This is a genomic window from Paractinoplanes pyxinae, assembly GCF_026626335.1.
GTDB lineage: Bacteria > Actinomycetota > Actinomycetes > Mycobacteriales > Micromonosporaceae > Actinoplanes > Actinoplanes pyxinae.
On the sequence record NZ_JAPNTZ010000001.1, the window covers coordinates 55651 to 110209 of the forward strand.

Sequence of the window (54559 nt, forward strand, 5' to 3'; positions counted from 1 at the left end):
CCGAAGCCGCCGGCCGAGATCTACGCCGCCGGGGAGCAGCTGGACGTCCCGATCCTGGTCGGCAGCAACGCCGACGAGTCGTCGCTGGCCCGGGCCGCCCCGCCGGACACCGATGTGGACGCTTACGAGGCGTCGGCCCGAGAGACGTACGGATCGCAAGCCGAAGCCTTTCTGCGGTTGTACCCGGGAGGCTCGCCGGACCGGGTGCTCGAGTCGACGCTGCAGGCGCAGACCGACAGCGTCATGACGCGCGCCATGCACCGCTGGGCCCGGCTGCAGACCCGGACCGGCGACGCCCCGGCCTACCTGTATTTCTTCACCCGCGTACCGCCGGAGGACGGGCTGGAGAAATTCGGGGCCTATCACGGGGCGGAGGTGATGTACGCCTACGACAACCTCGGGCGGGACGGTCGCGCCGAGTACGAGCCGGCCGACTACCGGCTGCGCGACCACATGAGCGCCTACTGGATCAACTTCGTCCGCCGCGGCGACCCCAACGGGCCCGGACTTCCCCGCTGGCCGACCGTGGAACAGGAACCCGAGCGGGTGATGGGCTTCGGCGACAGCACCGAGCTCACGCCACGCCCGCGGCCCGAGGCCGTCGACTTCTGGATGGACTACGCGGGACCGATCGCCTGAGCTGTTCCTGGGCGAGGGCGCCAGCCCGGCCCAGCACGTCGATCTGGGCCGCGTTGTACAGATCGACCACCGCGTCCACGAACGTCTGCCGCGTGACGTGCTCACTCTTGACCAGGTGGGCCGCCGGGTCGCTCAGCCAGGGGTACTCGGCGAGGTGCCGGACGAGCGTGGGCGCCAGGCTTTCGGCGAGCCGCTGCCGGGTCGCCTCGTCCGCGTCGGCCGGCAGGGCGTCGAACTCCTGGTCCACCGGGTCGGGATCGGTGTCCATCATGCGCCTCAGGTCGGCCAGGGCGTCCTCGTCGCACAACTGGGCGATGACGTGGATGAGCGAGCTGTCGGAGGCCGACAGGCGGGGCGCGACGGATCCGAAGCCGGCCGGGGTGTCGGCCGGTGCGCCGTCGCGCAGGATGGCGGCGATGTCCGAGCGCACCTTGCGCAGACGCTCGACCTCGGCCGCGAGGTCGGTGTCGACCTGCCGCAGCACCTGCGGGCCGAGGTCGCCCTCGGCGGAGACCTCGTGGATCTGGGAGAGGGGCACGCCCAGCGCGGCCAGCCGCCGGATGCGCAGCAGGCGGACCAGATCCTCGACGCCGTACTGCTTGTAGCCGTTGTAGCGGCGGGCCGGCTCCTCGAGCAGGCCGAGCCGATGGTAGTGCCGGACGGTGTTCACCGTCGTGCCGGCCAGATCCGCGAGCTCACGGGTGCTCCAGGCCACGTCGGCCCCTTCCTGAGCCAACGCCGGCCATCCGAGCTTCACGGCCGGCGACTGAAGGTCAGCTGTCCGCGCGTAGTCGACACTATGTTCCTGCCACAGGGTCAAGCCCCCGCTGCGTGCTACGGTCCGGCCAATGACCGAAACCGTTCCGCTGGCCCACGACGTCGACGGCTCCGGGCCCTTGCTCGTCGCCCTGCACGGGATGACCGAGGACCGCCGTTTCTGGGACGGTGTGCCGCTCGCCGAGCGTTTCCGCACCGTTCGCGTCGACCTGCGCGGGCACGGGGAGTCCCCACGGGTCGGGCCGTACGATCCGCTCACGCTGGCCGGCGATGTGCACGAGCTGCTGAACACTTTGCGGATCGACGAGCCGCCGCTGGTGCTGGGTCATTCGTACGGAGGAGTGGTGGCCACCGCCTACGCCTCGCGTTTCCCCGTCCGCGGGGTGGTCGACGTCGATCAGACCCTCGACATCACGCCGTTGCCGGCGCCGATCGCCGAAGCCGTGCGCGGCGAGGGCTATCGGGAGTTCATGACGGCGGGCTTCGCTCAGATGTACGGCGAACTGGATCCGGCCGTGGCCGCGGAACTCAGCGAGCGGCGTGAGGTCCGGCAGGACGTCCTGGCCGGCGTGTGGGCTCCGCTGCTCGACCTGGGCCCGGACGAGCTGACCGCCTTCGTCGCGGACCTGACGCCGACGCAGCCCACCCCTTACCTGTCGATCCACGGCCTGCCGGTGGACGACTCGTACGCGAAATGGCTGGACGACCGGATTCCGGGCGCGGTGGTCGAGGCCGCCCCGGTCGTCACCCACTACCCCCACCTGGCCGACCCGTCGTGGTTCGTGCGGCGGCTGGTCGCCTTCGACACCGCCGCCTGACAGCGCCCGGAGCCGCCGCTGGTGACTACCGGTAGAACTCGCTGGGGTCGGCGGCCAGTGAGGCCTTCACGTGGGCGGTCCAGTCGTCGGCGACGATCTCGATGCGGTCCTGCTCGAGGCCGTCCAGCCCGGCCCGTACGAGCACGGCCGGGTCGCCCTTGGGGCCCTCGTAGTCACTGAGGTCGGTGTCGGCGGCGCCGAGGTGCAGCGCGGTGACCAGCGTCTTCTGGTCGGCCAGTTCCAGCCGTACGCCGTTGGTCAGGTTCCACTCGGCCGCCTTGGCCACGCCGTACGCGGTGTGGCCGGGGTAGTTGAACCACGACATCGCGGACAGCACGTTCAGGATGGCCCCGCCCGCCAGTTGCGGCGCGAAGGCCCGGATCATGCCGAGCGTGCCCCAGAAGTGGGTGTCGAGCTCGAGCCGGATCCGGTCGAGGTCGCCGGTGACCAGGCCGGTGACCGTGTCGATGCCGGCGTTGTTGACCAGCAGCGTGACGTCGGGCGCGGCGGCCGCGGCGGCGGCGATCGACCGCGGGTCGGTGATGTCGAGCGCCAGCACCGTCGCGCCGGGAAGGTCGACGAGTTCGGGCCGGCGGGCGGTGGCGTACACCTTGGCGCCGCGAGCGAGAAGCTGCTCGGCGAAGTGCCGGCCGAGACCGCGGTTGGCCCCGGTGACGAGGGCGACTGCTCCGGAGATCTGCATGTGGCCCACGCTAGAACCTGACGTTGACGTCAGAGGCAACTGCCGAGACGTACGTCACGCGGGTCCGGCCGTTGACCGTGTTCCGGGAACAGAGTGTCGACTGGCCTCACCCTGGCACATCGCCGAATGAGGAACCGCCGTGGATCTGTCCCAGATACCCGACCACGTCCGTCTGATCGCCGCGTTGATCGGCGTTCTGCAACCGTTCATCGCCGGCGCCGTCGCCGCCTCGATCCGGTTCCCCGCCACCGCGCCGCTGCTCGGCGCCCTGCTTGTGGCGGCGATGGCCTGATGACGACCCTGCCCCTGCCGCATCTGCTGTTCCTGCTGAGCCATCAGCCCGAAAAGGACCGGCTCGACGACGACAGCGAGGCCGTGCGGGGATCGCTGCTCCGCGGGGCCGCGGTGGCCCAGCTGCGCCTGTCCGGCCTGCTGCTCGACCGCGCCGGCCGGGCCGAGCGGCGGAATGCCACACCCGCGACCACCCTCGACCCCTTCCTCGCTCAAGTGCTCGCCGACGTTCCGGCGGATCGGCCGCGCCGCTGGTTCGACGTGCTGGAGCAACGGTGGCAGCAGGCCGAGGAAGCCGTTCAGGCGCAGCTCGTCGCGGCCGGGGCGGTCACCGTCGAGCAGCGCCGGGTGCTGGGCATCATCCCGGCCGAGCAGGTCGTGCTGACCGATCCCGGCTCGGTGCGGGCGCTGCGCGAGCGGGTACGCCGGGCCGCCCAGCGCGAACCCGGAACGGCGCCGCCTCCCATCGGCGAGGCCGTGCTGGCCGCCCTGGCGATCGACGGCAACGTGAGCACGGTGTTCGGGTGGCGTGACCTGTGGGGGCACAAGGCCGCCGTCGCCGAGCTGAAGGACCAGGTCGACCGGGAGCTGCCCGGTCTGCGGTCGACTTTGATCCAGTCCATCGCCCTGCGCCGCGCCGGATGAGCCCGGGCTTGACTGTGTCGCAGGGACACACTTTTCAATGGCCGGGTGTTCGACGAATGGCGCAGGCGCCGGGCCATCCAGCGCATCAAGCCCGGCGACGGCCGTGCGCTGAAACGGTTCCGCTGGTGGCAGCCGCTGTCCCGGTCGCTGTTCTACCTTCCCGCGGACGCCGGCGCCGGCCGCCCGGTGGAGTACGCGGTCGACGTGCACCACTTGAGGAGCGACGACAACGGCGACACCGAAGCTCACCTGTACCGCGACGGCCTGCGCTACGCGCGGACCCGGCTGCCCGCCGTGTTCCCGATCGAGGGCGGCGCGATCGAGGTGATGGCGTCGGCCTTCGGGATCCGGCGGTGCCACTTCGTCGCCGACGACGGGACCGAGCAGCAGCTCGTGCCGGATCCGCGTTCGGCCGAGGGGCGCCGGGCCCGCCTCGACCGGGAACGGCCCGCGCTCAGCCGCTGGATCGGCGTGGTCTCCCTCGTCCTGATCGTCGTCCCGCTGATCCTCGGCCTCCCGCAGACCGTCGAATCGATCTCCCGGTTCCCGCCGCTGGCCGAGCGGTTCGGTGTCTTCGACTCTCCGGTCGACGCGCCGGCCTGGTTGAACGTCGTGTTCGTGATCAGCGCGACCGTGGGCAGCACCGAGCGGGCCCTACGGCTGCGGTACAACCGCTGGCTCGACCAGGTGGCGGGCTGACCCGGGTCAGCTCTGCGCCCGTAGTTGCTCGCGGGCCAGCTGCTTGGCCCGGCGCAGCACGTCGTTCTGGGCCTCGTTGTGCAGCTCCCGCACCGCGTCGAGCAAGGCCTGCCGCGTGACGTCCCCGCCCTTCGCCGCGTGCGCCATCGGGTCGTCGTCCATCCAGGGGTGGGCGCGCAGGGTCCTGGCCACGGACGGCGCGAACTTCTCGGCCAGGCGCTGCCGGGTCGCCTCGTCGGCGTCGGGCGGCAGGGCCTCGAATTCGGGGTCGGCGCCTTCGTCGTCGTTCTCGACGGCGCTCAGCACGTCGGCCAGCCCCTGCTTGTCGTAGATCCGCGTGTACATGTGAATGAGCGAGCGGTCGGCCTCGGACAGACGATCGGCCACGGCCTCGAAGCCGGGCGGCGTGTCGGGCGGCGCGTTCGCGCTCAGGATGGCCGCGATGCCCTGCCGGGCCTTCTCCAGCCGTTCGATGGCGGCCGCGTGGTCGTCGTCGACCTGGCGCAGCGTCTCGTCCGCGCCGGCGGTCAGGTTCTTGATCCGGCTCAGCGGCACGCCCAGCTCGACCAGCCGCCGGACGCGCAGCAGGCGGATGAGGTCCGGCATCTCGTACTGCTTGTAGCCGTTGTGGCGGCGATCCGGCTCCTCGAGCACGCCGGACCGGTGATAGTGCCGAATCGTGTTCACCGTGGTGCCGGCCAGCTTCGCCAGCTCGCTCGTGCTCCAGGCCATGCCGCCTCCTTCCCGCGGGCGATGAGACCGGGCGGTACTGAGGGAACCAGAGCCTGACAACTGATCTTCCGCCGATCCGGAGACTGTCATGCAGAACACGCGCTCCGGCGCACCGTCCCGAGCCGGGCCGGCTGTTCGATCGCGGCCGCGGGTAGGGGGCGCCGGCAGACGTAGACCAGGGCCGGGGGCAGGTTGGTCCATACCGTACGCGTGACGACCACCTCTTCGAAGCGGGAGCGCAGCGACCGCAGCAGCCGGCGGGCCGGCGGCGTCCAGCGGGCGTGAACGTACGCGAACGTGGTGAAGACGCCGGCCGGGTCGAGGGCGGCCACCACCTCGGCCAGCACGTCACGCTGGGCCGACTCGCCGAAGGCGGCCCACGGCAGGCCGCTGACCACGACGTCGACCCGGTCGATGCCGCGCTCGGCCAGGACGTCGCGCAGCGCGGCGGCGTCGGCCACCGCGACGGTCACCGCCGGATGCAGGGTGGCCAGGCGGCCGGCGAACCGGGGGTTGAGCTCGACGGCGATGTGCCGCCCGGACCCGGCCAGGCGCCGCTGGATGGGGCCGGTGAACGCGCCGGTGCCGGGCCCCAGCTCCACGACGACGGGCGCTCCCGTGGCCGGCACGGCCGCGGTGGCCACCTCGGCCAGGGCCCGCCCGCTGGGGCGGACCGCGCCCACCGTCAGCGGGGCGCGCAGGAACTCGCGGAAGAACGGCCGGCTCACGCGGCCGCCGCGAAGGGGGCCCGGGCCAGCCGCTCGGAGACCTCCCAGATGCGGGCCGCGTCCTCGGTGCTGCGCAGCGGCGGGTACAGCCGCTGTTCGGCCGGCCGGCCGGCGAGATTGCCCAGGCCGCTGGGGCCGTAGAGCACGCCGGGCTTGGCCGCGGGGTCGGTCGCGGCCATCAGGGCCGGCAGGCCGGCCGACTCGACCGTGCCCGCCAGGATGCCGCGTGACGACAGGGCCTGGATCAGCCGGAGTTGCGGGGTGGTCCGGTTGCGGCCCATCTCGGGCCGGGCGCCCAGCAGGTTGGTCGGGGCCACCCCGGGGTGCGCGAGGTTGCTGGTGATGCCCCAGCCGTGGGCCTCGCTGCGCCGCTGCAGCTCGAGCCCGAACAGCCCGAACGCGATCTTGGACTGGCTGTACGCCCGCATGACGTTGTAGGAGCGTTCCCCGTTCAGGTCCTCCCAGTTGATCTTGCCACTGCGGGCGGCGATGCTGATCTGCGAGGTGACCCGGGCCCGGCCCGTTCGCAGCAGCGGCAGCAGGTGCCCGACCAGGGCGAAGTGGCCCAGGTGGTTGGTGCCGAACTGCACCTCGAAGCCGTCGGCCGTGGTCTGCCGGCTCGGCGGTTGCATCACCCCGGCGTTGTTGATCAGCAGGTGGATCGGGTTGCCCTCGGCCCGCAGGGTGTCGCCGAGGGCGGCCACCGAGGCCAGCGAGGACAGGTCGAGGGTGCGGGTCGAGACCTTCGCGCCCCGGTGGTTGCGGCGGATCCGGGTGACGGCCTGGTCGCCCTTGGCCGGGTTGCGGACCGGCAGGATCAGCTCGGCGCCGGCCGCGGCCAGCCGGTCGGCCATGACCAGGCCCATCCCGTCGCTGGCCCCGGTGATCACGACGCGCCGGCCGGTCAGGTCGGGCAGGTTGAAGTCGATCTTGGTACGTGCCATCGTGCGCTCCTCGTCTCGGCTGTGATCGAGATTCGCGTACGGCCGGATTCGCATCCAGGGCCTGCCGATCCGAGGCTTACCGATCCGTGTTCGCGCCGGTCGGGGGCACTGTCGACGGAGCACTTCACCCGAACGGTGAGCCCGCCGACGGTCGAACCGGCGGGCGAGGTTGACCGTCAGGACGACATCCCATGTGGGGTTGATTGGGTTTTACCTCCCGTAAGACGCGATACAACCCAGTACGGGAGGAATTGCACATGAAGAAGCTTGCTCGCGCCATCACCCTGGGAGGGTTCGGCGTCCTGACCGCCCTCACCTTCGGCATGGGCCCGGCTCAGGCGGCCCCGGCGGCGCCCGCGGCTCCGGAGAGCAAGACCACGGCCAGCCAGAACATCTGGCGGGGCGAGAGCCAGGTCGTCGGCTTCTACCGCACGCTGGGCGCCTGTGAGCTGGCCGGCCAGTACGGTGAGCGGGCCGGCGCCTGGGACGACCACGACTGCAGCATCACCCGCGTCGGCGCTCGCCGGGGCGCGTGGGCTCTCGAGGTCGTCGACTACGACAACTGGGGCTCGTTCGGTTTCGGCCGGCCGTTCCAGGTCGTCCGGGGCTTCCCGACCCAGTTCCGGCCGGTGTGGGCGGGTCAGTTCCGTCCGGGCCGCCCGGGTCAGTTCCGGTTCTACCGTCCGGGCACGCACCGCAACGACTGGATGCGTGACCGGGACCGTCGTCACCACCACTTCGACGGCCGCCGGGACAACGACCGTCGTGACAACGACCGCAACGGTCGTGGCGGCTTCGGCGGCAACGGTCGCAACCGCTGAACAGCAACACCATGAAGTGAAACCGGTAGGCCGCCGGGCGACATGCCCGGCGGCCTCCGGGCAGGTCAGGCCTGGCTGAGGATCACCAGTTCGTTGCCCTCCGGGTCGGCGACCAGCCGGCGACCCTGCGACTCGCCGAGCAGCCGGCCGCCGGCGGCGAGGGCCGTGGCCAGGCGTTCGCGCGCGAGGTCCGGCGGCACGGCGAGCTCGACGTGGATGCGGTTGCGCTGCCGGCGCCGTTCCGCGTCCGAGGTGTCGAGCTGCTGGAACACCAGCACCGGATTCAGCCGCCGGGGATCGTGAATGTCGCTCGCCCCGTCCCGCCGGTCGGTGACGTACCCGAGCGCGGCCAGCCAGAACGCGCGGACGGCGGCCACGTCGGCCGCGTCCAGGAACAACTGGACGAAGCGGGGCAGCGCCGGATCCGCCGTCGCGCCCAGCTCTCTCGCGGCGGCCTGCAGCCCGGCGGCGAGGCCGGTGAAGTCGACGTCGAGGCCGTGGGTGTCGTCCTCCCACTGATCCTTGCCGCTGTCGAGAATCACGAGCCCGGGCCGCAGGTCGATGAGCAGCGGAAAGCCGGCCTCGTCGGCCAGCGCGGCGGCCGTGGTGGCCAGGTCGCGCTGCTGAGCCGTCGAGGTGGTGCGGTAGCAGGCCATCGCGCTGAACACCGTCTGCCAGTCGGTGGTCGCGGCCGTTTCGCCGAGCACGTCGCCCGGCACCAGGTCGACCTCGTTGCCGTCGGGATCGGCGTGACACACCCCGTACGGTCCTGATGCCTCACCGACACCCGCCTGCTCGACAGCTGCGGCCGGCCGCACCACGTCCAGGTGAATGCGGTTGCGCAGCGGCCGTTCCTCGGTCGACGGCCGGATGTGCAGCGCGGGATCGCGCCGCAGCGGATCGGCCGGACCGTAGTCGAGCACACGCTGCCAGAACCGGCCCACCGCGGGCGCATTCGCGGTTTCCAGTACGACGTTCAGCTGCTGCAGCACGGCGGGGTTCGCGGCCAGTCCGAGATCCCGCGCCGCCGTGGACACCGCCCCGGCCTGTCCGGCCCCGTCCACGCGTACGCGAAGGCCTGTCGCTCTCAGATCGACCACAGCCCCGGCCGTCAGCTCGACGATGCGCCCGGCCAGCGCCGCTCCGCTGGTCAACGAGGGCACCTCGAACCAGGCCGTCATCACGCCGTCGACCACCCGCCAGTCCGAACCCGGATCGCTCATGTACGGCACTGTAGAACCGCCACGCCGACGGGGCTCAGGTGGCTGCCGGCGCCGTCGAACAGATCAGTGATGCTGACCTGGGTCCGGACCGGTCGGGCGAGCGCCGCGTGCGTGCTCGTCTGCGCCGTTCTGCTGGCGGTCCAGCAGACCTGGTACGTCGGTGGGTGGGGCAGCGCGGAGGTCCGCACGCTCGTCACGGACGCCACGTACGTCCCCCTGGCCCTCGCCTTCACCGTGCTGGCGGTCCGGGTGGCCGTCTCCGGACGGCAGGAGCCCCGGACCCGGCGGGCGTGGCGGGTGATCACCATCGCGTTCGGCTGCCAGCTGGCCGCGCACTGCTCGTGGTTCGTCCAGTCCCACTTCCTGCACACCACCGCCTACCCCTCCACCGCCGACTACTGCTTCCTGCTGTTCTCGCCGTTCATGTTCGCCGGCCTGCTGATGCTGCCGGGCCAGCACCGGCGCCGGCGCGACCGGCAGAAGCTGGCGCTGGACGCGCTGATCGTCGGCGCCGGCGGGTTCATCGCGATCTGGTACCTGCTGCTCGGCCCGATCCTCAACGCGCCGGACCTCACCGGGTGGCAGCGGGCCTTCACGGCCGCCCTGCCCATCGGCGACCTGCTGCTCGTCCTGGCCATGTCGACCGCCATGCTGCGGCGTCACCAGCCCGAGGTGCCGGCCCCGGTCCGGCTGCTCGCCGGCTCGATCGCCCTGACCGTGACGGCCGACGTGTCGTACGCCTGGATCCAGCTCAACGGCGGGTTCACCGGCGGATCCTGGCCCGACCTGTTGTGGCTGGCCGGCTGCTTCCTGCTGGTGCTGGCGGCCGATCAGCAGTACCGCCGCCCGCGGCATCCTGCGCCGCGCCGGCGGGACCGCAACGCGGTCTTCCTTCTCCCGTACGCGGCCAGCATCGCCGCCTACGTTCTGCTCGCCGTGCAGTCGTCGCATCTGCCGATCAACCCGTACGGCGGCATGATCTTCGGGGCGGCCGTGCTCACCCTGCTCGTGATGGCCCGCCAGTCGCACGCCCTGCGCGACAACCGCGAGATGGCCGTCACCGACGGGCTGACCGGCCTGGCCAACCGCATCCTGGTCACCGAGCGGCTGGACCACCTGGCCGGGCAGCCGATCCGGCCCGGCCGGCACACCGCTGTGCTGCTCATCGACCTGGACCGGTTCAAGCCGATCAACGACACCTTCGGCCACGAGGCGGGCGACGCGGTGCTGGTGGCCGCGGCCGACGCCATGCGCCGCGTGATCCGGGACGGCGACCTGGCCGGGCGCCTGGGCGGGGACGAGTTCGCCGTCCTGCTGCACAGTCTGCCGACGCGGGAGGCCGCGGGCCCGGTCGCCGCCCGGCTCCTCGACGAGCTGCGCATGCCGGTCGTCTTCGGCGAGCACGTGCTCATGGTCGAGGCCAGCATCGGCGTGGCGGTCCGCGACGATCCCGCCGCCTCCGGCGAGACCCTGCTGCAGCAGGCGGACACCGCCCTGTACGCGGCCAAGCGGGCCGGGCGCGGCCGGTACGAGTACTACTCCGACGTGATGGACACCAAGGCCCGCGAGGCCGAGCTGCGCCGCGCCGTCGCCGGGAACGAGCTGGTGGTCTACTTCCAACCGGCGGTCGCGCTGGCCACCGGCGACGTGCGGGCGGTCGAGGCCCTGGTCCGCTGGAACCATCCCGTGCGCGGCCTGCTCGGCCCCGGCGAGTTCATCGACCTGGCCGAGGAGACCGGTGCGGTGGTGCCGCTGGGCGCCTGGGTGCTGCGGGCAGCCTGCCGGGAGGCGGCCGGCTGGCGCGCCGGCCTGCCGGGAGCCGGCCCGCTCCGGCTGGCGGTGAACCTGTCGCCCAAGCAGGTGGCCCAGGCCGACCTGGTCACGACCGTCGAGGACATCCTGGCCGAGACCGGCTTCCCGCCCGACCGGCTGACCCTGGAGATCACCGAGAGCGTCATCCTGCAGGCCGACCCGCTCACCATCGGCCGCCTGCAGGCGTTGCGGGACCTGGGCATCCAGCTGGCGGTCGACGACTTCGGCACCGGCTACTCGGCCCTGAGCTACCTGCGCCGCCTGCCGGTGACCGTGCTGAAGATCGACCGCTCGTTCGTCACCGGCATCGCCGACGACCCGGAGGCCCGCTCGGTGTGTGAGGCGGTGGTCCACCTGGGCGAGGCCTTCAAGATGAGCGTGGTGGCCGAGGGCATCGAAACGGCCGACCAGGCGACCGCCCTGGTCGACATGGGCTGCGCGATCGGCCAGGGTTTCTTCTTCCACCGCCCGCTCCCGCCGCAGGAGGCCGGAGCCCTGATCCGCCGGCAGTTCGCCGCCGCGGACCAGCTTCACCGTCCGGCCTGATCGGTAGGGAACCGTCGGGCCGGTCCCGCGGCGGTCCGCCTGCTCAGGGTGCTGCGATGAATCCGCGCAGGAGCGTGCTGACAGCGGCTGTGAGGTCGGCGCGGTTGGCCTCGGTGCCGGGATGCGGTGCGGTGCGCGCGCCCGCGCCGGCCAGCCGGTCGAACAGCAGACCGTCGATGCAGGCGACGAGGTGGTCGCCGGCCCGGCGCGGATCCCGGGCGCCGGCGGCCGCGAGCATCGCCGCCGACTGGGCTCGCGAGTCGTCGCCGTAGGACAGGATGGTCCGGATCTCCGGATGGTGGGTGGCCTCGAGCAGACAGGCATAGCGAGCGAGAGTGCGGTTGCGCCCCTCGTCCATCCACTGGTCGAGCACCGCGGCGATCGAGGCGGCAGTCGACTCGACGTCGGTCAGAGCCGGGGCGTCGCCGCCGGCCCGGTCGGGCAGCTGCCCGGCCCGCAGGTCCGCACGGTCGAGCTCGGCGATGCGGCGCACCACCGCCTCGATGAGCGCCTTGCGGGTCCGGAAGTAGGCCGACGTGGTTCCCTCGGGCAGGGCGGCTCGGCGATCGACGGCCCGGTGGGTCAGGCCGCGCATGCCTCCCGCGGCGAGAACGTCGATCGCGGTGTCGGTGAGCAACTGAAAACGATCTGCAGGCACGGTGTCCCTTCCCCTTCTACATCTGTAGTATCGCTTCTACGCCTGTAGAAGGAGCGAGTCATGGCGCCTCGTGCGGTGGTGGTCGGTGGCGGCATCGGGGGACTGAGCGCGGCGGCCGGGCTCGGCCGGGCGGGTTGGCGGGTGACCGTGCTCGAGCGCGCTGCTCAATTCCGCCCGGCGGGCGCCGGCCTGGTGTTGCAGGCGAACGGGCTGCGGTGCCTGGACGCGCTCGGCCTCGGGGCGGCCGTGCGTGGCGCGGGCATCGCCGACCGGTCCGGGGGCACTCGTCGCTGGGACGGGCGGTGGCTGGCTCGGGTCGAAGCGGGCCGGCTGGAAAAGGTGCTCGGCACACCGGCGTACGGGATACACCGAGCCCAGCTGCACCGCATCCTCCTCGAAGCCCAGCCGGCCGGTGTCACAGTGCGCACCGGCGCCCACGTCACGGGCGTCAGCGCGGACGGTGAGGTCACTTATCGCTGCGCCGGCGACGAGGGCCGGATCGATGCCGATCTGGTGGTCGGCGCCGACGGCATCCGCAGCACCGTACGCGGGCAGCTGTGGCCCCTCTCGGCCGGTCCCGAGCCGGTCGGGGTGACCGCGTGGCGCGGGGTGACACCCGACGCCTGGCGCGCCGAGCTCGTCGTGGCGATCAGCTGGGGGCCCGGCGCCGAATTCGGGATCGTGCCGCTGGCCGACGGCCGCGTCTACTGGTACGCGGCCGTGAACGCCTCGCCCGGCCGGGCGCCGGACCGTGTCGACCCCCGGTTCGAGCACTGGCACGAGCCGATCCCGGCGCTCATCGCGGCCACCGGTGCCGTGCTGCGGGACGAGCTGGCGTGCCTCGACGAGCCGTTGCCGACGTACGTCAGGGGCCGGGTCGTCCTTCTCGGCGACGCCGCGCATGCGATGACCCCGAATCTCGGCCAAGGCGCCAACCAGGCGCTCGAGGACGCCGTCGTCCTGGCCGCCGTCGCGGGCCGGCCCGACGGACTGCGGAGCTACGACCAGGAGCGGCGTCCACGCAGTCAGCGGGTCGCGGCCGCATCCCGGCTGATCGGCCGGTTCGGCCAGCAACTCGAGAACCGGCTGGCGGTCGCGGCCCGCGACACGGTGATGCGTCTGGTCCCGACCGGAGTGGCCCTGCGCTCGATGACCCGCTACGCGGACTGGCGACCGCCGGCCGGAGGCTGACCGGCGTACGACACCGGCGGCCGGCCATTCGCCCGGGCCGGCCTCGGGGTCGACGGCGGGCGCCCCGACGTGGTCGTGGCCGGCGGCGGAGGTCAAACTTTTTGGGCTTCACGTAGCTTGGTGGCGGCGAAGTCGGCGAGTTCCTCGCCGTTCTCGTAGTTGTCGGTGAGCACGTGGCGGGCCGTGGCCCAGCCGGCCGTCTCCCGCAGGCCGGGCCGCAGGGACTCGCTGGAGAGGAACCGCCGCAGGTCTTTACCCACCTGGTCGCTGCGGCTCGAGGAAAGCCGGCCCGCTCGTTCGGCCACGGCCCGGAAGTGGCGGGGAACGACGATCAGCGTGTCGCCGGGCGGGAAGGTGACGTCCTCGAAGTCGTACCCGTCGAACTCGGGGTAGGTCACGTCGGCCGAGCGGAAGGTCACCCGGCGCAGGACCGCGCTGTCGTGGGCGCGGCCCAGGAAGCGCGTCTCGGTCAGCGCGCCGGCGAACACCGCATCCTCGATGGTGCAGCCGGCGAACTCGGCCTTGGGCAGCGCCGGGAACGTGCACCCGGCGAAGGACGTGCTCTCGGCCGAGAAGTACTTCATCCTGGCTCCGGTCAGGTCGATCGACTGCCAGGTCGTACGGGCCAGCAGGGTCTCGGTCAGCGTCGCCCGCACCATCGTGCAGTCGCTGACCGACCCGTCGGTGAACACGGCCCGGGCGAGGTCGGCCCCGTCGAAACGGCAGCCGCTGAACCGCACGTCCTCGAGGTGGGCGTGGGCCAGTGTGGCGTACCGGAAATCGATGCCGGCGATCGTTGGCGCCTGCGAGTCCAGGCCGCCGGCCGGAAACCCTCGCAGGTCGAGCAGCCCGTCCACCACGGGAAGCTCGAGGTCGAGCAGGGAGCTGCCGTCGCCCAGCCGCCGAAGCACCTCCGTGCGCAGGATCCCCGTACGCCAGCGGTCGATCAACTCGCGGCGCGCCACGTCATGACTCCTGTCGTGATCAGGTGGATACCGGCAATTCTCAGATGTCATGGCGATGGGTCGGAGGGTCGGTCCGCCTCCGCGAGTGTCCTATGCCAGGCTTCGGCGTTCCTTACGGGAGACGCCGCATTGAACCAGCAGGTCGGCAACCCGCCCACTCGCCACGCCTCTGCGGGCGGCTTCATCCACGATCGCGTTCGCGAGGTCCGTCGCCTTCTTCGCTCGACCGAAAGTTCTCGCGGATTGCCACGCGCTCAGCAGAAGAGGATCGACGACGTCCTGACCCTAATTGGTACGCATATGCCAAAAGGCCGATCCCCAGGCTTCTCCGATCTCATCGATGGAAGAAGCCGACTGCAATGAGCCGCCGGAGGACAGGTCGACACGCCCAGTGCGAGGATTGTCGCGGAAACTGCAGGCCAGGTAAAAAGCAAGGGCCCACTCTACGGCTCTTCCTGCTGCCGTCAGCTGAGATTGATCGCGGCCGGCGTACGACATCAGCAGCGGATGTGTGAAAAGAACAAGGATGAAAGTTGTGTCTTCAGCATGTTTCTCGCTGATCAGCACTTCTTGTCGAGCTGGATCGTAGTAAGGCACTTCGGCAGAGTTGTCGACTCGGACGCTTGGGCCTTGCTCGCCGATGATCATGCCAATGCGGCGCAGATATTCATCGTACGCGCTGATATCCTCGATGATCCGGCGTTCAAATGAGGCCGACGAGTTGCCGACGAAGCGAATTTCTCTACGTAGATCGCGGACCTCTTTCGGCCCTTGGGCCTTCTCTTCCGTGGCCATCGACGTGCCGGGGCGGCCGCGAAAGGGTCACCGTGCCGACGCCGGCCTGGGTGGACCGTTCGCGATCATCGAGACCCGGACGCGTACGCCGAGTGTTCTACGCGTCGGTGAGGTCGGGGAAGGTGCCGAACGGGCCGACCGGGCCGCCGGCCATGGTGAGCCGCAGGGCGCCGGTGGGGACGGACGCGAACGGGGGAGCGGACGGCGGGCGGGCGGTGACGCCGAGGGTGATGTGCGGGCGGTAGTCCTCGTTCACCAGGCCCAGCGGCGGGTGGCCCAGGCGCAGGAACTGCTGGTGCAGGGCGTCCAGCTCGGGCGTGCGGATGATTTCCAGGCCGTAGTAGTGGCCGCCGGTGGGGACGTAGTAGTCGCCGGGTGGGACTACGGCGTACAGCAGGCCGATGATTTTGGCCGTGAAGATGTGGCCGCGGTGGGGTGCGGTGGCGGCGCGGATGTCTTCGGCCTCGTCGGCGGCAATGTCGACGTGCAGGACCGACACGTGGGGTGGGGCCTGGTCGCCGAGCAGCATGAGCGGGTCGTGGGGGGCGCCGATCTCGTGGGACAGCGCGATCAGCTGCCGGGACACCGCCGGATCGGGCCGCAGGACCACCCCGTACGCCATCGCCAGCGTCCTTTCGCCGAGTCGTGGAGGCCATTGTGTCAGCGGGGACGCGTTTCGATGCGTTCCCGGCGGGTGAGGGGGTAACCAGGTCGGCGCGGATGATCCACCGGAGAGGAGAGCGACACCATGGGTCCAGGGCTCGCCCGGCGGGACACCGAATCGCTGGAGCTGATGGACGACCCCGGCTGCGACCTCGACCGGCTCGAACGGACCTACCGCCAGTTCACCGCGGTCAACCGGCTCGTCTCGGGCTGGCGGCGGCTCTACCGGCGACGGATCCGGCCGCTGCTGGACGCCGATCGGCCGACCACGCTGCTGGACGTCGGGTTCGGCGGTGGGGACATCTCGCGCGCGCTGGCCCGATGGGCGGCCCGTGACCGGCTGCTGCTGCGGACGACGGCGATCGACCCGGACGGGCGCGCCCTGCGTCATGTGCGCCGGCTGCCGGACGCCGGGGTGCGCTTCGAGCAGGCGTCGAGCGCGGACCTGGTCGCCCGGGGTGACCGGTACGACGTGGTGATCTCCAACCATCTGCTGCACCACCTGGACGCGGGCGAGCTCTCCGCCCTGCTGGCCGACAGCCGGGCCCTGTCCCGCCGCCTGGTCCTCCACAACGACCTCGCCCGGGCGAGTGCCGGCTACGGCCTGTACGCGGCGGTCACGCTGCCGTTCGCCCGGCGCTCCTTCGTCCACCAGGACGGGCTGCTCTCCATCCGCCGCAGCTACCGGCCGGCCGAGTTGCGCGCCGCCGTCCCGCCGGGGTGGCGGGTCACGCCGATGTTTCCGCAACGCCTGCTGCTCGAGTGCGAGAGGGACGATCGATGACCCGGACCCTGGTCACCGCGGCCGCCACGAGCTACGTGGTCAACGCCGCGTTCGGTACGGCCGTCGCGGCGGGCGTGGTCGACAACTCGCGCATCCGCTGGGTCCATCACGCCCTGTTCACGGCGACGGCCTCGCTGACCGTGATCGCGGTCGCCGCCGGTGTGCTCGAGCGCCGGCCGGCCGGTCTCGCCCTGCTGCCGGCGCTCGGTCCGCTGGCCGTTCTCCCGTACGCCGGTGGCCGCCTCCGCCGGCATGCGGTGCTGGCCGGGTCGGCCGCCCCGGCGTACGCGGCCGCTCTCGTTTCTGTCTGGAGGAGTCACTGATGGAGTTTCTCGATGTGGTGCGCCGGCGCCGGACCACCAATGGCGCATTCCTGCCCGATCCGGTCTCCGAGGAACACCAGCGGCTGCTGATGGAGGTCGCGGGGCGGGCGCCGTCGCAATTGAACAGCCAGCCGTGGCGGTTCGTGATCGTCGAGGACCGCCCGGCCATCGAGGCCATCGCCCGGATCAGCGGCGAGAGCATGACCGAGGCGATGTCCAACGGCACGTTCTTCGAGCGCTACAAGCCCTACTTCCGGTTCAGCAAGGAAGAGATGGAACGCCGGCGCGACGGGATGTTGTTCGACCGGCTGCCCGCGCCGCTGCGCCCGTTCACCAGCCAGGTGTTCACCAGTCGCGGGCAGAAGATCATGAATGCCATGCGCGTGCCGCAGACCCTGGGCGAGGAGAACCGCAAGCTCGTCGCGGGCTCCCCGCTGCTGCTCGGCGTGATGCTCGACCGGTCCGAGTACCGGCCGGGCGAACTGTCCTCGTTCTACTCGGTGTTCAGCATGGGCGCGGCCATGGAGAACCTGTGGCTGACCACCGTCGAGATCGGCATGGGCATCCAGTTCGTCTCGTTCCCGATGGAGGTGCCCGGCCGCTGGGACGAGATCGTCCGCCTGCTCGAGGTGCCGGACGATCTGGAGCTGATGGCCGTGTACCGGCTCGGCTACCTGCCGGCCGAGCAACGTCGCCCGCCCATCGACTGGACCAGCGAGCAGCGCCGGCTGCCGTCGCAGTACGTCTTCCGCGGCACCTGCGCGACCCCGCAGCAAGGGTGGGACTGAAGGCGCCGCAGCGTTGCCGATCAAGCCGATTGACGCTGGTCGGCGGCGGTTATAGCGTCCGGGACGATGTCCACGAGCCCACCGTTCCGTGATCGGCACAACGAGCGCGACGCCCTGGATCAACTGCTTTCGGCCGTACGGGCGGGGCAGAGCCGTGTGCTGGTGGTGCGGGGCGAGGCCGGTGTGGGCAAGACGGCGTTGCTGGATCACCTCGTGCGCAGCGCCGCCGATTTCCGCGTCGCGCGGGCGGCCGGCCACGAGTATGAGATGGAGCTCACATACGCGGGCCTGCACCAGCTCTGCGCGCCGGTGCTCGGCATGCGCGAGCGGCTGCCTCCGCCGCAGCGGGACGCGCTCGCGGCGGCGTTCGGCCTCAGTGCGGCCCCGGCGCCGGACAGGTTCGTCGTCGGTCTGGGCGTGCTCGGCCTGCTCTCGGCGGTGACCGCCGAGCGGCCTCTGCTGTGGGTGGTCGACGACGCGCAATGGCTGGACAAGACCTCGGCGCTGACCCTCGCCTTCGTCGCGCACCGACTGCTGGCCGAGCCGGTCGGCCTGGTCTTCGCGGTCCGCGAGCCGAGCCACGTTCCGGAGTTGGGCGGGCTGGCCGAGCTGCTGATCGAGGGGCTGGGCGACAGCGACTCCCGCGCCCTGCTCGATTCGGCGCTGCCGGGGCGCCTGGACGAGCTCGTCCGCGACCGCATCGTCGCCGAGTCGCGCGGCAATCCGCTCGCCCTGCTCGAACTGCCGCAGAGTCTGACGCCGACCGAACTGGCGGGCGGCTTCGGCGTGCTCGACGCGTCGCCGATGGCCGACCGGATCGAACAGAGCTTCCTGCGCCGGCTCGACTCGCTCCCGGCCGGGACCCGGCAGTTGCTGCTGACCGCGGCGGCCGACCCGATCGGTGACGTGGCTCTGCTCTGGCGGGCGGCCGACCGGCTCGGTCTGGGCGCCGACGCCCTGGCGCCCGCGCAGTCCGCGGGGTTGATCGACGTACGGGGCCGGGTGCGGTTCCGCCACCCGCTGGTGCGCTCGGCGATCTACGGCACCGCGCCCCTGCCCGACCGCGAGCGGGCGCATCGAGCCCTCGCCGAGGCGACCGACCCCGACGCCGATCCCGACCGCCGGGCCTGGCACCGCGCGCACGCGACCACCACGCCGGACGAAGAGATCGCCGCCCAGCTGGAACTCTCGGCGGGACGGGCGGCCCAGCGCGGTGGCATCGCCGCGACCGCCGCCTTCCTCGAACGCGCGGCCGAACTGACCCCCGATCCGGCTCGCCGCGGCGGGCGCGCGCTCACCGCGGCCCGGGCCACCTTCGAGTCGGGCGCGCCCGACGCCGCCGACAAGCTGCTCGCCATCGCGGGGTTGTGCCCCCTCGACGACTTGCAACGGGCTCGGCTGGCCCGCCTGCGGGCCCAGATCGCCTTCGCCCTGCGGCGCGGCACCGACGCCCCGCCGCTGCTGCTCGACGCGGCCGACCGGCTGGCGCCGCTCGATCCGCGACTGGGGCGCGAGGCGTACCTGGAAGCGCTCGGATCCGCCATCTTCGCCGGTCGCCTCAACGAGGACGTCGGCCCGCGCGAGGTGGCCGCGGCCGCTCGTAACGCCCCGGCCGCAGGACCCGAACCCCGTCCGGTCGATCTGCTGCTCGACGGTCTGGCCAGCCGGTTCACGGAAGGCTACGTCGCGAGCGTGGCGCCGCTCCGGCGGGCGCTGCACGCGTTCGGGCCGGAGCCGGACGACTTCATGCGGTGGTTCTGGCTGCCGTGGCTGATCGCCGGTGACCTGTGGGACGACACGATGTGGCACGAGGTGGCGACCCGGGCCACCCAGCTCTGCCGCGACGCCGGCGCGCTCATCGCGCTGCCCCTGGCGCTGGGCAACCGAGCCGTCGTGCACCTGCACGCGGGCGAGTTCGCGGCGGCCGAGTCGCTGGCCGAGGAGGCGATCGCGATCACCGACGCCACCGGCAACGCCCCGGTGCGGTACTCCTCGCTGCTGCTGGCCGCATGGCGGGGCGCGGAGGCCGAGACCCTGGAGTACGCGACCTGGGGTCTCGAGAACGTGCTCGCGCGTGGCGAGGGACGCGGGATCGGGGGACACGGCTACGCGACCGCGGTGCTGTTCAACGGGCTCGGCCGCTACGAGGACGCCCTGGCCGCCGCCCGGACCGCCTGCGAGTACGACGACTTGGGCATCCACGGGTTCGCGCTGGTCGAGCTGATCGAGGCCGGGGTCCGCTGCGGCGCCCTCGACGAGGCGGCCGAGGCGCTGCGCCGGCTCGAGGAGCGGACGAACGCCGCCGGCACGGACTGGGCCCACGGCGTCCGGGCTTGGTGCACGGCCCTGGTGAGCGAGGGCGCGGCGGCCGAGGAGAACTACTGCGAGGCGATCGACCGGCTCGCTCGCAGCCGCGTCGCCATCCACCTGGCCCGTGCGCATCTGGTGTACGGCGAATGGCTGCGCCGCGAGAATCGGCGCGCCGACGCCCGTGGGCACCTGCGGACGGCGTACGACATGTTCACCCGCACCGGGGCCGAGGCGTTCGCCGAACGGGCCCGCCGCGAGCTTCTGGCCACCGGCGGCGCCGCCCGCAAACGGACAGTGGACACCCGCGACCTGCTCACTCCCCAGGAGGGGCAGATCGCCCGGCTGGCCCGGGAAGGACTGTCCAACCCCGAGATCGGCGCTCAGCTGTTCATCAGCCCGCGGACCGTGCAGTACCACCTGGGCAAGGTCTTCACCAAGCTCGAGATCACCTCGCGCGGCCAGCTCGGCCGGCTGCCGGAGAGCAAGCTCCGCGCGGTCTAGGACTCCTGAATGGAGGCGAGCTGCTCGGTGAAGCGGGCCATCACGTTCCCGTACAGCAGATGTCCCCAGCTCACCCGGGCCACACCGGCCGCGGCCAGCTCCGGCAGCGACGGCGTCATCGGCAGGCGCAGCACGTTCACCGGGCCGTCGACCTCGGCCAGGAAGCGGCGCAAAGCCTCGGCCTCCCACAACAGGATCGGGTACACGCAGTCGGCCCCGGCCGCCAGGTAGGCGTTCGCGCGGCGTACCGCCTCCGGCACGAGCTCGGCCTGAACCTCGGGGCCGGCCCCGGCCACGAACGGCCCGACGAAAACGTCGATGCGGGCGTTGATGACGAGCGGGTAGCCGTCCGCCTGCGCGGCCCGCCGGACAGCCGCCAGCCACTCCGCCTGCCGCTCGGGCTCGCGGACATCGCCGGCGGCATGGTCGGTGTCCTCGAGGTTGCAGCCGGCCGCGCCCGCCGCACGCAACGCGGCCACCAGCTCGGCCGGCTCCAGGCCGTAGCCGGCCTCCGCGTCGACCGTCACCGGCGCCTCGACACCCGCGGCGATCCGCGCCGCCGCGGCGAACATCTCACCGGCCGGCGCCTTCTCGTGATCGTCGAAGCCGAGCGTGGCGGCGACGCCGGCGCTGGTCGTCGCGACCACGGGAAAGCCGGCCGCGACCACGGCTTTCGCGGTGGCCACGTCCCAGGCGTTGGGCAGCAGCAGCGGGGCGCCCGGACGGTGCAGCGCCCTCAGCCGATCGCAGCGGGTCTCGAGCTCGGTGGTCCGCGAGGCAGTCATTCCGCACCCCAAGGCTCCGGTCGATCACGTCGTCGGTCCTGAGGATAGCGGCGAGGTGGCCGGTCGCGTGGCCCGTGACTGGCCAACCCGGCTGGCGAGTCAGCGGATTCGACGGTGATCCACCCCGGGCGAGGCTGCCCTTACCGGCATTCAGGCAGCGCGAGCGGAGGAGATCGTCATGAGCACGTCCACCGTCCCCTTGGAACCCGAGGCGCTGGCGGACTTCGAGAGCGTCCGTTCCCGGCTGTTCGGGATCGCCTACCGGAGGCTGGGCCGGGCCGTCGAGGCCGAGGACGTCGTCCAGGACGTGTGGGTCCGCTGGCAGGGCGCCGACCGCGAGCCCGTGCGCAACCGGGTCGCCTTCCTCACCACCATCACGACGCGGGTCGCGCTCAACGCGGCCACCTCGGCCTACGCCCGCCACGAGATCCACGCCGGCGGTTGGCTGCCTGACCTCCCGGTCGAGTCGGCCGACCCGGCGCTCGAGGCCGAACGCGCCGCGGCCCTGCAATCCGCGGTGCAGCTGCTGGCGGAACGGCTCACGCCGGCCGAACGCGCCGTGTACGTGCTCCGCGAGGCCTTCGGCTACCCGTTCTCGCAGATAGCGAAGCTGCTCGGCCTCAACGAGACCAGGGCCCGCCAGCTGGCGGTCCGCGCCCGCCGTCACCTGACGGAACGACGCCGGAACACGCCCGATCCGGCCGAGCGCGACGAGCTGCTCGAGGCGTTCCGTGAGGCGGCCCGCGGAGGCGGCATGACCCGCCTGACCGATCTGCTGGCGGCCGCGGTCAGAACTTCAGCACGGCCTGGAGCTCCTGTCGCTTCCGAGCGACGAGGTCCCGCAGGAGTTGCGGGCCTTCCTCGAACGGCACGACCGCGGTGATCAGGTGCTCGCGGATCGCCGGGCCGTGGTCGACCAGGAGCTCGATCGTCTCCGCCGACAGGCGTTCGCGGTCCCATACCGGCGCCAGCCCGCGCGGCACCCGGCCGATCTGAGCGCAGCGCACGGCGAGCCCGTTGTGGTGGAACTCCGCACCGAGCCGTAGTTCATCCGCTCCGCCCTGATAGAACGCGAGGTCTATCACGGTGCCTTGCGGCCGCAGCAACCGCAGGGCCAAGTGCAGCGACGCGGCCTGGCCCCGGCACTGAAAGACCACATCGGCCCCGCGGTCGTCCGCAGTGTGCCGCCACGCGGTCTTCAGAATCGCCGCCGGGTCGCCGGCCGCGGGGTCGAGCGTCTGGAGTTCCAGCGACGTGGCGACGGCGCGCCGTTCCGGCGTCGGATCGACCACCACCACTGAAGCCGCGCCGTGCCGGCGGGCGAACAGCGCCGTCAGGAGCCCGACCACCCCGGCCCCGGTCACCACGACGCGCCGGCCGGCGACCCCGTCCCCCAGACCACGCACGGCCGTTCCGTGCAGGTCGGCCGCCGCGTGCAGCAGGCCGTTGGCGCAGATCGGCCCCATGTGAGCCACATAGATGCCCAGCAGCGGATCCAGTCCGGACGGCAGCGGGACGACCCGATCGCGCAGGGGGTCCCCGGTCCAGCCGGTCCGGTGCCCGTACGTCATCGCCACGACGGCGCCCTCGGTGACGGCCGGAGTGCGGCTCTCGACGACCTGGCCGACCTCCATGTATCCCAGCCGCCGCACCGGGTACGGCGACGAGGGCGGGCCGCCGAACAGTCCCAGCACGGGGTCAAAGGCCTCGTTCAGAGCCGGATTGGTGCCCTTGACGAAGCTCAGTTCGGTGCCCGCCGAGATGCCGCTGTAGAGCGTGCGAACCCGGAAGGGGCCGTCGGTCACAGGTTCGGCGACGATGTCGAGCTGTCCGGGGGCGGCGACGATCAGGTTGCGGTCAGACATCGACGGTCTTTCCGGAGGCGGCCGACGTGGCCACGGCCAGCGCGAGTTCGTGCGTGCGCAGCGCTTCGGCGTACGGCACCCGGATGTCCTGCTCCTCGCCGCGGACGGCGCGGATGAACGCGGCGTCGACCGCGACCCGGGCCGACTCGGGGTCACTGGGGACGGTGGTGATGTCGTCCCCGGAGCGGATCGTGAGCCCGTCCTCGGCCACGGACAGCGCCAGCCCGTCGGCGTAGATCTCGAGCCCGGCGCGCTCCTTCCAGCCGAGCACGCAGGTGGCCGCGAGCGTGCCGATGGCGCCGCCGACGAAGCGCAGGGTGGCGACGGTCGAGCCGTCGATGTCGGCCCCCGGGACGGCCGGGGGAGTGCCGCTGCCCACGGCGCTGACCTGGGTGACCTCGCCGACCAGGTACCGCGCGAGGTCGAGCACGTGTGCGGCCTGCTCCACCACCGGCCCGCCGGACCGGTCGCGGTGCGGCCACCAGCCCACCGGCGGCACCTTGTCGAGCCAGGCGCCGGTGACCAGGCGGACGTCCCGGCCGGCCAGCGCGGCACGTGCCTGATCGGCGATGGCCAGGTATCGCCAGTGGTGACCGACAGCGGTGAGGAGACTACGTTCAGCAATTTCTGCAGCCAGCGACACCGCTATGTCTTGATCAAGTGAAATGGGCTTTTCCACGAAAAGAGGCACGCCGGCCGCGATCACATCCCGTTCGGCCGGTCCGTGCGCGAAGGGCGGCACGCAGACGTAGACCGCGTCGACGCCGTCCGACAGCAGCGCCGGCACATCGGGGAACACCTTCGTCCGGTACGCCGAAGCGAGCGCCTGCGCCGCGGCCGGCACGACGTCGGTCACCCCGGCCACCTGCACATCTGTCAATCCGGAGAGCACCCTCGCGTGCCGCTGGGCCACCCCGCCCGCGCCGACCAGCCCGACCCGTACCACCGTCATGAATCCCCCTGCCGCGAAAGGCCATCGACGTGCCGACAACTCCCCGTTCGGCCCGCGCCGAAACCTCAGACCTCTTTGCCGCACAGTGCTGTCGCCTGTTCGCCACCTCACGGCAAGGTTGATCGCCGTCCGACCGGGCACCGGAAGATCTTCATCACGGATGTTCGGGGGTTACATGCAGCAGGTCAGCGCGCTACCCGTGGTCGAGGCATGGGCAACCTACCGCACCAGCAACGCAGCGCAATGGACGGCCCGGGAGTTGGCCCGGTCCAAGAAGGGCGCCAAGGTCAGCGTGGTCATCCCGGCCCGCAACGAGCAGGCCACGGTCGGGGTCATCGTCGACGTCATCCGCCGGCACCTGGCCGAGCGGGTGGCACTGGTGGACGAGATCCTCGTGGTCGACTCCCGCTCCACCGACGACACCGCCGAGGTCGCTCGCGCCGCCGGCGCCCGTGTCGTCGCCCAGGACGAGGTCACTCGCGGCCTGCCCCGGATGGAGGGCAAGGGCGACGCGCTCTGGGCCGGGCTGGCCGCCACCACCGGCGACGTCGTCGCGTTCGTCGACGGCGACCTGCGCGACTTTTCCCAGGACTTCGTCACCGGGCTGCTCGGACCACTGCTCACCGACCGATCCGTCGAGTTCGTCAAGGGCTTCTACCACCGGCCGCTCGTCAAGTCCGAAGGCGTCGAGGTGGACGGCGGTGGCCGGGTCACCGAGCTCGGCGCTCGGCCGTTGATCAACTTGTTCTGGCCGGAGCTCGCGGGCTTCGTCCAGCCCCTGGCCGGCGAGTACGCGGGCCGCCGCGCCACCTTCGAGCGCATCCCATTCGTTTCCGGCTACGGCGTGGAGATCGCCATGCTCATCGACCTGCTTGACCTCGTCGGCCTGGACGCCCTGGCCCAGGTCGACCTGGGCGAGCGCCACCACCGGCATCAAAGCATCGACGCGCTGGGCCGGATGTCGGCGCAGATCATGGTGACCGCCTGGAGCCGGCTGCACCGCCGCGGCCTGGTCACCGAGCCCGTGCCGCCGACCACCCTGCTCACCCAGTTCCAGCGCGGAGCCGGAGGCGGACTGCCGCACCTGAACCGGGACATCGTGGTGACCGACGTCGGTGTCGGCGAACGCCCGCCGCTGAGCACCCTGCCCCGGCAGGCGGTGCGCGCCGCATGAGAGTCCTGGTCAACGCCGGGCCGTGGCTCTCGGTGCCGCCACGTGGCTACGGCGGAATCGAGAATGTGGTGGCCACGCTCGTGCCGGAGCTGCGTGCGCTCGGTGTCGAAGTCGTCCTGGCGACGGTCGGCGACAGCGAGCTTTCGGTCGACGAGCGGGTGTCGGTGTTCCCGGACGGTCAGTTCCCGTTGCTGCAACGCCCGTACAACCAGGTCTGCGGTGTGGTGCCGGCTCATCAGCACGCCGTGCTACGCCGGGTCGCGGCCGGCGACATCGACCTCGTGCACGACCATGTCGAGGCGGCCGGCCTGACGACTCTGGCCGCCCTGAACCTGCCCGGCCTGCACACCCTCCACTGGGACCTGCAGAAACACCCGGAGCTGTACGGAACCATCGACGGTCACGTCCGGGTCAACGGTGTCTCGGCCGATCAACTGAGCCACGCTCCCGAGGCGTTGCGCCGGCACTCGGTCGGCCATGTGCACCTGGCCACCCCGCTCGCCGTCGGGGCGGACCGCAAACCCGCGGTGGGCAAGGAGGCGTACGCGGTGGTGCTCGGCCGCATCACCGCGGGCAAGGGGCAGGACCTCGCCGCCCGCCTGGCCCAGCGAAAGGGATTCGATCTGATTCTGGCCGGTCCGGTCGGGCCCTACCACAACCCGGAGGATCTGGCCGCCGCCGATCCGCACAATCCGGACGTCGCGTTCTGGCGGGAGAAGGTCGCGCCGCACGTGGACGGCACGCGGGTGCGCTGGGTCGGCTCGGTCATGGGCAAGGCTCGCGACGAATTGGTGGCCGGCGCCCGGGTGGCGCTGTTCCCGCTGCGCTGGAACGAGCCCGGCGGTACGGCAGTGGTGGAATCGCTGGCTCTGGGCACACCGGTGGCCGGCATCGCGCGCGGCTGCCTGCCCGAACTGGTCGAGCACGGCCGCACGGGGCTGCTCACCACCGACGAGGACGAACTCGGCGATCTGGTCGGGGCCGCCGGCGCCCTCGACGAGCGTGAGTGCCGGGAGCAGGCGGCCCTTCGCTTCACTCCCGCCGTGATGGCCGCCCGGTACCTGACCATCTACGAACGCCTGATCGCCTGACGAGCCGCCGAGATTCGCGCCGTCCTGCAGCGGATTCCGCACCGAACGCGTTCTTAGCCTAGGGGCACCGGACGGGGAGGACGGATGAGCTTCGAGGAGTTCGCGGCGGCGCGGCTGGCTTCGTTGCTGCGCTATGCGGCGCTGCTCAGCGGTGATCGGGAGGAGGCCCGTGACATCGTCCAGGAGGTGCTGGCCCGGGCGCTGGTGAAGTGGGGGCGGATCGGTTCGGTGCAGGACCCGTACGGCTATGTGCGGCGGATGGTGACCAACGAGTTCCTGTCGCTGCGCCGGCGACGACGAGTGTGGACTGTGCCGCTGGGACCGGAGGCGGTGGACGGGGCTTCGGCGCCGCGCGCGCCGGAGCATCCGGAACCCGACGATGAGTTGTGGCGCCTGTTGATGCGGTTGCCGCGCCAGCAGCGGGCGGTGATCGTGCTGCGCTACTACGAGAGCCTGAGCGACCTGGAGATCGCGGAAGTGCTCGGCTGCCGGACGGGAACCGTGCGCAGCAACGCCAGCCGGGCGCTGGCCGCACTCCGGATCGAGCTCGACGAGCCCACGACCAACGAAAGGATCCTCTCGTGACGAGCCTCGACGAGCTCCGCCGCACCCTCGAACAGCGCGCCGATCTCGCTCCCGACGCCACCGGGCTGGTCGAGCAGGCTCGGGCCGGCGCCGAGCGGATTCGCCGCCGCAACCGGATCCGCGCGGTGACCGCCGTCGCCGTCGTCGTGGTTCTCGCGCTGGCCGCGCCGGTCGTGGTCCGGTCGTACGCCGCCGACCCGCCGCCGAACCCGGCCGGCCCCCTGACCCACTACCGAGAGCCGTACCAGCTCACCCTGGAACTGGCGTCCAGCAAGGTCTACTTCACCCTGACCCACGGCACGCAGGGCAGAACCCAGATCCTCGTCGCCCGGCCGAAGGGCACGCCCAAGGACGACAGCGGCGGCACGATCGCCGTCCACGATCCCGGTACGTTCGACCCGACCCGCCTGCGTCAGGGCGAGCCGGTGACCGTGCAGGGCCACCCGGCCTTCTACGTGAAGAACCTGGAGGCGCCGGCGTCAGCGGTGGCGTCCGACGGGCCGGGTGGGTCACAAGCGCCGTACCGGATCGGAACGGCGGTCGGCTGGCAGGACCGGTCCGGCGCCTGGGTGGTCGTCTACGAGGCCGCGAACCGCGCCGCGACGCTGCGCCTGGCCGAGAACGTACGGCTGACGGCCCCCCGGACGGCCCGGGCGCCGGTGCGGTTCGGCTGGGTGCCGCGCGATCTGCCGGTCACCTACTTCGAGAGCCGAGACATTGCCGAGTACGGGGTGTCCGCCAACGTCGCCTTCGGTGATCCGGCCCGCGGCGGGGAGCAGTCCGACCTGTTCTTCCCGAGCTGGGACGCTCCGCTCACCGTTCAGGTGCTGCCGATGAACGGCATCATGACGGCGTGGGGGGAGGATTACGCCCAGCGGCAGGTGCGCACCATCGCCGGGCACAAGACCTGGTACCTCGAGGGCGAGGTCGGCAACTTCCCGGATCCCGACGGCAGCCAGATGCTGATCCAGGCCGGCTCGTGCGGGATCACCGTCCTGGTCGACGATCGGGAGTCCATCCCGTACCCGGCGCTGCAGCGGATGGTCGAGAACATGACCTTCGGCGGCTGCGACGACATCTCGGACTGGATGCCGGTCGTCGGCTCCTGACTACCGGCGGGGAGCCACGGGCGCGGAGAGGCTGCCGCCGAACAGGCGCTGGTCGACCTCGTTGAGCGACAGCTTCAACGCGCCCAGGGCGACCGAGTCGGCTCCCAGTGTCGAGGCGCGCACCTCGGGCATGCGCAGGCACAGCCGTTCGAGTTCGCGGCGCAGCGGGTCGAGCATCAGGTCGGCCGAGCGGGAGAAGCCGCCGCCGAACACGACCACCTGGGGGTCGAGGGTGAGCACGAGGGCGGCGGCGCCGACGGCCAGGTCTTTGACGTAGCGGTTGACCGCGGTGCGGGCGGCCTTGTGGCCGTCCCGGGCGGCGTTGAAGACCCAGGCGGCGGCGTCGTCGGGGCTGACCGTTTCCGGCACGCCGGGGCAGTTCTGCAGGTGCTGGGGGGCGTCGAGCCAGCGTACGTGCTTCAACGCCCCGATCTCGCCGGCCGCCCCGCCGAACCCGCGGCGCAGCACCCCGTCGATGATCAGGCCGGCCCCGGTGCGCAGCCCGGCCAGCAGATAGACGATGTCGTCGGCGTCGGTGGCGGCGCCCTTCCACTGTTCGCCCAGCGCGGCCAGCTTGCAGTCGTTCTCGATGACGGTCGGGCACGAGAAGTGGGTGGCCAAGTGGGCGGTCAGATCGACGCCCTTCCAGCCCGGTAGCGGCGTGAAGAAGGTGGTGCGGCCGGCCGAGTCGACCGCCCCGGTGACGGCGACGGTGACAGCCCAGATGTCGGTGGGCGTCTTGCCCGCCTCGGTCAGGCAGGCGTCGACGACCTCGTCCAGCTCGGCCAGGCGGGCCTCGGGGCCGGCCTGGGCGTCGACCGCGTGCCTGACGCTGTGCACGATGGCGCCGTCCAGGTCGGCCAGCAGGGCCAGTATCTTGTGCACGCCCACGTCGATGCCGAGCACGTGACCGGCGCCGGCCCGGAACTGGTAGCGGCGGGCCGGGCGGCCGACCGCGCTGCTGGCCCCGGGCTCGAGCACGCTGGCCCAGCCGTCGGTGACCAGGCCTTGTGCGATCACGTCGACGGCGGGCCGGGAGAGACCCGTACGCCGGGACAGCTCGGTGACCGTGGACGGCGGATGGTCACGCAGGGCGCGCACGATGCTCAGCGAGTTGAGCTCGCGCAGCCGGGGCAGGTCGGCGCCGGTGGTGGTGACCTCGGTCAAGGGTGTTCCTCCGGCTCCGCGAAATATGCTCCGAGCTTTACAAAGTCGGCAGGCGCTGGCAAGTCTAGAGCGGGTAGGCCTGCGCGGCCGGGGCCAGGACCGGGGTGAAGTCGGCCTCGCGGCCGTCGACGGCGAACCGGTAGCGGCCGAGCTGCCGGATCTGCGGGCGCGCGGTCAGGTAGGCGGTCATTTTCTCCAGTTCGGTGGCGGTGAGCCAGCTCGGCGGGTCGGACACGGCCCGGAACCGGCAGATGTCGGCCAGGTCGCGCAGCCAGCCCAGTTGCTGGTCGGTGAGCAGGTTGAGCCGGCTGCGGAAGTAGACGACGTCCGGGTCGACCTCGGTCAGCGGCCGGTGCCAGAGCCGGTGCAGCGCGTTGACCACGGCGTTGCGGGCCATCGCGTCGGACGGGTCGTCGCTGGCGTAGTTCTGCCACATCGGCGCGACGTCGGGCCCGCTGCGCAGCCCGTCCAGCAGGCCGAGCGAGGGCAGCAGGATCGCGCCGCTGCCGAGCAGGTAGACGTCGTCCCCGGCCACCTCGCGGATCGCCGTCAGGGCGTCGCGGTAGGTCTGCTCGCGTTCGGCGTCGCCGGCCCGGACGCCCGGGACGGCCCCGGCGTTGATGAAGTCGAGCTTCAGATACTTGAAGCCCCACTCGTGCACCACCCGGTGGGTGAGCTCGCGGATGTGGTCGAGGGCGGCCGGGCGGGAGAGATCGAGGGCGTGGTAGCCGGTTCCCCAGTTGTGGCCGGCGATCACCGGGGCGCCGTCCGGGTCGCGCAGCAGCAGGCCGGGGTGCTGCTGCGCGAACTCGGAGCCGGGCAGGGCGATGAACGGAGCCAGCCACAGCCCTGCGACCAGGCCGGCGTCGCCGATCTTCTCGGCCAGCGCTCGCATGCCGGACGGGAACTTGTCGTTGGGGTGCCAGTCGCCGACCATCCGCTCCCAGCCGTCGTCGATCTGGGCCACGTCGAAAGGCCGGCCGGTCAGGTCCTCGAGGTCCTTGGCCAGCTGCTGCTCGGTGATCGTCTCGTAGTACGCGTACCAGGAGCACCAGACGTTGCCGGCGCGCCGGTCACGGCGGCCCAGCCGCCCGGCCAACTGCCGGGTGTACGTGGCGAACACGTCGGCTTCCGGACCGTACGCCAGGAACCAGGGGGCCGCCCCGCGCTCGTACCACCCGGCCAGGGTGTCCCGGTCGGCCTGCAGCCGCGGCACGCCGAGCCCGAGCGCGCCCAGCAGCAGCACGTTGCCGTCGCCGCCGTCGAGGGCGGCCACCGCTGAGGAGTGGTGCCGGGCCGGGTCGTCCCAGACGTCGTCGTCGGCGGTGACCCGCCGCCGCGGATCGGCGATGCGCAGCGGCGGGCCGGAGAGCCGGCGCCACCCGCACGGGCTCCAGGAGTTCTGCCCGTGGCGGTAGAACAGGGCATCGCCCAGTCCGTGCAGCAGCGCGACGCGTCCCGGCGGCAGGATCAGGCCGCCGTCGGCTGCCTCGGGTGGGCCGGAGGCCTCGAGAGCGAAGGTGCGGCCGCCGAGCTCGATGAGCGATGCCATGGTTCTCCTTGTCCCCAGGTCACTTGAAGAGGGCGTTGACCTGGTCGTTGGCCTTCTTGAGGGCGGTGGCCGAGTCGGTCTGGCCGAGCACCGCCGACTGGATGGCGTCCTGAACGGTCTGGCTGATCTCGTTGCCGTGCTCGGTGATCGGCAGGAAGAAGGTGCCGTCGGCGGCCTTGGCCTCGTCCACGAAGACCTGCACATCCCGATTCTTCGCCTTGTGGGCGGCCAGCGCCTTCTCGCCGGCGCCCTGAATGGCCGGGAAGACGACACCGTTGCCGCCGACGATGTTCTGGCAGTCGGCCGAGCCCAGGAACTTGACCCACTTCCAGGCCGCGTCCTTGTGCTCGGTGCCGGCCCAGATCGCGTCGGACAGGCCGTTGATCGCCGTCTTGCGGCCCTGCGGCCCGGCCGGCACGGGAGCGAACGCGAATGCGGCCTTGGCGTCGTCACCCAGGTACGTGTTGATCGTCCACGAGCCGGCGAAGCTGATCGCGCCCTTGCCCGCGCCCATCAGCGTGTCCCGGCTCAGCGTCGAGTTCTTGTCGAGCGCGGGGCTGTAGCCCTTGGCGATCAGCGACTTGTACCAGTCGATCGTGGCGGCCAGGGCGGGGTCGTCGTACTTGTACTGAGTTCCCCACGGATTCTTGTCGAGGTAGGTGAATCCGTTGCTCGCGGCCAGGTTGCCCCAGCCGTTCTGGCCCTGCGACCCGTCGGCCCACTCGGGCAGATACCCGTACACCTTGACCTTGGTCTTGTCGAAGGCCGGGTCGAGCCCGTTCTTGCCGTTGGCGTCGACGGTGGCCTTGGCGATCAGCTTTTCGAAGGTGCCGCCGTCGGACGGGTTCCAGGTGAGATCGGCCAGGTCGGCCGGCTTGATGCCCTGCTTGGCCAGATGGTCCACGTTGTAGACCAGGGCCATGGTGTCCCAGTCCTTCGGCAGGCCGTAGCGCTTGCCGTCCTTGGTGAACAGGTCGGCCAGCCCGGCCTGGTACTGCGTCAGGTCGACCTTGTCGGCGGTCACGAACGGCTCGATGTCGAGGATCTGCCCGGACGTGACGAACTGCGGGTAGTACGAGCCCTGGTTGGTCCACACGTCCGGGGCGTCCCCCGAGGCGAGCTGGGTGGTGAGGTTCTGCCAGTACTGGTCCCAGGCCGACTGGGTGATCTGAATCCTGATGCCGGGGTTGGCCGCGGTGAACGCGTCGGCGCAGGCCTGGTAGGACGCCTTCTGGTTGTCGTCCCAGAGCCAGTAGTCGAGGGTGACGTTGTCCTTGTCGCCGGAATCGGCGGTGGCGGAGCAGCCGGTGAGGACGGCGAGCGACAGCAGCACGGCCGCGGCCCGGGTTCTGCGGATCATCTGACTCTCATCTCTGCGGGAGGGTTATTTGCTGCCGGTGAAGTTGAGCGACTGGACGAGCCGCTTGCCGACGAAGATCAGCAGGAGGGCGACCGGGACGACCGACAACGTCGAGGCGGCCATCAGCCCGGTCCAGTCCGGCTGGGTGTTGGGGGACTGCTGCAGGAAGACGCCGAGGGCCACGGTGACCAGGCGGTTCTCCTCGCCCCGGCCGACCAGCAGCGGCCACAGGAAGTCCTTCCAGGCCCACACCGTGGTGGTGATGCCGATGGTGATCAGCGGGCCGCGGCTCATCGGCAGCGCGATCCGCCAGAAGATGCCCCAGGGGCCGTTGCCGTCGAGGATCGCGGCCTCCTCGACGTCGCGGGGCAGCGACAGGAAGAACTGGCGCAGGAAGAACACCGCGAACGGGGTCATCAGGATGGTCGGCGCGACCATGCCGGCCATCGTGTTGATCAGGCCGAGGTCTTTGACGAGTACGAAGTTGGGCAGCAGCGTGAAGATGGGCGGCACCATCAGGGCGCTGATGATGATCGCGAAGACCAGGTCGCGGCCGGGGAAGCGCAGCCGGGCGAAGGCGTACCCGGCCATGGCGCAGAACAGCGTCTGGAACGCCGCGATCAGCCCGCAGTAGATGACCGAGTTGAGGATGTAGCGGGCGAAGTCGATGTGCGCGCCCGAGCCGCCGGCCGCGCGGGCCTCGGCCTCACTGGTCAGGCTGAGCACCCGGGCGAAGTTGATCAGGGTGGGGTCGCGGGGGAGCAGGCCGGCGTTGTCGGTCAGCAGGTCGCCGGCCGGGGTCAGCGCCGTACGGACCATCCACCAGAACGGGAAAACGGTGATCACCACGATGACGGCCATGACCGTCCAGCCGAAGATCCTGCGCATGCGGTCCGTCCTCATGCCAGGTCCGAGGTGGACGCCCGCAGCAGGCGCATCTGGACGGCGGTGAGCACGCCGAGGATCAGCGCGAGGAACACCGCCGCGGCCGAGGCGTAGCCCATCTGGAAGTACGAGAAGGCCTGCTGATAGATGAAGTAGTAGAGGACCCGGGTGGCGCCGGCCGGATCGCCCTGCGTGGTGACCGCGATGGTGTCGAAGATCTGGAACGAGCCGATCAGTGAGACCACCAGCACCAGGGCCAGGACGGGGCGCAGCAGCGGCAGCGTGATCGAGCGGAACATCCGCCACTCGCCGGCGCCGTCGATCGACGCCCCTTCGTAGAGATACTGCGGAATCTGGAGCATCCCGGCGTACAGCAGCAGTGCCGTGTACCCCGCGTAGGCCCAGGTGTTGATGGCCGCGATCGACGGCATGGCCAGCGCCGCGTCGGTGAGGAAGCCGACCGGGCCGATCCCGAGCGTGGTGAGCAGGTGGTTGACGAAGCCGAGGTTGGTGTCGAGCAGCCACATCCACAGCAGGCCCACGGTGACGTTGGGGACCAGCCACGGCAGCAGCAGCGTCGCCCGCAGCACCACCGAGCGGGTCAGCCGGTGCATGAGCGCGGCCACGAGCAGGGCCAGCACGGTCTGCGACCCGATGTTGAGGACCACGTACCAGACGGTGACCAGCAGCGACCGCCAGAACTGGCTGTCGTGCACTAGCTTGTCGTAGTTGTCGGCGCCCACGAAGGCCGGAGTGCCGAGCATCGTGTAGTCGGTGACCGAGTACCAGGCGCCGCGGATGGCCGGGTAGCCGTAGAACACGGCGAACCCGGCCAGCACCGGCACGAGGAACCACCAGGCCGCGCGACGGTCGTCGCGCCGTTTCGTCGAGCTCATCCGCGCCCCCGCTTCATCCGACGGGTTGGCCCTTGCCAGCCGGCCCGATGTCGAATAATGATGTAGACCTTCGATATTTTGTCAATACCTCTTCGTAATCCCCGGGCAACACCGACCCTCGGAGATCGACAATGAGAAGATCCCTCGGCGCCGTGGTCCTCGGCGTCCTCCTCGCCCTCACCCCGGCGGCCGTGGCGCACGCCGCACCGGCCGGACCCCCGCCCCGGCCCGCGGCCCCGTCCGCTCCCGACGCCGCCCTGGCGGTCCATCCGCTCGCGGCGGCGCCGGGGCCGATCGACAACCCGCTCAAGGGCTTCGCGAAGTTCTACTCACCCGGCGGCAACCAGAACGTCGGCTATCCGCACGCGCTGACCTGGGGCTACTTCGGCCTGTCGGAGATCATGACCAGCGCCTCGAACTGCGGCAGCTACAACTGGTCCATCGTGGACAACATGCTGGCCGAGACGGCGAGCTACGGGAACCAGGCGGCGATCCGCGTCTACCTGACCTACCCCGGCGGCACCGGCAGCCACCCGGCCAACGCGATCCCGCCCTGCTTCACCGGCAACGTCGCGATGCGGGCCGACACGTACTGGAACGTCACGCACCCCGACTACGACAACCCGTTCGCACTGACCGCGCTGAAGAACTTCATCGCGGCCTTCGGCGCCCGCTACGACGGCGACCCCCGGCTCGGCTTCCTCCACCTCGGCCTGGTCGGGCTGTGGGGTGAGTGGCACACCTGGCCGTACGACACCGACACCGCCGACGGACGGCCGAACTACATGCCCAGCGACGCCAACGGCGCCCAGCTGGTGGCCGCCTTCGACGCCGCGTTCAACCGGACGAAGGTCGAGATCCGCTATCCGGACGCGGCCGGCGGCGCCGCCAACAACCGCGACATCGGCTACCACGACGACTCGTTCTGCTTCCGCGAAGGCTCGCCGCTGCAGGGCGTCACGCTGCCGCAGTCGCTCGGCGGCGCGTCCTACGCGCAGCTGCAGCGCAACCTGGCCACCGGCACCGAGAACAAGTGGATCACCAGCTCGATCGGCGGCGAGCTACGCCCGGAGATCCAGTCCACGGCGTTCGCGAGCTGGCCCAACGGTTCCGGCGCGGTCGACAACCTCAAGGCCTGCCTCGAGCTGACCCACGCGAGCTGGATGATCAACGAGCAGAGCGGCGGGTACGCGGCGGGCGACGCCAACGTGGGGGCCGCGGTCCGGCTGATGGGTTACAACCTCACGGTCGACAACGCCTACTACCGCGACACGGCAAGTGGCAGCACGAACGTCGGCGTCCGGATCGCCAACACCGGCGTGGCCCCGTTCTACTACCCGTGGACGGTGACGCTCGGTCTGAAGAACAGCGGCGGAACGGTCGTACGGACGTGGGACACCAGCTGGGATCTGCGCAAGGTGCAACCGCTGACGATCCGGAACTTCCCCGACTGGAACGCGGGCGGCGACTATCGCGATTTCGGCTACCGGCAGTACTTCCAGCACACCGCCGACCTGTCCGGGCTGGCCAACGGCTCGTACCAGTGGGTGTTGCGCGTCAAGAACCCGCTCGAGGCGGTCAGCGCCAACGCCAGGAAGCTGCGCTTCGCCAACGCCACCCAGCAGTCGGACGGCTGGCTCGGCCTGGGCCCGGTGACCGTCGGTACGGGCGGCGGCGGGCCGGCCGGCTTCGAAGCCGAGGCCGGTACGCGTACCGGGGGAGCCGCAGTTGCCTCTTGCGCGGCCTGCTCGGGCGGCCAGAAGGTCGGCTGGCTCGGCAACGGCGCCACGCTCACCTTCACCGGCGTCCCCGGCGGCGGCCCGAAAACCGTCACCTTCCACTACCTGACCGCCGAGCCCAGGACGGCCACCGTCAACGGCCAGCCCGTCACCTTCCCGGCCACCGGCGGCTGGGACACGGTCGGCGCCACCGCCACCACGCTCACCCTGCCCGCCGGCGCCACCACGATCACCGTCGCCAACCCCGGCGGCTGGGCCCCCGACATCGACCGCATCACCGTCAGCTGAGGGATCACACCATGCGCAGAGCGCTCGTCCTCGCCCTCGCCCTGGTTCTGGCCACAGGCAGCCCCGCCGTGGCCAAGCCCGGCCCGACCTGGAAGCCCCTGTCCTACACCGCCGCGCCCGCCGACAACCCGCTCAAGGGTTTCCTGCCCTTCGCCGGCGACTACCAGACCTTCCCGCACAGCATGGAATGGTTCTATCTGCCGCTGCGCGACATCATGACCGGCCCCCGGCAGTTCCGGTGGGACGCGATCGAGAAACAGCTCGACGCGATCGCCGCCCGCGGGCACCAGAGCGCGTTCCGGATCTACCTCGACTATCCGGGCCGGCCCACCGGCATCCCGCAGTATCTGCTCGACCAGGGCTTGGTCACCCGCCCGTATCCGGACTTCGGCAACAACGGCGTCAGCGTCGCCCCCGACTGGAACGATCCCCGGCTGATCACCTCGCTCGAGAACTTCATCACCGCGCTCGGCCGCCGCTACGACGGGGATCCGCGGATCGGCTTCCTCACGCTGGGACTGATCGGGTTCTGGGGTGAGTGGCACACCTGGCCCTACGACGGCACGACCCGGCCCGAGAACTGGATGCCCAGCACCGCGAACCTGACCCGGATCCTGAACCGCTACGACGCCGCGTTCCGCACCACCCGGCTGCTGGCCCGCTATCCCAGCCCGCAGAACAAGAACCTGAACATCGGCTACCACGACGACTCGTTCGCCTTCGAGACGCTGCCCGCGCAGTCCTGGCACTTCGTGCAGCGCCTCATCGACGAGGGCGTCACCGGCAAATGGCAGCGGGAACCGGTCGGCGGGGAGCTGCGTCCCGAGATCCAGTCCTGCCTGTTCGAAGACCCGATTAGTTGTACGCAGTACGAGGACTACACCGAGTCGGTGGCGCAGACGCACGCCTCCTGGCTCATCAACCACGCCGCCTTTGCCGGCGAGGGCTACACCGGCGACGAGTATCAGCGTGCGCTGTCCGCGGCCAGGTCCCTGGGGTACGAGCTGACGGTCACGCAGGCGGCGGTCGGCCGCGACCGCGTGTCGATCCGGGTGGCCAACCGGGGGACCGCGCCCTTCTACTACGACTGGCCGGTCGAGCTGGCCGCGGCCGACCGGTCCGGGCGCATCGTCCGGCGCTGGACGACCGGATGGTCCGTGGCCGGCATCCAGCCCGGGCCGGAGACCACGCTGTCGGCCCGGATCAAGGGCGTCCCGTCCGGCGCCCGGATCATGCTGCGCGTGCCCAATCCGATGCGCGGCGGCATTCCCTTGCGGTTCGCCAACAGCAGCCAGAACATCCGTACGGGATGGCTCACCCTCACCTAGAAGGGGCCGCACATGAACATCGACGACCTGCCGCTGCGCGACTACACGCCCGTCCCGTCGATCCGGCGGCCGCAGACGTACGTCGCCCGCGCGGCGGCGCCGGTCGTCGATGTGCACAACCACCTCGGGCGGTGGCTCGGCGACGGCGACTGGCTCATCCCCGACGCCGCCGAGCTGCTCGATCTGATGGATGCGGCCGGGGTCCGGACGATCGTCAACCTCGACGGCCGGTGGGGAACCGAGCTCGACGCCAACCTGGACCGCTACGACCGGGCGCACCCGGGCCGGTTCGTGACCTTCGCCCACCTCGACTGGACGGCGTTGCAGCGGCCCGGGCCCACGGAGGCGCTGATCGCCCAGCTGATGCGGGCCCGTGACGCCGGTGCGCGCGGCCTCAAAGTGTGGAAAGACCTGGGGCTGGGTGTCACCGACGCCGACGGCGCGCGGGTGCTGCCCGACGACCCGCGCCTGGCTGATGTTTTCGCGGCGGCGGGCGAGCTCGGACTGCCGGTGCTCATTCACACGGCCGATCCGCTCGCCTTCTTCGCCCCTTTCGACGTACGCAATGAAAGGCTCGAGGAATTGGCGGAGAACCCGGACTGGTGGTTCGGCGCGCCCGGCCACCCCACCTTCGACCGGCTGATGCAGGCGTTGGACACGGTGGTGGGAAACGCGCCCGGCACAGTGTTCATCGGCGCCCACGTGGGCTGCGCGGCCGAGGACCTGGGCTGGGTCGACGGCATGCTGCGCCGCCACCCCAACTTCCACATCGACCTCGGCGGGCGGCTGGCCGAACTGGGCCGGCAGCCCCGGGCCACCCGCCGGCTGATCCTCGACCACCCGGACCGGGTGCTGTTCGGCTCCGACGCCTTCCCGGCCACCCGAGAGGCGTACGAAACGTATTGGCGCTTCCTGGAGACCGAGGACGAGTGCTTCCCGTACGCGCCGGGCGCCCCGATCCCGCCTCAGGGCCGCTGGGACATCGCCGCGATCGCGCTACCGCCCGACGTCCTGACCCTGGTGTACGCGACCAACGCCGACCGCCTGCTGCGGCTATGACCTCGGCCCCCGCGCCGGTGCTCGCCTGGCTGGCCAAGCACCTCAGCCCGGATACGAGGATGCGGTCCCTGCACGGCGGCGAGAGCCCGTGGTGGGTCGACGCGACCACGTCGTTCGGGCCGCTGTCGGCGGTGCTCAGGTGTCCCAGCAGCCGTATCTCCGGCGAGCAGATCGTGACCAACGTGGCCGCGCTGGCCGTGGCCGAGAAGCACGGCCTGCCCGCGCCCCGGCTGCTCGCGGCCGACGTCGACGGCCGGGAAGCGGGTGTGCCGGCCAGCCTGGAGACCGTGGCCGGCGGGACCAGCGCCTGGCCCGCCCGGCCGTCCGCGATGTTCCTGCGCACGGCCGGCGCCGCGATCGCCCGGGTGCACACCGTCCGCCTCGACCCGCAACCGCGGCTGCCGTTGCGACGGCGGCCCATCGCGGTCGACGACTTCGCCGGGGACCGCCGGGCGGGCCGGATGCCGACCACCGATCTGCTCCGGCGGGCCGACGAGCGCGTACAGGCGATCACGCCGCCGACCGGGCCGACCGTCCTCGTTCACGGCGACGTGTGGCCGGGCAACGCGATGGCCGACGGCCACCGGGTCGGCGCCCTGATCGACTGGAAGACCGCCGGGACCGGCCATCCCGGCGTGGACCTCGGCGAGCTCCGCAAGCAGACGGCGATCATCTACGGCGACGACGCCGCCGCGCATATATTGCTGGGCTGGGAGCAGGCATCCGGCACCCGGGCCGGCGACGTCGCCTACTGGGACGCCGTGGCCGCCCTCAACACGCCGACCGATTCCTACAGTGCGGAGGCCGCGCGGCGGCGCGACGACTTCCTGCGGGCCGCCCTCGCCCGGTTGTGAACTCACGGCCGCCGGAGGCGGGGTGGCGGCTTCGACACCGCCACCCCGCCGGGCCGGCTCAGCCCGTGAGGGTCCCGCGCAACAGGCTGCGGCCGGAATGGGTGGCGTCGCCGTCGTGCGGCTCGTCGCTGACGTCGACCAGGCGGTACCGCTTCAGGTCGGTGCCCGGCGGGACCGGCAGCACGGCGTCCGGCTGGTCGGAGAGGTTGCCGAGGGCCACCATCTTGCCCGGGTCGTCCGGGTCGAGCAGCCACACCTCGTGGAAGCCGGTGGTCAGCGGCAGGTTGCGGACGTCGATGCGAAGCTGCCCGTCGGACAGCACCCGCACGTCACCGCCCGCGTTCGGCGGCACCGTCTTCAACGGCGTCAGCGTCGCCCGCGCGGTCACCTCCTCGGCCGGCGCGCGGCCGGTGAAGCGGTCGACGGCCACCGTGCCGGCCACCGCGAGCACCGCCGCGGCGGCCGCGGCGAGAACCGGCGTCAGCCAGCGCGGCCGGGAACGGCGCGCCCGTTGCTGCCTGATGTCGACCACCGGCGCGACAGGGGCGGGCGCCCGTGCGATGCCCGCCTCGATGGCCTGCCACACGTGTTCCGGCGGCGGCGGCAGATCGCGCAGCGCCTGGACGTCGGAGCCGATGCCGGCCACCTCGCGCAGGGCCCGCATCTCGTGGCGGCAGACGTCGCACTGCGTCAGGTGATCGGATTCGCTCAGGTCCTCGAGTTCTTCAGAGAGCGCGAGTAGGACCAGCCGATCGGGATCCAAATGTTGCACCGTCCACCTCCCAACGCCGTCGCAGATTGGCCATTCCCCGGCGGATATGGCTCTTGACCGTGCCCAGCGGCAGCCCGGTGACCGCCGCTATCTGTGGATGAGTGAGATCGTCGAAGAACGCCAGCTCCAGTGTGCGTCGCTGTTCGACCGGCAGCCGGGACAGCTCGTCGGCGACCACGAGGCGGTCGACCGTCTGTTCGGGGGTCCGGTCGGGCTCGGGCGGTGGTTGCTGAGCCTGCACGGTGGCGGTCGTGCGTTGCTCGCGGGCCATCGACCGCAGCCGGTCGACCGCCTTGCGCCGGGCTATGCCGAGCAGCCAGCCCAGCACGCTGCCGCGTTGCGGATCGAAGCCGTCCCGGCCGGTCCACGCGGCCACGAACGTCATCTGAGTGACGTCCTCGGCGTCGGCCCGGTTGCCCAGCAGCCGCTGGGCCAGGTACAGCACGGCGGCGCCGTGCCGGTCGTACGCCATGCGTAAAGCCGTCTCGTCGCCGTCGCGTAACCGCTCGGCGAGCTCGTCGTCGGAGCTCATCGACCTCCTTCCTTCGATACGGGTTCCAACTGATAGTTCGCTCGCCGGGGCCCGCGCGGTTGCACCGATTTTTTCTTTCGATCATCCGCATCCGAGCGCCGCCGCCCCGGCGAAGGACCGGGCGTACCGAATCGACGATCACCCGAGGAGTTCCGATGCGCAATCTGTCCCTCCGCCGCGCGGTCACGGCCGGCGCGGTCACCATCCTCGCCCTGGGCGGCGCCGCCGCGCTGGGCGCCGGGCCGGCCTACGCCAAGGCGAACTCCCAGGTCACGGTCGTGCACGGCATTCCCGGGCAGGCGGTCGACGTCTACGTCAACGGCAAGAAGACCGTGCCGAACTTCCAGCCCGGCAAGGTCGCCGGCCCGCTGAGCCTGCCCGCCGGCCAGTACGACATCGCCCTGACCAAGCCGGGCGACGCCATCGGCGACGCGCTGCTGACCGTGGACGACGCCGAGGTGCCCGGCGGCGCCAACATCAGCCTGGTCGCCCACCTGAACGCGGAGGGCCAGCCGGCCCTGACCCCGTTCGTCAACGACACGGCCAAGCTGGCCGCCGGTAAGGCCCGCCTGATCGTCCGGCACGCCGCGGCCGCGCCCGCGGTCGACATCCGGGCCGGCGGCAAGCCGGTCTTCGAGGGCGTGACCAACGGCAAGGAGGGCAAGGCCGACCTGGACGCGGGCACCGTCTCGGCCGACGTGGTGCTGGCCGGCAGCGACACCCGCGTGCTCGGCCCGGCCGACCTGGACCTGAAGGAAGGCACGGCGACGATCGTGTACGCGGTCGGCTCGGCCGAGGCCAAGAGCCTCGACATCGTGACGCAGACGATCGACGGCCTGCACTCCGCGCCGGGCGGCGTGCCCAGCGGTGACGGCGGCCGCGCCGACGGCAACGGTTCGCTGCCCTGGTACGGGATCGGCGCGGTCGGCATCCTGCTGGCCCTGTTCGGCCTCACGCGGCTGGCGACCGGGCGTCGATGAGCTCACGCCTCGCCGCTTCCGTCGCGGCGCTGGGTGTGGCCCTGGCCGTGACCGCCGGTGTCGTCGCTTGTCAGTCGCAGCCCGCGGCCGACTTCGGCGCCCCGGCGGTCACCGGGCCGGCCTCTCCGGCCGCTTCGGCGGTGGGGGTGCCGGTCCGGGACGGCCGGCCGCCCCGGACCGCGACCACCGAAGCGCCCGCCCGGCTGCGCATACCCGCCCTGAAGCTGGACGCGGCCGTCGACGCCGTCGGCATCGACGCGGCCACCGGCGACTTCGCGGTCCCGCCCAGCGTCGACCGGGTCGGCTGGTACCGGTACGGGCCGGGATTCGCCGCGAAGGCCGGTTCCATCGTCGTCGCCGGGCACGTGGACAGCGCAGCCGAGGGGAAGGGCGCCTTCTTCAAGCTCGGCGCGCTGAACGCGGGCGACGAGGTGACCCTCGTCGGTCCGGACGGCCGGGAGCAGGCCTTCGAGGTGATCGCCCGCGAGCGCTACCGCAAGACGGCCATCCCGCTGGACAAGTACTTCGCCCGCGACGGGAGTCCCCGGCTGACGCTGATCACGTGCGGTGGCCCGTTCGACGCGAAGACCCGCCACTACCGCGACAACGTGGTGGTGACGGCCGAGCCCGCTCCCTGAGCGGGCCGGCTCACTCGGCGGCGTAATCGCGCATCGCCGCCGTGACGTCGCGCAGGAACCCGGCGGTGACCTCGGCCTGCTCCGGGGTCAGCCGGGCCGCCGCCGCCTCGACCCGCTCGAGAAGAGGCGTCAAAGCACCGAGCACTTCCTCGTACGCATGACCGGTGGCCACGACTGTCTGCCGGCGCCGGTCGGACGGGTGCGGCACCCGTTCGGCATGGCCGGCCGCCTCGAGCCGGTCGACCAGGGTGGTGGCCGAGGCCGACCGGATGCCCAGCCGGTGGCCGAGCTCGGTCGGCCCGAGGCCGTCCCGGTGGCTGAGCAGGTGGTCCAGCGCCAGCGCGTCGGTGATGCCGACGCCGAGCCGGTCGGCCAGGCTGTGCGTGGCCTCGCCGCTGGCCTGCAGCAGGCCCCGGATCGCGAGGGCCACCTCGCTGGATCGTTGCCGCCGTCGTCCGCCCATGCGGAAATCATAAGGCCCACAGGTAGCAAGATTCTCTAGCTACCTGTATAACGAAATTCATGATGAGCGAGGCAATGCGCGCTCACGCGCTGCTGGACGCGGAGCAGTTGAGGGCCCGGGTCCGCACCACGATCGACAGGTTCCTCGCCCGCCAGACCGAGGTGCTGGCCGACGTCAGCGACGACTGCGCCCCGCTCGTGCGGTACGTGGCCGACCTCATGAGCGGTGGCAAGCGGCTCCGACCGGCCTTCTGCTACTGGGCGTGGCGGGCGGCCGGGGCGCCGGACGAGCCGGCCGTGGTCACCGCGGCCACCGCGCTCGAGTTCCTGCAGGCCGCCGCGCTCATCCACGACGACGTCATGGACGGCTCCGACCTGCGCCGGGGCGCCCCGGCCGTGCACCGCCGGTTCGCGGCACTGCACCGCGACCGGGGCTGGGGCAGCGACGCCGACCACTTCGGCGTCTCGTCGGCGGTGCTGGCCGGCGACCTGTGCCTGGCCTGGAGCGACGAGCTGTACACGGGCAGCGGCCTGCACCCGGTCGCGCTCGGCCGCGGCCGCAGCGTGTTCAACGGCATGCGCACCCAGCTCATGGGCGGGCAGTACCTCGACCTGCTCGACCAGGCGAGCGGGGGCCGGCGCGACCCGGGCGCGGTCGAACGGGCCCGCCGGGTCATGCACTACAAGAGCGCCAAGTACACCGTGGAGCACCCGCTGCTGCTCGGCGGCCGGCTGGCCGGGGCCGGCGACCGCCTGCTGGCCCGCTTCTCGGCGTTCGGCCTGCCCCTCGGCGAGGCCTTCCAGCTGCGCGACGACGTGCTGGGGGTGTTCGGCGACTCCGGCCGGACGGGCAAGCCGGCCGGGGACGATCTGCGCGAGAACAAGCGGACGGTGCTCGTCGCGCTCGCCTTCGAGCAGGCCACCGGCGTACAAGAAAAGGTTTTGAAGTCGCACCTCGGCGACAGCGCGCTGGACGCCGCCGGGGTCGACGAGGTGCGGGAGGTTCTGGTCGAGACCGGTGCGCTGGCCGGGGTCGAGCGCATGATCGGCGAGCTGCTGGACCGGTCGCTGGCCGCGCTCGACGACGTCGACCTGGCCGAGCCCGGCCGGTCGGCACTCGTCGCCCTCGCCGACGCCGCGACCAACCGCACGTCCTGACCGGCTAGAGGTGGTTCTGATAGAAGGTGGCCAGCCGGTCGACGGCGGCGTCGACATATTCCGGTACGTCGTACATCTCGTAGTGCCGGGCGCCGGGGATCACCAGGCGGTCGACCGGATTCGGGGCCAGCTTCCACAACCGCTCACCCGACGTGTCGAAGCCGGTGCCGTCCAGGTTCTCGGCCAGGATCAGCTGCAGGGGCTGGGTCATGAGCTGGTCGACCAGGTGGAACGGGTCGAAGCCGAGCAGCAACGAGTCGCCCCGGGAAAGGCGGCGGTTCGTCGAGTGCTCGTTGCGGCCCCGGTCGGTGCGGTAGTAGGTAATCGCCTGCAGCAGGTCGACGTCGGTCACCCCGGCCGCCTCCGCGTCCTCCAGGGTGTCGGGCAGCCAGTTCTCGCGGGTCAGCACGCCCGTCCGGACCTCCTCGAGACGCGCCTCGGCCAGGGCGTCGAGCGCGGCCACCGGGCCGTCCGCCTGGAAGCCGCGGAACGACGAGCCGATGTCGCCCGGGTCGACCGCGCCGACGGCCCGGATGCGGTGGTCGGTGCGGGCGGTGTGGATCGCGTAGCCGCCACCCGCGCAGATGCCGAGGACGCCGATGCGGTGCGGGTCGATGCCCGGGATCGCGGTGAGGGCGTCGATCGCGTACGAGATGTCCTCGCTCCGGCGGTACGGGTCCTCCAGGTCGCGCGGTTCGCCGCCGCTCTGACCCTGGTGAGCCGGATCGAACACCAGCGCGGCGATGCCCCGCGCGGCGAGGCCGGCGGCGTAGTTCGCGCCGATCTGCTCCTTCACGCTGCTGCCCGGCGTGGACAGCACCACGGCGCGCAACGGGTCCGCCTCGTCCAGCTCATGGGGCAGGTGCAGCTCGGCCGCGAGCTCGATCGGCCCGCGCGGAATGGTGACATGCATCGGACAGCGCCTTTCGTCGACTCAGCACCGATTGAACAGTGTGTTGCGGGAACACAGTCAAGCCACCGCCCGGATGCGGTGACCGCGCGGTGGCCCTAGGGTTCGGCCGTGTCCGATGCCCCAGCCGTCCGGCGGCTGACCAAGAGAACTCTGGTGACCATCTCGCACGCGCTGGAACGGGCGGCGCTGGCGGCCGCCGAGGACGGGCCGATGGTGGTCTTCGCCCTGTTCCAGCGTCTGCCCTACTTCGAACGTGAACGCGCCGTCTACGAGCGGATCGCCGGCCGGGCCGCGGTGACGGTGGTGGGTCTGGTCGCCGAGCAGACCCCGGACACGCCGGCCGGCGCCCATCCGGTCCTGCTCGACGAGAAGGAGGAGCTGGCGCGGGAGTGGACCGTGGTCGTGCTGACCCCCAGGTTCGGCGGGATGCTGGTGGCCCACGACCTCGAGGAGTTCCAGGCCGGCTCGGCGACGCTGGAGAGCGGGCGCGTCTTCGAGGCCCGGGCCGCCTTCCGCCGTGACGACGCGCTGCACGAGGTGCTTCGGCTGCGCCGTCAACTGGGCGATCGCCTGCCGCCGGCGGCTCTGTCGGCGGTGGATGCGGCAGTCGGCCGGGTGCGGGAGATACCGGCCACGCCGGGCGAGAGCCGGACCGACGCGGCTCTGCACCTGTTCGCGGCCCGGGCCGAGCACGACCACACCCGGCTGCGGACCGGTGCGCAGCCGGCCCGCCCCGACGAGGGCCGTGACGACGCGGGCGACACCGACCTGGCGGGCCGGGCCGGGGTGCGGCGATGGGCCGGGACGAGCGGTGTCACCGCCTCCGGCGTTCTGCCGGTGGCGTTGCTGGCCGTCCGGGTCACCCACGCCCCGGCCGGCCAGGACGGGCCGATCGGACGGACGGCCACTCGCCAGCAGCAGGCCGCGATCGAGCTGGTCGTGGCCCGGCTGCGGCCGGCCGACCGGGCGACCAAGGCCGGCCCCGACGACTTCCTGCTCTACCTGCCCGCGCTCGGGCACGACGACGCGGTGGCGTTCGCGTACGGTCTGGTCGCCGACTTCGAGGCCGCCCACGCCCGCAGCGCGTTCCTGTCCGCGACCGTGACGGTGGCACTGACCGTGACCCGCCGCCGCCCGTTGCCCGAGGACCGGCTGCGCGAGGCGTTGGACTGGGCCGTCGCCCAGAACGCCCCGGTGGTGACGCTCGACGGCTGACCGTGCGCCGCGAGCGGCGCTCCGGCGGCCGGCCTGGCAAGCTGGGGTGATGGAGTCGGTCTGGGACTACCCGCGTCCGCCGCGGCTGGAGCGCGTCAGCAAGCAGGTGACGGTCGTGCACGCGGGGCAGGTCATCGCCGACAGCAGCGACTGCTGGCGGGTGCTGGAGACGTCACACCCGCCGGTCTACTACCTGCCTCGCCGCGACATCGCCGACGGGGTACTCGAGCCCGGCGAGGGCCGGTCGTACTGCGAGTTCAAGGGCGTCGCCGGCTACTGGGACGTCGTGGCCGGCGAGGTCCGGGTGCGGCAGGCCGGCTGGTCGTACGAGAACCCCACCCGGCCGTACGCGGCGCTCGCCGGCGCCGTCGCCTTCTATCCCGGCCGGCTCGACGAGTGCCGGGTGGCCGGCGAACTGGTGCGGGCGCAGGAGGGTGACTTCTACGGCGGCTGGATCACCGCGGACATCACCGGCCCGTTCAAGGGCGGCCCGGGCACGCGCGGCTGGTGAACGGCGGCCCGCCTCAGCGGCAGAGCACCTCGGACAACCCGGTGATGTCGAGGACATCCTGAACCGTGCCGCGGCCGTTGACGACGGTGAACTCGCGCTGTGCCGCGGCGGCCGCCTGATAGCCCTGCACCAGGCCGGCCACGGCGTGCGAGTCGATGAAGCGGGTGTGGTCGAGGTCGACGACGACTTGGGTGACCCCCGGGCGGCGCGCCGCCTCGACCAGCGCGCGGGCGAGGGCGTCACCGAGGCTCATGTCGAAGTCGCCGGACAGGCTCACGCGCAGGACACCGGTCGGCGCCTCCCGCTCGGTGATCGTGAAAGGTGGGCTAGTCACAGCCGCAGTGTCTACCACGGGGGTACGACATCGGCCGCTCAGGGACGGGCCCGGGGAAAGGCCGCCCAGACGTGTTTGGCGCTTCCGGTCGTGTGCCAGCCGACCCGCTCGGCCAGGGCGAGGCAGATCGCCAGCCCGCGCCCGCCGGCGTGCAGGCCCGGGCGGGCCTGGGCCGCGATCGGGGGTTCCTGGACGGCACGGTCGCTGACGTCGACGACGTAGCAGTCGTCATCGCTCAGCAGGCGGACGACCACCGGGGGCAGCCCGTGGCGCAGGGCGTTGCCGGCCAGCTCCGTCGCCACCAGACCCAGGTGCTCCGCCGTCCGGTCCTCGGAGGCAGCTGCGAAGTGCTGCCGGATCCCCTCGCGGATCCGGCCCAGATCGGTGTCGCTCTCGACGCTCCAGGTGAGCAGCACGGAGGTGCGCGCGGGCGGACCGACCATCCGCAAGGGCTCCATGGGCCACACTGATGCCCGCTGGCCGGAACGGGAAACTCGCCTAGTGTTACCGGGGCGCCCGACGGCGTCCGCACAACCTCGTGGAGTCGGCTGATGGCACAGTTCACCGTTGTTCAAGAGGTTCAGGCGCCCGCCGGCGCTGTCTGGGCGACCCTGGTGGACTGGCCCCGCCACGGCGACTGGGCGCCGCTGACCGTGGTGCGAACCGTGCCGGGGCCGGCCGAGGGGCTGGGGGCGGGTTTCGTCGCCCGCACCGGTGTGGGGCCCTTGGCGTTCGACGACCCGATGACCGTGGTCGCCTGGCAGCCGCCGGCCGGCGACGAGGCGGGCGACCGGCCGGGTCGATGCGAGGTGGCCAAGTCGGGCCGGGTCGTGCACGGCCGGGCCTGGTTCGCGGTCACACCGTTGCCGGGCGGCCGCTGCCGTGTGGTGTGGTTCGAGGACGTGACCGTCTCGCCCCGGGCCCTCACCCGGTGGGCGGGGCCGGTGCTGTCGCTCGCCGGCCGGCTGGGCTTCGCGGCCACGTTGCGCGCCCTGGCCCGGGACGTCGAGCGTACGGCCGGGTGACGCCGCCTCAGCCGGCGCGAACGGGGACGGGGAAGACCGCCCAGATGTGCTTGGTCTGCTCGGCGGCGTACCAGCCGACCTTCAGCGACATGTTCATGGCCAGCAGCAGGCCGCGGCCGCCGGCGTCGATCGGGCGGGTGTGGGCCAGCTCGGGGACGGTGGACAGGTCGTGGTCGGCGACGTCGAGGACGAAGTGCTCGTCGGTGCGCAGCAGGCGGATCTCGGTGGGCGGCCGGCCGTGCCGGATCGCGTTGGAGGCCAGTTCGGTGGCGACCAGCACCATGGAGTCGACGACCTCCAGGCCGTCGTCGCCGGGCAGGAGCCCCTGACCGGCGAGCGCCTCGCGCATGGCGGCCCGCAGGTGCTTCAGTTCCGTGCTGGTGTTGAGCACCCACGCGTGCAGCTCGGTCGCTCGGGGCGGGGGCGGGGACGTGATGAGCTGCTGATCCATGCGATGATCTTGCCCGCTCGACCCGGCCCCGAACCCCTCGGCCGGGTTGGGCTCACCTGTCCGGGCCTGAGGCCGATGAGAACTTCGTGGACAACGGGCCGATCACCGGGCGGAACCCCCTCGGCGTTCCGCGCTGGCGGATGACCCGGACGCTCACCGCGGCCATCGGCGCCGACGCGGTGGCCTGGGTGTGGTTCCTGGTCGGGTTGTTCCGCCCGACGCCCCCGATGGCCGGGTGGGCGTTGCTGGCGTTCGCGGTGCCGGTGGCGGCGGCCGCGTCGTGGCGGGCCGGAGGAGAGGGCCGCACCTTCTGGCGGTACGTGTCAGCGGGCATGATCGGCCTGGGTCTGGCCTCGGCCGCCGCGGCCCGCGACTACTTCAGCGGCGACCAGACCGGTCAGCAGATCGGTGGTTTCACCGCGATGCTGTACGTCGCCGGCCTGCTGCTGATGCTGCTGGGTCTGCTGCGCATTCCTGGTGCGCAACGCACCCGGATGGAATGGACGCGCTTCGGGCTCGACGTGGCGACCATGGTCGTCACTGTCCTGATCTTCAGCTGGCACCTGGTTCTGCCGCGCTGGGAGAGCTGGACGGACGGCAGTGCCGCCGGGACGGCGTCGGTAGTCGTCGTGGGCACGGCCGCGATCATCGGCATGCTGGCCTTCGTGAAGGTGTCCTTCACCGGCACCGGGCTGATCGACCGTCGCGCCCTGTACGTGCTGGCGCTGACCGGAGCGGTCGGGGCCGTCGGCGGGGCGATGGCGCCGTTGCTCGCCGAGCGGCCCTACCTCAACACCGGACATGTGCTGCTGCCCACCACCAGCCTGCTGGTCTGCCTGGCCGCCGACCGCCAGCTGCGCGCGACCCGGGCCGGCCGGCCGTCACCGCGGCCGCTGTCGCGCCGGCCCAGCCTGCTGCCGTACACGGCGGTGCTGGCCACCGGCGCGCTGCTGCTGGCCGGCGTGGCCGGCGGCGCCTCCGACCTGATGGCGGTCGCGGTGGGCTCGGTCGCCGTCACCCTTCTGGTCGCCGCCCGGCAGATGGTCGCCCTGCGGGACAACGCGCGGCTGCTCGACGACCTCGACGCGCGCCAGCACGAGCTGGCCTACCAGGCCGGCCACGACAGCCTCACCGGCCTGGCCAACCGCACGGTGCTGACCAGCGAGATCACGGCGGCGCTGGCGGCCGGGCCGTCCGGGGTGAGCGTCGCCCTGATCGATCTGGACGACTTCAAGGCCATCAACGACGACCTCGGGCACGCCGTGGGCGACGCGCTGCTCGTCTCGGTCGCCGAGCGGATCGCCGCCCAGCTGCCCCCGGGCTCCGTGCTGGCCCGGCTCGGCGGCGACGAGTACGCGGTTCTGCTGCGGGGCGAATACGGCCACGCGCTCGCGGCGATCACGGCCGGTATGCGCCGGCCGCTGCCGGCAGCCGGCCACGATCTGGTCGTCGAGGCGAGCGTCGGGCTGGCCGAAGCCCGGCCCGGCGACACCGCGAGCGAGCTGATCCGGCGGGCCGACGTCGCGATGTACGAGGCGAAGGGGCAGGGCAAGGGCCGTCAGGTGGTCTTCGACGACCGGATGGATCAGCGCTCGGCCGACCAGGCCCGGCTGGCGGCGGATCTGCGCTGCGCGCTCGACACCGACCAGCTGCATCTGCTGTATCAGCCGATCGTCGAGATGCCGGACGGCACGCTGGCCGGCGTGGAGGCGCTGGTGCGCTGGACCCACCCCGAGCGCGGCCCGATCGGTCCCGCGGTGTTCATCCCGGCCGCGGAGCGCACCGGGCTGATCGTGCCGCTCGGCGCGTGGATTCTCGAGCAGGCGTGCCGGCAGGCGGTGCGCTGGCAGGAGGAACTGGGTGCCGCCGCGCCGCGTACGGTCAGTGTCAACGTCTCGGCCCGGCAACTGCGCGAGGCCGGGTTCGCGTTCGAGGTGGCCGCGGTGCTGGGCCGTACCGGACTGCCGCCGCACGTGCTCACCGTCGAGGTCACCGAGACTGCTGTCTTCGACGGCGGCACGGCGCTCGAGGAGCTCGAGGCCATCGCCGCGCTCGGGGTGAAGATCGCACTGGACGACTTCGGCACCGGCCACTCCTCGCTGGGCCTGCTGCGCACCTGCCCGGCCGATGTCCTCAAGGTCGACAAGTCGTTCGTCGACGACGTGACCACCGACGGCCCGCAGACGGTCGTGGTGGCCGCCCTGATCGGCATCTGCGACGGCATGCGGCTGCGCGCCGTCGCCGAAGGCGTGGAGACCGCCGGCCAGGCCGCCAAGCTGCATGAGCTCGGCTATCGGTACGCGCAGGGCTACTTCTACAGCCGCCCGCTGCCGGCCGAGGCGATTGCGACGTACGCGCCGGCCCACCAGCCGGCGCTGCGCCACCCGGCCGCTACCCCTTGACCGCGCCGGTGAGGCCGCCGACGATGCGGCGTTCGAACAGGCTGAAGAAGACCAGCGCCGGAATCATGGACAGGGACGTGAAGGCCAGCACCTTCGCCGTGTCGACCGAGTACTGCGAGGCGAAGGCCTGCACGCCCAGCGGCAGGGTGAACGTGTCCTGGTTGTTGAGGATGAACAGCGGCAGCAGGTAACTGTTCCAGCTGTTGATGAAGGCCAGGATGCCGCTGGTGATCAGGCCGGGCACCGAGAGCGGCAGCACCATCCGCCAGAAGAAGCCGAGCCGGCTGCAGCGGTCGATCATCGCGGCCTCCTCGATCTCTTTCGGGATGGCCTGCAGGAACGGAACCAGGATGATGATCGTGGCCGGCAGGGCGAAGGCGATCTGCGGCAGGATGACACCGGGCAGGGTGTTCACCAGACCCAGGTTTTTGACCAGGATGTAGAGCGGCGTGATGGCGACCGTGGCCGGGAACATCAGACCTGCCGCGAACAGCGCGTACATCGCCCCCCGGCCGCGGAACTTGTACCGGGCCAGCACGTAGCTCGCCATCACGCCCAGGGCCACGACGGCCGCGGTCGTGACGACGGCCACGATCGTCGAGTTGCCGACCTGGCGCCAGAAGTTCTCGCTGCCCAGGATCTCGGTGTAGTTGCCGGCCACCCACGGGTCGGGCAGGCCGGCCGGCGAGACGGTGATCTGCGAGTTGGTGCGGAAGCCGCCGACGATGATGTAGAGGACCGGACCGAGCATGACGCCGATCAGGAGCAGGGCGACGAGGTAGACGAACGGGTTGCGCCGGGCCATTCCTACTGCCCTCCGGTGAGAGCGCCCTCGGTGTCGCGGCGCAGGACGAAGCGCTGGTAGATCAGCGCGATGACCATCGAGATGACGAACAGGACGACCGCCACGGCGTTGCCGTAGCCGTAGTTGGCCGCGTTGCGGCCCTCGACCACCATGTACGTGGCCATGGTGGATGTGCCGGCGGTCGAGGCGACGTACTGGCCCCAGATGATGTAGACCAGGTCGAACAGCTGCAGCGAGCCGATGATCGACAGGAACGCCCAGATCCGGATGGTCGGCCCGAGCAGCGGCAGCGTGATGTGCCGCTGGATCTGCCAGAACGAGGCGCCGTCGACGGCGGCCGCCTCGGCCAGCTCGGCGGGGATGTTCTGCATGCCGGCCAGGAACAGGATCACCGCGAACCCGACGTACTTCCAGGTCAGGATGAACATCAAGGTCCAGATGGCCAGCTTCGGGTTGGCCAGCCAGTCCTCGGCCAGCCCGCCCAGGCCGATCGAGCGCAGGATGTCGTTGGCCGCGCCGTTGGTCTGCAGGATGAGCGCCCAGGCGGTTCCCGTGATGACCTCGGAGATCACGTACGGCACGAAGATGAGCACGCGGATGACCGACTGGCCGCGCATCCGGCGGTTCAGCAGCAGCGCCAGCCCGATCGCGACCGGGCCCTGCAGGACGAGCGAGAGCACGAGGATCTCGGCGTTGTGCCACAGCGCCTCGTGAAAGGCGGTGTCCTGCAGGATGGTCTTGTAGTTGTCGAGCCCGACGAAGTTGGTCGGTACGCCGTAGCCCTTCCAGCGGTAGAAGCCGTAGTAGGCAGCCATCAGGACCGGGAAGATCACGAAGCTGACGAAGACCAGGATCGCCGGGCCGGACAGGGCCACGATCTCCAGCCGCTGGGCCCAGCCGATGCCGCGCCGGCGGGGCCGCAACGGAGGCGGCGCCTGCACGCCGCCTCCGTCCCGTAGACGGGTGACCGTCACGTTCAGCCCTTCTTGGCCGCGTCGTTGGTGGCCTTGATGATCCCGGCGACGTCGCCCTTGCCGGCGAGCAGGTTCACCACGCCGACGTTCAGCGCGTTGCCCACGTTCTGGCCGTACAGGGTGTCGAGCCACTGCGAGACGTACGGCGCCTTGTTGTAGGCGTCGAGCACGGCCTTGAGATAGTCCTCGGTGACCGCACCCTGGGCGTCCTTGCTGACCGGCAGCGAGTTGAAAGCCTTGTAGTACGCCTCCTGCAGGGGCTTGGTGAGGATGTAGTTCAGGAAGTCGGCGCACTCCTTCGGGGCCTTCTCGGAGCACGAGAAGCCGTCGGCGCCGCCCATGATCGCGGCCGGGTCGCCCTGTCCGCCGGGGACCGCGGGGAAGGGGAAGAAGCCGAGGTCGGGCAGCGGCTTCTTGTCCTTGGTGAGACCGGCGATCACGCCCGGGTCCCACGAACCCATCAGCTCCATGCCCGCCTTGCCGTTGGCCACCAGGCCGGCCGAGCTGCCCGCGCCCTGCTGGGCCGAGGTGGTCAGGAAGCCGTCGTTGTAGGGCTTGGTGTCGGCGAACGTCTTGAGGTCGTCGCCGGCCTTGGTCCAGCAGGGATCGGTGAAGTTCTTGTCCTTGACCGCGGCGTCGAGCGAGTCCTTGCTGCAGGCGCGCAGGGCGAAGAAGTAGTACCAGTGGGCGGCCGGCCAGGCGTCCTTGGCGCCGAGCGCGATGGGCGTCCCGTTGGCCTTGAGTTTGGCCGCGGCCGCGGTCAGCTCCTCCATTGTGGTCGGCGTGGCCGTGATGCCGGCCTTCTTGAACGTGTTTTTGCTGTACCAGAAGCCGCCGGGAAGGATCGACACCGGTACGGCGTACGTCTTGCCGTCGAGCTGCCCGGTGCCCAGGGCGGCGTCGCCCACCGCCGCCTTGGTCTCCGGCGTGACCAGATCGGTGATGTCCTTGAGCTGGCCCGCCTCGACCATCGCGGCCATCTTCCCGCCCCCGCGCTGCAGGAAGATGTCGGGCGCCGAGCCGGAGTTCAGCGAGGTCTGCAGCTTGCCGTCCAGATCCTCGTTCTGAATGGACTGGATCTTGATGGTGACGGTCGGGTTCGCCGTGTGGTAGTCGGCCACCGCCTTTTCCCAGAACGCCTTGCCGGGCCCGGTCGTGGAGTTGTGCCAGAGGGTCATCGTGACGGCGCCGCCGGAGCCGGAGTCGCCCCCGTCGTCGTCCCCGCCGCTGCAGGCGGTCAGGCCGGCCGCGCTCAAAACCATCGCGGCGGTTACTGCCAAAAATTTCTTAGGTGCCACAGAGTTCACCCCTCGGAACCGAAAGTTTCGGAGTGTTTCCGGAATGTGAAGTCAAGCTATGAAGTGACCAATGTGCATGTCAAGATATTCGCCACCATGAGGTGGAAGTCGTTGTGAACGTGCGCCGTTCGCGGCCGGCGCGGCTCATTGAAGTGAAACGTTTCGGATGCTCTCGGAAGTTGCGTTTGCCCAGTTCGACGGCTGGAGGTCCACAGTGAAGAAGACGCCTGACATGGCCCTGGAAGCTGTCATCAACGTCGACCTCGACGGTCCGCGGATCAGCCGGCACGGCGTGGAGGAGAACAACCACTTCGGCACGCACGAGTTCATGGCCCTGTGCGAACTGCTCGGCGCCGAGCCGTACATCAGCGGCAACGTCGACGTCCGGACCGCGCCGCCGTCCCGGCCGGTCGGCGGCGCGACGCTGACGACCGTCTCGATGTCGGCCAGCCGGAAGGACGGACGGTTGCTGGTGTTGCTGTCCAACTTGGACGCCTTCGCCGCGGCGGAGGTGCGGATCGACGTACGCGGTGGGACGCTCCCCTCGGTCGAGGCTCAGATCCTGACGTCCGGCGCGCTGCAGGACCACAACACGCCGCAGTCGCCGGCGGTGGTGGCGCCCCGCCCGTACGACGGGGTGTCGATGACCGCCGGGGCGCTAGGGGTGCAGTTGCCGCCCCACTCGTTCGTCACCGTCAGCGGCGCGTTGTGAGTCAGTCCGCGCGGTAGGAGGCCCGGTCGAAGTCGGCGTACCCGCCCTCGGCGCCGAGATCCTGCACCCAGAGCCCGACGAAGGCCCCGGTGAAGCCCCACGCCTCGGGCTCACCGGGGACGATCGTGGCGGCGTACTCGTCGGACAGGGTGGTGGCGTCGAAGGTGCGGCCGAGCTCGTACCAGACCGCCATCTCGCCCGGGTTGGTGGTGTAGGCGAACGTCAGGGCCGGCCCGTCGAACCGGACCCGCAGCCCGAGCCGGGGCACGCCGTCGACCACGGTCCGCAGGCCGGGCGCGGCGGCGACCCGTCCGCTGTCGCAGCAGAGCAGG

Annotated in this window: 58 protein-coding genes (2 of these 58 running past the window's edge); 29 read left to right on the forward strand and 29 right to left on the reverse strand. The window is 71.5% G+C overall.

Annotation, left to right across the window (positions count from 1 at the left end):
- Nucleotides 1-639: the 3' portion of a carboxylesterase family protein gene (locus OWR29_RS00285; RefSeq protein WP_267560139.1), read on the forward strand. 348 nt of this gene lie to the left of the window's left edge; the window shows 639 of its 987 coding nt (coding positions 349-987); its start codon lies beyond the left edge, outside the window; it ends in the stop codon at nt 637-639.
- Here OWR29_RS00285 and OWR29_RS00290 read toward each other — a convergent pair.
- Nucleotides 575-1396: a MerR family transcriptional regulator gene (locus OWR29_RS00290; RefSeq protein ID WP_267560140.1), complete on the reverse strand. Its 822-nt coding sequence runs from the start codon at nt 1394-1396 to the stop codon at nt 575-577. The two genes, OWR29_RS00285 and OWR29_RS00290, sit on opposite strands and share 65 nt — an antisense overlap.
- A gap of 91 nt (nt 1397-1487) precedes the next feature.
- Between OWR29_RS00290 and OWR29_RS00295 the strand changes: the two genes are divergently transcribed.
- Nucleotides 1488-2234 (forward strand): alpha/beta fold hydrolase, encoded by a 747-nt coding sequence (locus tag OWR29_RS00295; protein WP_267560141.1) that lies wholly within the window; start codon nt 1488-1490, stop codon nt 2232-2234.
- A 25-nt stretch (nt 2235-2259) separates the two neighbouring features.
- On the opposite strand, the gene OWR29_RS00300 is transcribed toward OWR29_RS00295, so the two are convergent.
- Complete coding sequence (locus OWR29_RS00300; RefSeq protein WP_267560142.1) at nt 2260-2937, reverse strand: SDR family oxidoreductase; 678 nt, start codon at nt 2935-2937, stop codon at nt 2260-2262.
- A 139-nt stretch (nt 2938-3076) separates the two neighbouring features.
- On the opposite strand from OWR29_RS00300, the gene OWR29_RS00305 reads away from it, so the two are divergent.
- Genes OWR29_RS00305 through OWR29_RS00315 form a run of 3 tightly spaced genes read left to right on the forward strand, consistent with a single transcriptional unit; the run spans nt 3077 to nt 4572 of the window.
- On the forward strand, nt 3077-3229 hold the full coding sequence (locus OWR29_RS00305; RefSeq protein WP_267560143.1) for a hypothetical protein: 153 nt from the start codon (nt 3077-3079) through the stop codon (nt 3227-3229).
- Nucleotides 3229-3873, forward strand: a complete 645-nt coding sequence (locus OWR29_RS00310; RefSeq protein WP_267560144.1) for a GOLPH3/VPS74 family protein — start codon at nt 3229-3231, stop codon at nt 3871-3873. The genes OWR29_RS00305 and OWR29_RS00310 overlap by 1 nt, the downstream gene beginning before the upstream one ends.
- A gap of 45 nt (nt 3874-3918) precedes the next feature.
- Nucleotides 3919-4572: a hypothetical protein gene (locus tag OWR29_RS00315; protein ID WP_267560145.1), complete on the forward strand. Its 654-nt coding sequence runs from the start codon at nt 3919-3921 to the stop codon at nt 4570-4572.
- 6 nt (nt 4573-4578) lie between these two features.
- Here the strand turns inward: OWR29_RS00315 and OWR29_RS00320 are convergent, their stop codons facing one another.
- From OWR29_RS00320 to OWR29_RS00330, 3 genes are all read right to left on the reverse strand, one after another.
- Complete coding sequence (locus OWR29_RS00320; RefSeq protein ID WP_267560146.1) at nt 4579-5304, reverse strand: MerR family transcriptional regulator; 726 nt, start codon at nt 5302-5304, stop codon at nt 4579-4581.
- 86 nt (nt 5305-5390) lie between these two features.
- On the reverse strand, nt 5391-6032 hold the full coding sequence (locus OWR29_RS00325; protein ID WP_267560147.1) for a class I SAM-dependent methyltransferase: 642 nt from the start codon (nt 6030-6032) through the stop codon (nt 5391-5393).
- Complete coding sequence (locus OWR29_RS00330; RefSeq protein WP_267560148.1) at nt 6029-6976, reverse strand: SDR family oxidoreductase; 948 nt, start codon at nt 6974-6976, stop codon at nt 6029-6031. The genes OWR29_RS00325 and OWR29_RS00330 overlap by 4 nt, the downstream gene beginning before the upstream one ends.
- 257 nt (nt 6977-7233) lie before the next feature.
- Here OWR29_RS00330 and OWR29_RS00335 point away from each other — a divergent pair, with 257 nt between their 5' ends.
- The gene (locus OWR29_RS00335) at nt 7234-7797 is read left to right on the forward strand and encodes a hypothetical protein (protein WP_267560149.1); all 564 of its coding nucleotides are present in this window, start codon (nt 7234-7236) and stop codon (nt 7795-7797) included.
- A 65-nt stretch (nt 7798-7862) separates the two neighbouring features.
- Here OWR29_RS00335 and OWR29_RS00340 read toward each other — a convergent pair whose 3' ends face one another.
- Complete coding sequence (locus OWR29_RS00340; protein ID WP_267560150.1) at nt 7863-9020, reverse strand: VOC family protein; 1158 nt, start codon at nt 9018-9020, stop codon at nt 7863-7865.
- A 69-nt stretch (nt 9021-9089) separates the two neighbouring features.
- Between OWR29_RS00340 and OWR29_RS00345 the strand changes: the two genes are divergently transcribed.
- Nucleotides 9090-11378, forward strand: a complete 2289-nt coding sequence (locus OWR29_RS00345) for a putative bifunctional diguanylate cyclase/phosphodiesterase (protein WP_267560151.1) — start codon at nt 9090-9092, stop codon at nt 11376-11378.
- A 43-nt stretch (nt 11379-11421) separates the two neighbouring features.
- Here the strand turns inward: OWR29_RS00345 and OWR29_RS00350 are convergent, their stop codons facing one another.
- A complete protein-coding gene (locus OWR29_RS00350) occupies nt 11422-12036 on the reverse strand; it encodes a TetR/AcrR family transcriptional regulator (protein ID WP_267560152.1) in 615 nt (204 codons plus the stop codon).
- 60 nt (nt 12037-12096) lie between these two features.
- Between OWR29_RS00350 and OWR29_RS00355 the strand changes: the two genes are divergently transcribed.
- Nucleotides 12097-13227: an FAD-dependent monooxygenase gene (locus OWR29_RS00355; RefSeq protein ID WP_267560153.1), complete on the forward strand. Its 1131-nt coding sequence runs from the start codon at nt 12097-12099 to the stop codon at nt 13225-13227.
- A gap of 92 nt (nt 13228-13319) precedes the next feature.
- Here OWR29_RS00355 and OWR29_RS00360 read toward each other — a convergent pair whose 3' ends face one another.
- The 3 genes from OWR29_RS00360 to OWR29_RS00370 all read right to left on the reverse strand — a co-directional run bounded on the left by OWR29_RS00360 (nt 13320) and on the right by OWR29_RS00370 (nt 15609).
- Complete coding sequence (locus tag OWR29_RS00360) at nt 13320-14192, reverse strand: pentapeptide repeat-containing protein (RefSeq protein WP_267560154.1); 873 nt, start codon at nt 14190-14192, stop codon at nt 13320-13322.
- Between the two features lie 285 nt (nt 14193-14477).
- Nucleotides 14478-14987 carry a hypothetical protein gene (locus tag OWR29_RS00365; protein WP_267560155.1) on the reverse strand — a complete coding sequence of 170 codons (510 nt, stop codon included), beginning with the start codon at nt 14985-14987 and terminating at the stop codon, nt 14478-14480.
- A gap of 97 nt (nt 14988-15084) precedes the next feature.
- On the reverse strand, nt 15085-15609 hold the full coding sequence (locus OWR29_RS00370) for a 2'-5' RNA ligase family protein (protein ID WP_267560156.1): 525 nt from the start codon (nt 15607-15609) through the stop codon (nt 15085-15087).
- 126 nt (nt 15610-15735) lie between these two features.
- On the opposite strand from OWR29_RS00370, the gene OWR29_RS00375 reads away from it, so the two are divergent.
- From OWR29_RS00375 to OWR29_RS00390, 4 genes are all read left to right on the forward strand, one after another.
- Complete coding sequence (locus OWR29_RS00375; RefSeq protein WP_267560157.1) at nt 15736-16434, forward strand: methyltransferase domain-containing protein; 699 nt, start codon at nt 15736-15738, stop codon at nt 16432-16434.
- A complete protein-coding gene (locus OWR29_RS00380; RefSeq protein WP_267560158.1) occupies nt 16431-16757 on the forward strand; it encodes a hypothetical protein in 327 nt (108 codons plus the stop codon). Before OWR29_RS00375 ends, OWR29_RS00380 begins: the two co-directional genes overlap by 4 nt.
- Complete coding sequence (locus tag OWR29_RS00385; RefSeq protein WP_267560159.1) at nt 16757-17545, forward strand: nitroreductase family protein; 789 nt, start codon at nt 16757-16759, stop codon at nt 17543-17545. The genes OWR29_RS00380 and OWR29_RS00385 overlap by 1 nt, the downstream gene beginning before the upstream one ends.
- 66 nt (nt 17546-17611) lie before the next feature.
- On the forward strand, nt 17612-20356 hold the full coding sequence (locus OWR29_RS00390) for a helix-turn-helix transcriptional regulator (protein WP_267560160.1): 2745 nt from the start codon (nt 17612-17614) through the stop codon (nt 20354-20356).
- On the opposite strand, the gene OWR29_RS00395 is transcribed toward OWR29_RS00390, so the two are convergent.
- Nucleotides 20353-21141: an isocitrate lyase/PEP mutase family protein gene (locus OWR29_RS00395; protein WP_267560162.1), complete on the reverse strand. Its 789-nt coding sequence runs from the start codon at nt 21139-21141 to the stop codon at nt 20353-20355. The genes OWR29_RS00390 and OWR29_RS00395 overlap by 4 nt on opposite strands.
- 178 nt (nt 21142-21319) lie before the next feature.
- Between OWR29_RS00395 and OWR29_RS00400 the strand changes: the two genes are divergently transcribed.
- Entirely contained in the window at nt 21320-22024 is a 705-nt protein-coding gene (locus OWR29_RS00400; protein WP_267560163.1) for a sigma-70 family RNA polymerase sigma factor, read from the forward strand.
- Here OWR29_RS00400 and OWR29_RS00405 read toward each other — a convergent pair.
- Nucleotides 21930-23006 carry a zinc-dependent alcohol dehydrogenase gene (locus tag OWR29_RS00405; RefSeq protein ID WP_267560164.1) on the reverse strand — a complete coding sequence of 359 codons (1077 nt, stop codon included), beginning with the start codon at nt 23004-23006 and terminating at the stop codon, nt 21930-21932. The two genes, OWR29_RS00400 and OWR29_RS00405, sit on opposite strands and share 95 nt — an antisense overlap.
- On the reverse strand, nt 22999-23958 hold the full coding sequence (locus OWR29_RS00410; RefSeq protein ID WP_267560165.1) for a Gfo/Idh/MocA family protein: 960 nt from the start codon (nt 23956-23958) through the stop codon (nt 22999-23001). The genes OWR29_RS00405 and OWR29_RS00410 overlap by 8 nt, the downstream gene beginning before the upstream one ends.
- 160 nt (nt 23959-24118) lie before the next feature.
- On the opposite strand from OWR29_RS00410, the gene OWR29_RS00415 reads away from it, so the two are divergent.
- The 4 genes from OWR29_RS00415 to OWR29_RS00430 all read left to right on the forward strand — a co-directional run bounded on the left by OWR29_RS00415 (nt 24119) and on the right by OWR29_RS00430 (nt 27917).
- Entirely contained in the window at nt 24119-25132 is a 1014-nt protein-coding gene (locus OWR29_RS00415) for a glucosyl-3-phosphoglycerate synthase (RefSeq protein WP_438872543.1), read from the forward strand.
- Nucleotides 25129-26223 (forward strand): glycosyltransferase, encoded by a 1095-nt coding sequence (locus tag OWR29_RS00420; RefSeq protein ID WP_267560166.1) that lies wholly within the window; start codon nt 25129-25131, stop codon nt 26221-26223. Before OWR29_RS00415 ends, OWR29_RS00420 begins: the two co-directional genes overlap by 4 nt.
- An 84-nt stretch (nt 26224-26307) precedes the next feature.
- Complete coding sequence (locus OWR29_RS00425; RefSeq protein WP_267560167.1) at nt 26308-26808, forward strand: SigE family RNA polymerase sigma factor; 501 nt, start codon at nt 26308-26310, stop codon at nt 26806-26808.
- On the forward strand, nt 26805-27917 hold the full coding sequence (locus OWR29_RS00430; RefSeq protein WP_267560168.1) for a hypothetical protein: 1113 nt from the start codon (nt 26805-26807) through the stop codon (nt 27915-27917). The genes OWR29_RS00425 and OWR29_RS00430 overlap by 4 nt, the downstream gene beginning before the upstream one ends.
- Here the strand turns inward: OWR29_RS00430 and OWR29_RS00435 are convergent, their stop codons facing one another.
- The 5 genes from OWR29_RS00435 to OWR29_RS00455 all read right to left on the reverse strand — a co-directional run bounded on the left by OWR29_RS00435 (nt 27918) and on the right by OWR29_RS00455 (nt 33777).
- Nucleotides 27918-29084, reverse strand: a complete 1167-nt coding sequence (locus OWR29_RS00435; protein ID WP_267560169.1) for an ROK family transcriptional regulator — start codon at nt 29082-29084, stop codon at nt 27918-27920.
- Between the two features lie 64 nt (nt 29085-29148).
- Nucleotides 29149-30636: a glycoside hydrolase family 36 protein gene (locus OWR29_RS00440; protein ID WP_267560170.1), complete on the reverse strand. Its 1488-nt coding sequence runs from the start codon at nt 30634-30636 to the stop codon at nt 29149-29151.
- A gap of 19 nt (nt 30637-30655) precedes the next feature.
- Nucleotides 30656-31996 carry an ABC transporter substrate-binding protein gene (locus tag OWR29_RS00445; RefSeq protein WP_267560171.1) on the reverse strand — a complete coding sequence of 447 codons (1341 nt, stop codon included), beginning with the start codon at nt 31994-31996 and terminating at the stop codon, nt 30656-30658.
- Nucleotides 31997-32020: 24 nt separating this feature from the next.
- Nucleotides 32021-32884: a carbohydrate ABC transporter permease gene (locus tag OWR29_RS00450; protein ID WP_267560172.1), complete on the reverse strand. Its 864-nt coding sequence runs from the start codon at nt 32882-32884 to the stop codon at nt 32021-32023.
- An 11-nt stretch (nt 32885-32895) separates the two neighbouring features.
- The gene (locus OWR29_RS00455; RefSeq protein ID WP_267560173.1) at nt 32896-33777 is read right to left on the reverse strand and encodes a carbohydrate ABC transporter permease; all 882 of its coding nucleotides are present in this window, start codon (nt 33775-33777) and stop codon (nt 32896-32898) included.
- Nucleotides 33778-33908: 131 nt separating this feature from the next.
- Here OWR29_RS00455 and OWR29_RS00460 point away from each other — a divergent pair, with 131 nt between their 5' ends.
- From OWR29_RS00460 to OWR29_RS00475, 4 genes are read left to right on the forward strand one after another with little or no spacing between them, the layout of a single operon-like run.
- A complete protein-coding gene (locus OWR29_RS00460) occupies nt 33909-35804 on the forward strand; it encodes a DUF4832 domain-containing protein (protein WP_267560174.1) in 1896 nt (631 codons plus the stop codon).
- An 11-nt stretch (nt 35805-35815) separates the two neighbouring features.
- Nucleotides 35816-37132, forward strand: coding sequence for a DUF4832 domain-containing protein (locus OWR29_RS00465; protein ID WP_267560176.1), 1317 nt, complete (start codon nt 35816-35818; stop codon nt 37130-37132).
- 12 nt (nt 37133-37144) lie between these two features.
- Complete coding sequence (locus OWR29_RS00470) at nt 37145-38191, forward strand: amidohydrolase family protein (RefSeq protein WP_267560178.1); 1047 nt, start codon at nt 37145-37147, stop codon at nt 38189-38191.
- Nucleotides 38188-39045, forward strand: coding sequence for a phosphotransferase family protein (locus tag OWR29_RS00475; RefSeq protein ID WP_267560179.1), 858 nt, complete (start codon nt 38188-38190; stop codon nt 39043-39045). The genes OWR29_RS00470 and OWR29_RS00475 overlap by 4 nt, the downstream gene beginning before the upstream one ends.
- Nucleotides 39046-39103: 58 nt before the next feature.
- Here the strand turns inward: OWR29_RS00475 and OWR29_RS00480 are convergent, their stop codons facing one another.
- Nucleotides 39104-39817, reverse strand: a complete 714-nt coding sequence (locus OWR29_RS00480) for an anti-sigma factor (RefSeq protein ID WP_267560180.1) — start codon at nt 39815-39817, stop codon at nt 39104-39106.
- The gene (locus tag OWR29_RS00485) at nt 39771-40349 is read right to left on the reverse strand and encodes an RNA polymerase sigma factor (protein WP_267560181.1); all 579 of its coding nucleotides are present in this window, start codon (nt 40347-40349) and stop codon (nt 39771-39773) included. Before OWR29_RS00485 ends, OWR29_RS00480 begins: the two co-directional genes overlap by 47 nt.
- A gap of 155 nt (nt 40350-40504) precedes the next feature.
- Between OWR29_RS00485 and OWR29_RS00490 the strand changes: the two genes are divergently transcribed.
- Together OWR29_RS00490 and OWR29_RS00495 are read left to right on the forward strand one after the other, a co-directional pair.
- Complete coding sequence (locus OWR29_RS00490; protein WP_267560183.1) at nt 40505-41329, forward strand: DUF4397 domain-containing protein; 825 nt, start codon at nt 40505-40507, stop codon at nt 41327-41329.
- Entirely contained in the window at nt 41326-41967 is a 642-nt protein-coding gene (locus tag OWR29_RS00495; RefSeq protein WP_267560184.1) for a class F sortase, read from the forward strand. The genes OWR29_RS00490 and OWR29_RS00495 overlap by 4 nt, the downstream gene beginning before the upstream one ends.
- Nucleotides 41968-41977: 10 nt before the next feature.
- Here OWR29_RS00495 and OWR29_RS00500 read toward each other — a convergent pair whose 3' ends face one another.
- Nucleotides 41978-42430: a MarR family winged helix-turn-helix transcriptional regulator gene (locus OWR29_RS00500; RefSeq protein ID WP_267560185.1), complete on the reverse strand. Its 453-nt coding sequence runs from the start codon at nt 42428-42430 to the stop codon at nt 41978-41980.
- Nucleotides 42431-42489: 59 nt separating this feature from the next.
- Here OWR29_RS00500 and OWR29_RS00505 point away from each other — a divergent pair, with 59 nt between their 5' ends.
- Nucleotides 42490-43587, forward strand: coding sequence for a polyprenyl synthetase family protein (locus OWR29_RS00505; RefSeq protein ID WP_267560186.1), 1098 nt, complete (start codon nt 42490-42492; stop codon nt 43585-43587).
- Nucleotides 43588-43591: 4 nt separating this feature from the next.
- On the opposite strand, the gene OWR29_RS00510 is transcribed toward OWR29_RS00505, so the two are convergent.
- Nucleotides 43592-44500, reverse strand: coding sequence for an alpha/beta hydrolase (locus tag OWR29_RS00510; RefSeq protein WP_267560187.1), 909 nt, complete (start codon nt 44498-44500; stop codon nt 43592-43594).
- Nucleotides 44501-44608: 108 nt separating this feature from the next.
- Here OWR29_RS00510 and OWR29_RS00515 point away from each other — a divergent pair, with 108 nt between their 5' ends.
- Nucleotides 44609-45715, forward strand: a complete 1107-nt coding sequence (locus OWR29_RS00515; RefSeq protein WP_267560188.1) for a DICT sensory domain-containing protein — start codon at nt 44609-44611, stop codon at nt 45713-45715.
- Between the two features lie 49 nt (nt 45716-45764).
- Nucleotides 45765-46226 (forward strand): DUF427 domain-containing protein, encoded by a 462-nt coding sequence (locus OWR29_RS00520; protein WP_267560189.1) that lies wholly within the window; start codon nt 45765-45767, stop codon nt 46224-46226.
- A 13-nt stretch (nt 46227-46239) separates the two neighbouring features.
- On the opposite strand, the gene OWR29_RS00525 is transcribed toward OWR29_RS00520, so the two are convergent.
- Together OWR29_RS00525 and OWR29_RS00530 are read right to left on the reverse strand one after the other, a co-directional pair.
- Nucleotides 46240-46560, reverse strand: coding sequence for an STAS domain-containing protein (locus OWR29_RS00525; protein WP_267560190.1), 321 nt, complete (start codon nt 46558-46560; stop codon nt 46240-46242).
- Nucleotides 46561-46598: 38 nt separating this feature from the next.
- Nucleotides 46599-47018, reverse strand: coding sequence for an ATP-binding protein (locus OWR29_RS00530; RefSeq protein ID WP_267560191.1), 420 nt, complete (start codon nt 47016-47018; stop codon nt 46599-46601).
- Between the two features lie 93 nt (nt 47019-47111).
- Between OWR29_RS00530 and OWR29_RS00535 the strand changes: the two genes are divergently transcribed.
- Complete coding sequence (locus OWR29_RS00535) at nt 47112-47585, forward strand: SRPBCC family protein (RefSeq protein ID WP_267560192.1); 474 nt, start codon at nt 47112-47114, stop codon at nt 47583-47585.
- A gap of 7 nt (nt 47586-47592) precedes the next feature.
- Here OWR29_RS00535 and OWR29_RS00540 read toward each other — a convergent pair whose 3' ends face one another.
- On the reverse strand, nt 47593-48036 hold the full coding sequence (locus OWR29_RS00540; RefSeq protein WP_267560193.1) for an ATP-binding protein: 444 nt from the start codon (nt 48034-48036) through the stop codon (nt 47593-47595).
- Nucleotides 48037-48122: 86 nt separating this feature from the next.
- Here OWR29_RS00540 and OWR29_RS00545 point away from each other — a divergent pair, with 86 nt between their 5' ends.
- Nucleotides 48123-50438: a putative bifunctional diguanylate cyclase/phosphodiesterase gene (locus OWR29_RS00545; protein WP_267560194.1), complete on the forward strand. Its 2316-nt coding sequence runs from the start codon at nt 48123-48125 to the stop codon at nt 50436-50438.
- On the opposite strand, the gene OWR29_RS00550 is transcribed toward OWR29_RS00545, so the two are convergent.
- From OWR29_RS00550 to OWR29_RS00560, 3 genes are read right to left on the reverse strand one after another with little or no spacing between them, the layout of a single operon-like run.
- Nucleotides 50428-51243, reverse strand: a complete 816-nt coding sequence (locus OWR29_RS00550; protein ID WP_267560195.1) for a carbohydrate ABC transporter permease — start codon at nt 51241-51243, stop codon at nt 50428-50430. The two genes, OWR29_RS00545 and OWR29_RS00550, sit on opposite strands and share 11 nt — an antisense overlap.
- A gap of 2 nt (nt 51244-51245) precedes the next feature.
- Nucleotides 51246-52217 carry a carbohydrate ABC transporter permease gene (locus OWR29_RS00555; protein WP_267560196.1) on the reverse strand — a complete coding sequence of 324 codons (972 nt, stop codon included), beginning with the start codon at nt 52215-52217 and terminating at the stop codon, nt 51246-51248.
- 2 nt (nt 52218-52219) lie between these two features.
- On the reverse strand, nt 52220-53479 hold the full coding sequence (locus OWR29_RS00560) for an ABC transporter substrate-binding protein (RefSeq protein ID WP_267560197.1): 1260 nt from the start codon (nt 53477-53479) through the stop codon (nt 52220-52222).
- A 268-nt stretch (nt 53480-53747) separates the two neighbouring features.
- Here OWR29_RS00560 and OWR29_RS00565 point away from each other — a divergent pair, with 268 nt between their 5' ends.
- Nucleotides 53748-54227 carry an alpha-L-arabinofuranosidase C-terminal domain-containing protein gene (locus OWR29_RS00565; protein ID WP_267560198.1) on the forward strand — a complete coding sequence of 160 codons (480 nt, stop codon included), beginning with the start codon at nt 53748-53750 and terminating at the stop codon, nt 54225-54227.
- 1 nt (nt 54228) lies between these two features.
- On the opposite strand, the gene OWR29_RS00570 is transcribed toward OWR29_RS00565, so the two are convergent.
- Nucleotides 54229-54559, reverse strand: partial view of a glycoside hydrolase family 43 protein gene (locus OWR29_RS00570; protein ID WP_267560199.1) — the end only. The gene runs 1337 nt beyond the window's last position; 331 of the gene's 1668 nt are visible here — the last part of the coding sequence; its start codon lies beyond the right edge, outside the window — the gene reads right to left on this strand; the stop codon is at nt 54229-54231.

Coding starts and splice junctions, on each gene's coding strand:
- OWR29_RS00410 (WP_267560165.1), bottom strand. CDS start 23,958: ATGACGGTGGTACGGGTCGGGCTGGTCGGCGCGGGCGGGGTGGCCCAG.
- OWR29_RS00550 (WP_267560195.1), bottom strand. CDS start 51,243: ATGGCCCGGCGCAACCCGTTCGTCTACCTCGTCGCCCTGCTCCTGATC.
- OWR29_RS00510 (WP_267560187.1), bottom strand. CDS start 44,500: ATGCATGTCACCATTCCGCGCGGGCCGATCGAGCTCGCGGCCGAGCTG.
- OWR29_RS00475 (WP_267560179.1), top strand. CDS start 38,188: ATGACCTCGGCCCCCGCGCCGGTGCTCGCCTGGCTGGCCAAGCACCTC.
- OWR29_RS00505 (WP_267560186.1), top strand. CDS start 42,490: ATGATGAGCGAGGCAATGCGCGCTCACGCGCTGCTGGACGCGGAGCAG.
- OWR29_RS00395 (WP_267560162.1), bottom strand. CDS start 21,141: ATGACTGCCTCGCGGACCACCGAGCTCGAGACCCGCTGCGATCGGCTG.
- OWR29_RS00365 (WP_267560155.1), bottom strand. CDS start 14,987: ATGGCCACGGAAGAGAAGGCCCAAGGGCCGAAAGAGGTCCGCGATCTA.
- OWR29_RS00445 (WP_267560171.1), bottom strand. CDS start 31,996: ATGATCCGCAGAACCCGGGCCGCGGCCGTGCTGCTGTCGCTCGCCGTC.
- OWR29_RS00420 (WP_267560166.1), top strand. CDS start 25,129: ATGAGAGTCCTGGTCAACGCCGGGCCGTGGCTCTCGGTGCCGCCACGT.
- OWR29_RS00465 (WP_267560176.1), top strand. CDS start 35,816: ATGCGCAGAGCGCTCGTCCTCGCCCTCGCCCTGGTTCTGGCCACAGGC.
- OWR29_RS00310 (WP_267560144.1), top strand. CDS start 3,229: ATGACGACCCTGCCCCTGCCGCATCTGCTGTTCCTGCTGAGCCATCAG.
- OWR29_RS00385 (WP_267560159.1), top strand. CDS start 16,757: ATGGAGTTTCTCGATGTGGTGCGCCGGCGCCGGACCACCAATGGCGCA.
- OWR29_RS00470 (WP_267560178.1), top strand. CDS start 37,145: ATGAACATCGACGACCTGCCGCTGCGCGACTACACGCCCGTCCCGTCG.
- OWR29_RS00390 (WP_267560160.1), top strand. CDS start 17,612: ATGTCCACGAGCCCACCGTTCCGTGATCGGCACAACGAGCGCGACGCC.
- OWR29_RS00345 (WP_267560151.1), top strand. CDS start 9,090: ATGCTGACCTGGGTCCGGACCGGTCGGGCGAGCGCCGCGTGCGTGCTC.
- OWR29_RS00540 (WP_267560193.1), bottom strand. CDS start 48,036: ATGGATCAGCAGCTCATCACGTCCCCGCCCCCGCCCCGAGCGACCGAG.
- OWR29_RS00320 (WP_267560146.1), bottom strand. CDS start 5,304: ATGGCCTGGAGCACGAGCGAGCTGGCGAAGCTGGCCGGCACCACGGTG.
- OWR29_RS00400 (WP_267560163.1), top strand. CDS start 21,320: ATGAGCACGTCCACCGTCCCCTTGGAACCCGAGGCGCTGGCGGACTTC.
- OWR29_RS00425 (WP_267560167.1), top strand. CDS start 26,308: ATGAGCTTCGAGGAGTTCGCGGCGGCGCGGCTGGCTTCGTTGCTGCGC.
- OWR29_RS00485 (WP_267560181.1), bottom strand. CDS start 40,349: ATGAGCTCCGACGACGAGCTCGCCGAGCGGTTACGCGACGGCGACGAG.
- OWR29_RS00535 (WP_267560192.1), top strand. CDS start 47,112: ATGGCACAGTTCACCGTTGTTCAAGAGGTTCAGGCGCCCGCCGGCGCT.
- OWR29_RS00375 (WP_267560157.1), top strand. CDS start 15,736: ATGGGTCCAGGGCTCGCCCGGCGGGACACCGAATCGCTGGAGCTGATG.
- OWR29_RS00500 (WP_267560185.1), bottom strand. CDS start 42,430: ATGGGCGGACGACGGCGGCAACGATCCAGCGAGGTGGCCCTCGCGATC.
- OWR29_RS00530 (WP_267560191.1), bottom strand. CDS start 47,018: ATGGAGCCCTTGCGGATGGTCGGTCCGCCCGCGCGCACCTCCGTGCTG.
- OWR29_RS00565 (WP_267560198.1), top strand. CDS start 53,748: ATGGCCCTGGAAGCTGTCATCAACGTCGACCTCGACGGTCCGCGGATC.
- OWR29_RS00370 (WP_267560156.1), bottom strand. CDS start 15,609: ATGGCGTACGGGGTGGTCCTGCGGCCCGATCCGGCGGTGTCCCGGCAG.
- OWR29_RS00440 (WP_267560170.1), bottom strand. CDS start 30,636: ATGGCATCGCTCATCGAGCTCGGCGGCCGCACCTTCGCTCTCGAGGCC.
- OWR29_RS00450 (WP_267560172.1), bottom strand. CDS start 32,884: ATGCGCAGGATCTTCGGCTGGACGGTCATGGCCGTCATCGTGGTGATC.
- OWR29_RS00460 (WP_267560174.1), top strand. CDS start 33,909: ATGAGAAGATCCCTCGGCGCCGTGGTCCTCGGCGTCCTCCTCGCCCTC.
- OWR29_RS00380 (WP_267560158.1), top strand. CDS start 16,431: ATGACCCGGACCCTGGTCACCGCGGCCGCCACGAGCTACGTGGTCAAC.
- OWR29_RS00330 (WP_267560148.1), bottom strand. CDS start 6,976: ATGGCACGTACCAAGATCGACTTCAACCTGCCCGACCTGACCGGCCGG.
- OWR29_RS00340 (WP_267560150.1), bottom strand. CDS start 9,020: ATGAGCGATCCGGGTTCGGACTGGCGGGTGGTCGACGGCGTGATGACG.
- OWR29_RS00415 (WP_438872543.1), top strand. CDS start 24,119: ATGTTCGGGGGTTACATGCAGCAGGTCAGCGCGCTACCCGTGGTCGAG.
- OWR29_RS00495 (WP_267560184.1), top strand. CDS start 41,326: ATGAGCTCACGCCTCGCCGCTTCCGTCGCGGCGCTGGGTGTGGCCCTG.
- OWR29_RS00405 (WP_267560164.1), bottom strand. CDS start 23,006: ATGTCTGACCGCAACCTGATCGTCGCCGCCCCCGGACAGCTCGACATC.
- OWR29_RS00455 (WP_267560173.1), bottom strand. CDS start 33,777: ATGAGCTCGACGAAACGGCGCGACGACCGTCGCGCGGCCTGGTGGTTC.
- OWR29_RS00295 (WP_267560141.1), top strand. CDS start 1,488: ATGACCGAAACCGTTCCGCTGGCCCACGACGTCGACGGCTCCGGGCCC.
- OWR29_RS00300 (WP_267560142.1), bottom strand. CDS start 2,937: ATGCAGATCTCCGGAGCAGTCGCCCTCGTCACCGGGGCCAACCGCGGT.
- OWR29_RS00520 (WP_267560189.1), top strand. CDS start 45,765: ATGGAGTCGGTCTGGGACTACCCGCGTCCGCCGCGGCTGGAGCGCGTC.
- OWR29_RS00335 (WP_267560149.1), top strand. CDS start 7,234: ATGAAGAAGCTTGCTCGCGCCATCACCCTGGGAGGGTTCGGCGTCCTG.
- OWR29_RS00355 (WP_267560153.1), top strand. CDS start 12,097: ATGGCGCCTCGTGCGGTGGTGGTCGGTGGCGGCATCGGGGGACTGAGC.
- OWR29_RS00560 (WP_267560197.1), bottom strand. CDS start 53,479: ATGGTTTTGAGCGCGGCCGGCCTGACCGCCTGCAGCGGCGGGGACGAC.
- OWR29_RS00490 (WP_267560183.1), top strand. CDS start 40,505: ATGCGCAATCTGTCCCTCCGCCGCGCGGTCACGGCCGGCGCGGTCACC.